Here is a 56,062-nt window from a genome sequence, read left to right as displayed (position 1 = left end):
GGTTTGGAAATAGCCAAAGTATGTTTAATAATCTTTTACAGAATGTGGTGAATAGTGGTAACAAAAGGTATGTTATTTTCGGGGGAGATGATGTACACGCTGGCGGGGTTTCAACAGCAGAAGCTACAAGGCGTTACCAACAATTCGCAAGTATTATAAATAATGTTTTAGGGACAAATATCCCCTATAGATCATCTATAGGAAACTGGGAAGATTCTACTGCAAATTTATTTAGAAGGTATGTCAACCGTTATCTAACTGGATATGTGGGTATTCCAGGAACGCAGGGATTGGTACGGCATCTCTGGCTAGATAACGCTAATCGAAGATGGAGCCAGGATAGTTTAAACCTATTAAGAAGTTTGGATCCTAATTATTATTATATTATCGATTTTCATTGGCCTTTGAGAGTTCCTGGGATAACTAATGAAATACATGACGACCACCTTATGACACAAGGAGAAACAGATATGTTTTTCAATGCAATACCTGCCAATGTGAGAAATAGAATTTTGGCTATCTTCACTCATCATGCACATAAACTTTTTTCAAATTCAGTTCCTATTAATCCTAGCTTTCCTAATACGCCATTTTATGTGACAGGATGTTCAGGCGATTATGCATGTAAGTCTGTTGATAGAGGTTATTATGATTTAAACTTAACTATTCAAAATAATATAGCCACTCTACAGACTACGCCAATAAGAGTCCAGTAGCTTGTAGAGTGAGGAAATAAAAAAGAGCTTAATTGTAGCTAAGCTCTTTTTTCTATGGAAAATATGTTAGTTTTTTTATTAGAGAACATTAAGTCCTGAGATTACATGGCCGCCCGAAGGCGGATCAACTTTTAGGCGTTCCTAATGTGTGCATCTTGTATCTCCCTACGACACAATTTTGCTTCAATAATTCCGGGAGATACCCCTCTTATCTCTTTTTACTTAGCATGATTTAAGTATGTAAAAAAGCAACCTCGGCTAGGCGAGATTGCTTTCCAAGAGAGGGAATTAGAGAGTGCTTTCTGCTTAACTGAACGTTGTTTCCCACACTGTCACAAGTAATTATAGTTGTAATAGGCCCCTGTGTAGTTATATTTCTTAATTCAAGTATTGAGTTATCTGGAATAGATAGAATAGTGTCTCCAGCAATCGGTCCTTGCATATTAAAAGGACATGCAGTTCCAGTTAGTACTGTTACAAGACTAGTATTATTGAAAAAATTACCGTAAGCAGGGCAAGACTTAGGTGGGGACTTTGGATATGAGGATGAACAAGGCTGAGTACAGCAAGAGTCATGCTTTCTTTTTTTAGATGAAGACATATCATAACCTCCTTTTCTCAATATACTATATTTAATGTTGATTATTTTTTTTGCTTGTATGCTTGTCTTTTAACTAATGGTAATATTTACATAATGTAAATATTAATAAGTTTTTGTAAAGGAGATTGCTTTAGCTAAAACGCAGCATATATATAAAGGACAGACTTTTTATACATCTTCCTTCCACCTGGATCCTGGGAAAAATCCGTTATATCAGGGATGTATAAAAAATTGTTTAGTCAAAAAATCTATTCTTCCTGAGAATCCTTATCTTGGTGAACAAGGGTTCTTTTTTTGTTAAAGATTGTAAAAGAGCTGCAAAAAAATACATCGGCATATCAAAATGAACTGAAACCAAAAAGTTAGGTACTTCATTTAGGCAGCTGTTGTACTTGTCAATGCATGATTTCCTCCCAAGTCCTAAGGTGGAGTGCTATGAATATAGGGAGGAGCTGGTTTTAATTTTTGTTTACCTTCAAATCCTCTTAGACACAATACATATTGAAATACACCTTTTCCTTCTATACTAGGTCTACTGGCTTATTCTTTAGTTGTACTCTTTTATTTTCAAAGAAATTAAAAAGAACATGTGGTTATAAGGTGAAACCCCTTAGATTTAAGAATCTATAGGGCGGTGAGTCTTACGTAGGGGTTACTTTACTAATCATATATGGTTTTTATGACTACTTAGAAAGACCATTATGGTAACTTGAGTTGAAATCCTCTTATGATACACATTAGGTACTTAAAAATGAAATTAAGCTCACTATGATTTGTGGGACGAATTCCTGTCTAAATTATTATACTTTATATTGAAAAAGCAGAAGGAGAACATGAAGAGATAACAGTTAACGCTGCAACGCCCACATATTTAGCGAAAGCTTTAGGTAAATCTAGAGCACCATTATCAGTCATTATGAATGATCTTTTGAAAAAAGGTATTTTAGGAGTAGCAGAAGCTGGTATTACCACAGAAGAAGGACGTAATTGTACTTCTCGAACTTGGTTTGTTAATCCGAATATTCTATGTTGTGGTCCTAAAAATAAAATTGATAGAGCTACTCGACAAATATTTCGAAGATCTTTGAAGAATTTTACTGTGGGAGATACTAAGAAAAAACACAAACTACCAATTTATTTATTTTAGAAATGCTCTTGCATTACTTTTTTTTTATCTTTTTTACATTTTTTAGGTGTTAGTTTTTTCTAACACTTCATATCTTACAAACCTTGATATAACAGTATTCTTGTATCTGTCCCTTCTCACTCTATATAAATAGCAATTCGCTGATAGAATTGCAAGAGTCTTTTTATAATTTTTTTCGCTAAAAAAATTATAGCCTAAAGGCTAAAAAAACCATCTCAAGACGGTCATCTTTTAATTAAAAAACTACTCAATCAATTTGAGTAGTTTAAAGTAGTTTAATCTAGCCATATTTGCCACCATTTCTTTTTAGCTTGATCTTTTGACAAGCTAGTAGCTATTTCTTTTTGGGATTCTTGGACTTCCCTCAATGTTGTAATTAATGTCTTATCTCGTTGTTCTAAACTATCTTTTATGTATGCTTCTTGTTTTAAAAATTGTTTTTTAAAGTCCTCTTGCTGTTTTTCTATAATCTCATTTTGATTTTTTACTAACTGTTTTAACTCATCTAATTCAGACATAACGGTTGTGACGTGTTTCGATATAACCGTTATGTCTTCTGTTGTAGCAGTTATATCCGTTATATCAGTTGTGTCCGTCATAACTTTATCTTTTATAATTTCTTTTACAGCCTTCGGAACAGTCATGCCTTTTTCATTTTTTAAAAGCATTAATTCTTTAAATAAATTTATATCATCTTGTGAAAACAAGAGTTGTCCTTGTTGATTACGTTTAAAGTTATAACCATGTTCTTCAAAAAGTAAATAATATTTTTTGACAGTTGAAGTAGTAACTCCAATAGCTCTTGCTAACCCTTCTACTTTTTCATAGAATTCCATGTACATACCAGTTATAACCTCCAATTTATTTAAGATTATAACTAGTATAACACCATCTTAATTTAATTTCGTAATTATCAAATTGGATAATTACGAAGCAAGTATTCAACTCTTAATAATAAAGGGTCTTTTTACGTCAAAGACTTTTCTTTAATCTAAAGGGATGCTTAAGGGGATGGTGTAGTAGATCTCTATAAATAATTAAAATTGAAACATTCAGCCCAGCATTACAAATTTTAATATCTATAATCTCAAAATTATTATTTTGAAGAAAGTCATTCAATTGTTCTTCATATTTGTCAAAGCTGGTTGTTAAAACATAAGTTTTTAATGTTTTAGAATTACCTAACATAATATCATACACTTCTTTCTATATTTGTCTTATTACAGTGTATGAAGCTTGTACATAATGGAAAGTGCATTTACTACGGTTTATTAATATTTTTATGCCTTATTCGTTTAGAAAAAACATGTGCCTAAAGGCTTAAAAATAAAGGTGATTAACCTCATTAACAAAATAAAAAACAACCTCAAGTGTTCAACTGAGGTTGTTTTTTAGGGAAATTTAATATGAGCTGAGCTGGCTTTACTATATCTTTCGCATACACATGATTATTTACGGGGGGAATATCATATGTATAAAAGGTGCACTTTTTATACATTCTTCTTCTAAGTCAATAATGAAGAAACCTTGTGACACCAAGGATGTATAAAAAGCTTCATATCCGATAAAAGTGTTCCTCACCACAGCCCTTGCCTACCAAGGGTTCTTTTTTTGTATGTGTTCCGGAAAGAGTGATTATGTTAACTAACCTTGTATATCATATACAGCTTAAAAACAGAAAAAACTACCTCACTCGAATAAGATAGTTCTTCTGGTGAATGTTCTAAATAGATGTATTTGATACTTTGCAGTATCTTGGGTAGTTTGCTCACTATATAAAACAATATTCATGATGGAAAAGTTTCTTAATGATAGCCCATACTATTTTCTTAAGTTTTGGACAATCCTACTAAAAGGTTATCTTAGTGAAAGGAGAAGATAAAAAATACTAGTAAATATTATTATGGGATTCATTTTCCCCTGGATTTTTGGTTTTATATTATACAAAAAAGAACCTATAATTGTTCTTCTAATTGCACCAATGGGAATCACAATAGCTTTTATACTAAATGATTTGGGGAGTAATTACTTTTGGCAATTCAAACCGACTTTTAAAAATCTAAGTTTATCAGCACTCCCTTTAAATATAGGTTTCTACCCTGTTTTATCTGCTTTTTTAATTTATTTTAAGGCGAAAAAGCAGATTAATACGATTTTCCTTTTACTTTGTTTTACCCTCTTTACTACAGGTTTTGAGGGTATGGGTTTAGTTCTAGGAAAAGTAGAATATTTTAATGGATGGAATATTATTGGCACTTTTATAAGTTATTTAATAGCGTATTTTATTATTTATGGCTATTATCGAAGTTTAGTAAAACATCATGTTTTAAAGGATTAAGCTTTTCTTTATAAAAATTTAAAGGTTTCATGTTTATTTGAGGCCTTTGAATTTTTATTTCCGATAACATCTATTATGTTAACTAACCTTGTATACCTTATACAGCTTAAAAATACAGAAAAAAACTACCTTAGAGTTAGGGAGAAGGTAGTTTTTTCTAGTCGTAAAATATAGATGTTAGCTGATACCTCGCGGCGTCTTGGGTAGTTTGCCCGAGTTGCTATTTATTATTCGCTTTATAATCTTAAATAAAAAAAGAAACAGATCTAAAAAGACTGTTTCTTGTAAAATTCCAATCCATCATAGTACTTTACCCCTTTGATCAAAAATGAAACATGAAATGTGATTATTTTTGATTAACTAGTTTGGGATAGATGTCTAAACATTAAATCCTTATCTTACATAAGATACAAGTACTAATCAATGATGCTACTATCATTTAAATTTTGGTTAACAGCAACCTCCATAGCCATAGCTACTGTATCCATATGGAGATCCATAACCGTAACCACCATACCCGCCGTATCCATATGGAGATCCATAGCCGTAACCACCATACCCACCATATCCTCCGGAGAATAAAGAACCAGCTAATAATCCACCTGCTAATCCACCTATGAACGGACCACCAAAACCAAAGCCGAAACCAGGTCTGCCAAAACCAAAACCCGGTCTACCAAAGCCGAAACCAGGCCTGCCAAAGCCAAAGCCTGGTCTACCAATAAATCTTTCATCTAAATTCATGAGAGAAACCCTCCATTTTGTTTTCTTATCCAATCAAGAATATGCATTAACCTAGATTCTCTCTTGGGCAAGTGTCTTTATTTGGTGAAAAATAAGTAAAAAGTAATAGAAGAGAAAAGCCTATTTTTTAAATAAAAAATTTTAAGCCATTCTATCTGTTGATCCATAGAATAATGCAACCTATGGAAAAAATGTGTTTCTATTTCCCCTTTAGGGGTCTTATATCGTTATAAAAAAGAGTGTTTTGTAATGTCTAATTGTGTTGAATTTGGATCTGGTTTTGCTTTATTAGTTGTTTTATTTATCCTTCTAATCACCATTGGATGTAGTTGTTATGGTGGCGAATACGGGGGTTACTAATAATAAAAAGAGCCTTTCTTATTAAGAAAGGCTCTTTTTTCAGAATTACTTTTAATATGTAGTGAGACTGATTAGGCGGATCTAATCAGTCTACTATGGGGCAAATAAACTCACATATGGGATCTTAGGTTGATTCATTGTATGTGAAAGAGACTAAAAGGTTATTGTTTTTATTAATGATTAGTATGATACATAGTTTATTTGCTTTGGGGAGCAATTTTATTTTTCAGTCATATCTTAAATGTATTCAGAATATGGAGGTGAAGACTATGTTCTTTGGTGGCTATGGAGGCGGCTGTGGTGGTTATGGTTACGGTGGAGGCGGCTGTGGTTTTGGCAGTGGCTTTGCTTTAATCGTTGTGCTGTTTATCCTATTAATCATTATTGGTTGTTCTTGTGGGGGAGGATTTGGTGGTTGCTAATAATTAAAGATCATCCTTATTTTAATTATTAGTTTCCTTTATCTTCCATTTTAAAAAAGCTAGCTTCATGTTAGCTTTTTTATTTGTCCTTACTGTATATACATAGCAATTGCCGATAATCTCCACTAGGTTAACTAACTTTGTATATCCTATACAGCTTAAAAAACCGAAAAACCAACCTCTGATTCCTAAAGGTTGGTTTTTTTGCTCTTGGAGAAGAGATTCGTGTTGGATATTGGATGCCTCACGACATCATGAGTAGTTTGCTCAACATGTTATTTATTATTCATTTTTATAATTATTAAATAAAAAGAAACAGACTTGTTAGGAAGTCTGCAACTGCAACAAGAAATAAAGCTATTTACATACAACAGGTATTGTATATGATCTAACGAACTTTAGCAGTGTGCCCTATTAAGGAGATTCTATACTTTATTGATCTTACTTATGTAGACTAGATTTGTATACCGTATATATCTTTAAAAAAGAAAAGGATACCTCTTCCCAGTCAAAGGAGGCAGCCTTTTTCTATACAGTAATTGCAATGTTGTGTCGACGCTTTGTCGCATCTTGAGTAGTTTGCTCATCATAAAAGAAAATATTCATGGTGAACAAGTCACCTAAAATAAATACAAAGAATATAATAAAATGAATTCAAAAATCAGAACATGATAAAAGGTTGGATGACATGAGTGGCTGTCATAGTATTTAGCATAAGCGGGGCTAATACAAGGGAACAGGACATATAGGAAATGTCCTTTTTTATTTGGATGAAAATATTTTAATAATTAATAGATTAGCTGTATTAAGAAGGAGGAACATTAATAATGCCTCATAAACAAAACGAAAATCTCATTAACAAGACAGAAAACCTTTCGATTTCCAATCAACCTTTAGTTAATGAGAAAAGAACCCCAGAGTATGAACCTACTTTTCTTAATCCCTATTTATAATAGGCAAGTTACCTAATCGATAACAAAAACATATAGTGTAGTAAGAATAATTTAGATGATGGAATGAATAACTCTTAACCTCCGTTTTTTTGTACCTCCTTGATTTATATAGTTAAAGATAGAAAAACCTATCTCTTCTTAGTCAAAAGAGATAGGTTTTTCTGTAGCAGAATTCAGTTATATGAGTCGATGCTCGGAAACATCTTAAGTAGTTTGCTCTAATTATTTTTGTGTTATACATCTGGACAATTTGCTTAGTAATGGGTAGCAACATATATTATGTATGACAAATACCACAACTCTTACTCTATTTTCATCCTTTGTAAGGATGGCAAAAAGCCCATGAACTAATTCATGGGCTTCTTTCTAGTAGCAATATATGAACTAGAGATCTATTTGAAGAGCAAGGAGGTTGCTCAATTCTTTAATTATTATTCTTTAATAAATATCAACTTGAACTACAGTATCAGTTGTACCTGTATTTCCTCCTGTTATTACTGCTAATGATAAACTATCTCCAGCTTGAAATGTAACTGAATGATTGTTATTTATATTGGAAGTTTGTGTACCGGTTAGTGAAATAGTGAGGGATGTATTAACACCATTTTTTCGAACTACCCAAGTATCTATAATAGAGCCTCCTGGTCCCGTTAAAGACCTTATACTTAATGAATTTATAATACATTTTTGACTTAGTCGTATAAACACTTCAGTAGTGGAAACCGAAGCTGTCCCTGGTCGGTAGAAATGAGTAGAAGTAGTAGGTAAACGGCCTGGGTCTGACCAAATAATTATAGAAGGCTGTAAGAGAGGGGAAAAACCTAAACTATTAGCATTAGAATTTATTAAATTTGTTGAACCAACAGTTATAACCCCAGATGTTTGGGATATATCTGCTGTAGCTCCTTGAATGGATGCTAATCTTAGACCTAGTTGGGCTCCGTTTTGATTAACTTCAGCCCCAATAAATGATCCAGATCCCGATGTACGATTTACTACCAAATTAATGTCCCGACAATAAAAATTATGTGTATTTGTATTAACTAATAATGCTCTTTTATTCCCTAGTCCGGTCGAGTTTACTGTAGTCGTTATAGCCCTTATAGCACTTGTACTGTCATTAGGAAGGCCTATTCCAAATGAATGAATACCGTAAATATTGGAAGTTCCATTTGCAGGAGCAGTGGAATTGTCTACGGTTATGGTAGCAGTCCTTAATTTAGCTGTTTGTGAAGTTGTTCCAGGGAAAGCGACTGCAGTTAAATTTACGTGGTTTGTAGAAGTTAATATGAGGCTAACATCTTCTACCCTTGTATTTTCCCCCATAGTCAATAGGGTTGTATTTGACGTTACATTTTGTCTGCGAATTGTTACAGTTAATAAGCTTACGCCTTTTAAAGAATTCCCAGGCGGCATTATGATGCTTTCATCATAAATACCTGGATAGACAACAATGGTAATACCAGTAGCACCTGTATTATTAATTGCTGATATAGCTCCATTGATTGTTTTAAAAGGGTATCCGCCTATAGCTCCACTATTGTCATCCCCTTGTTTGCTGACTATGGCAGTGTTGGGTTGGGGGACTAATAATCGTATTATTTTATCTATCATACTCACCTCTCATCATAAAAGATGCCTATGGTATTAGGATATGCAGTTAAATGAGAAGGGTTTGGACATGTTGTAATATAGAAAAAGCCATTGGACTCAATAGTTCCAATGGCTTTTAATTCCCATAATTGTGATTATGTTAACTAAAGATGTATACCATATACACCTTAAAAACAGAAAAAACTCCACAGCCGGTAGGGAGTTTTTTCTACATACATTTGTTGTTAGGACGATGTTATGTGACATCATGAGTAGTTTGCGCTGGTTATGATGTTTTAATTCATATAAAAAGCAAATAATCCATGAATACATTCTATTCATGGGTTATCTACTAGTTCAATTCATGAGCACGTTGGGTACCTTTTTAGATTATATGCTTGTCCTTAAAGTTCTATGACTTGTTTCTGTCAAAAAAAACTACCCCTCCCTCCTAAGTCATTTAGAAGATATCGAGGTAGTTTGTTAGGTGTAATGGAGAGAGAGTAGGGTTTATAAAAGGAAGCTCTCCATGTTGTGTAGTTTGCTCAAATTATTAGGCAGTATTCATACTAAGAAATTAATTAAAAATAAGTCCATAAATCGATTATTTATTGCTTGTCCTGTTCTTTTTCAATATTAGTGGCTATTTTATTAATAGCTTCTGTTAAATGATCTATTTTCTTTTCAAAGCGTAATAGAAGATAAAAAGTAACAACAATAGGAAAGCCAAAATTCCCAATAAGGTTAAGCCATTGTTCTATTTTACTTACCTCCTTTTAGATACCGTTATTTTATATATTATGCAGCCCAATTGAAAACGTTTGGACATGTTCTAGTGCCTTTTTGTTCCGGCAATTTTGGTTATGTTAACTAAGGTTATATATTATATAAAGCCTAAAACAGAAAAAACTACTGAAACTTGTCAGTAGTTTTTCCTCTAAGGTCATCATCTAATGCAATGGGAGCCTTTAGGCTTCTTGAGTAGTTTGCCCAATAAGCTAGTTTACAACAAACTCAACCACAATAGGGGTGGCAGCACCAAGTGTATCTCCGTCTGGAATAGTAGTGGTAGTGGTAGCTGAAGTATCAGCCGTTTGAATTTGTCCGTTAATATAGAGATTATAATATGCAGGGGAAGATGGAAAGGCAGTAGCAGCTGCACCAGCATCAGTAGTAAAGGCTGTGGCAAGAATGTTATATGCAGCACCAGTACCTGTACCTGCTCCTGCTGTAGTGCTAAATCTTAAAGAGTTCATAAAAGGTTTGACAATAGGCATTTATCTTTCCTCCTTTTTTAAAGGTCTTTTATCCGTTTTTAGAGGGATTCTTTTTCTAAGAACAACAAAACAAGTAGATAAAACCATATAGATGTTCTTATCTACTTGTTCTTTTATAAAGCTTGTTCTCTATTTATTATTCTCCCCTTTTAATTTAGAAACGGCATAAGACCTAGTATGGAGGATTATTTTATAAATTTAATAAGAGATGGACTACCTATCTAGATATTTGCCAGTTGCAGATAATAAAAATTTGATTATGAATAGATAGAAGGAATATTTAGCATTCTTTCTATCTCAAATGTTTTAGAGAGGAGGGAAAGATATATGCCTATTATTAAACCTGTTTATACAGCCACCAGTACAGTTACTGGGGATGTTACGGTAGCAACGACAACAAGTCTGACTCCTGCACCCGCAAGATTTACAGTATTCGTAACAGCACCAATGGTTGCTGGGGGAATCACGTCGATACCTGCAGCGAGTTTTATTGATGATACAGGAGCAGCAATCACAACTTTGCCTGCTGTAACAGCCAATTCTTACGCTAATGTATATATTAATGGAGTCATACAGCCTACCAGTGTATATACTCTGTCAACAACAGCTTTAAATATTGATGATGAGGTAACAGTTGGAGCACCTGTAATTGTAGAATTTGTAACTCATACTGCAACCTCTACTTCAACACCAACTAGTACTTTGGGTGTTACTACTGTAATTACCACTTAATAAAGTTTAAAAAAGGAAACGTAACAAAGCTTAGCTTTGTACGTTTCCTTTTCCTAGTATTTTCGATAATCAACTAATTGGTTAATGTTACCCCCTTTAAGACATGATCCCATGTTACATTACTATTTGGATCGTTGGGAACGTTAACTACACAAGTTTTACTTAATCCCCAATCTACTTCACTAATTCCTTGTAGAACTTCTACTGGATTAAGGATAAGAACTTTAAAGCTCCCCTTCATTAGCTGAGATAAAGTAGATTCTAATTCAACTGCTTCTTGATAATTAGCTACCCATCTAACAAATAAAATGGATGGACTATTTTTAACCTTATCTAAAAATCTATCTATCCGATAGTTGAGTGTTTTTTTAAAAGGTGGATAGGCTAAAAACCAAGGTTGATTCGGAATAATAGGAAAATCATGGGCAGAAAAAATTTTATAAACAGTATCTAGTACTAAATAGGATTTTACAGGTTTGTGAAGCCCTTTATCCGGAAAAACAAAAACTCCTTCATCAGCGTACATAGAAACTCCCTTATCATTTATGACACGCATGTTTTTAAGTTCCATAAATCCATTAAATTTATTTTTTAACAATCTATTTACATCAGAAAGGAATGGGGAATAGTTCCAATCAAGTGGACTTGATGTAAATCTTTTTAAATCAAGGCGTTGAAATTGAAGAGCTGGATTACAAGCACTTCCTAAACTAAAAACAGCATCATAGGATCCCCTGATATCTTGTAAGTTCAAATTAATCATTCTCCTACTTTTCTTTTGAATTTCTTTTATATAAGATCCTTAGTTGAGTAAATTTGTTTGGACAATTACTTTTATGTAAATCATATACATCCTAGAAACAGAAAAAACTACTGTTTGCCCTAAAAGTAGTTTTTCTCTAACTAAGAACCCGAAGTCTATTGGAAGAGCAAGGAGGTTGCTCAATATTATAGTATGCAAAGTAATGAAAAGGGTTTGGACAGGCGCTCAGTTTATCTAAGTTTTCTACTGTTTTTGTGTCTAATCCCTAGAAAATCCATTATGTTAACTAAGGTTGTATATGATATACACCTTAAAAACAGAAAAAAACCTATCTCTTCCCAATCAAAAGAGGTAGGTTTTTTCTGCTAAGAAAGAAAATTAGTTGTAGATGCCGATTCGGAGGGCATCTTGAGTAGTTTGTTCAAATGATAAAAAATTATTCGTAATGGACAATTAACTTAAAGGTGGTTTGCTGAATAGAGTGTAAGTATTATTGAGTATATTTCGGCATCAAGATTTGATATGGCCACCCGTCTTTCTAAGAAAATGACGTTCTTAATGATTTATATAAATCTGCTCTATACATAGAGGATATGGATTATTTATTAGACCATATCTTCTTTTGATACAAAGTAGGTGATTACGTGTTTTATTCATCTTTTTACACTCCTTTTCCTTATACTTTCTACCCTTATTTTGTCCCTTCTTTCGAACGACCTACTGGTTTTGTACTCGATTCTAGTGGAGAAGTTAATAGTTGGTGGGGGAATTATCCATTGGGGTATCCAGCTAAAGCGCCGAAGTATTATGGTGCAGGAGAAGCTCCTATTTCCGGACCTCTCGTACCTTTCAGTTTAAGGTATTATTATTAAACATAAGTAATTAAAAGGTACTCTTTGAGGAGTGTTATTCCAGGCTTGTTGCTACTAACATGTCTACTTATTTAATTTATAGTATAGGGAGAGATGTAAATGCCATCTGTTGTAGGCGCAGTCAATATCGGTAGTTTATTCGGCTCAGCACCCACTGTTGAATTTGGTGATTGTTTTAGGATTGCACCAAAGAGTACGGCTATAGCTGAAGTAGGAGCTGGCTCGGGTAATACAGGTAACTTTATGAATGTTATTAACGAGAAAAATTCAACTAATACTAAGAATGGCAGTATATTTAGTCAGAATATATCTGGTAACCTCTAACCTAATTCATATAATTAAGGAACCCATAGAATAAATTATATTTGGATTCTTTCCGATAAAATTCATTATGTTAACTACTGTTTTATACCATATACAGCTTAAGAACAGAAAAACTCCCTATTTCCGTAGGGAGTTTTCTGTCGTGCACCATTATTTTTGAGAAGATATTTTGTTGGAAACATCTTTAATAGTTTGCTCAATTTACTATTTATTATTCTCTCTATAATTATCAAAATGTGCGGTTTTCCTGGATGCTTGTCCCTTTCGAATTAGTAGATGGCACATACATTAAATATTATAGGACAAGTTATTTATTCCTAAATACAATACTTTTGGAAAGGAAGACTGCTTAATGAATTGGGAAAACCGAAAATGTCTATGCCAGGATTTTGCTAGAATTCTAGGCGGAATGGGTAGTTTAGATGAAAACGGTGTTTGTTTGGTACAAAAATTTCGTACAATTCGTTTTACAATCTTAGGACGTCCAACACGTTCCCCGTTAGTTAGACCTCAATTTTTCTCTTTCGAAGATGTAGATAGTAGGGGGAGAGCCCTAAATTTAGGTGAAACAGTACTTTTACAAGAAGAGGTAAATCCATTATTAACTGAACTTAGAAAACGAGACATTATTGTTACTGCAGTCCATAATCACTGGTTATTTGAAGAACCTCGAGCAATGTATATGCACTTTGAATCAGTTGAACCACCATTAGAATTTGCACGAAAAGTGAGAGAAGCATTTAGAGTGTTGAGAGACTAATAAATAGGTTTTAATGTAATAATGAAATTTGATTATTGTGATTACCGATAATGGTGATTATGTTAACTAATCTTGTATATCATATACAGCTTAAAACCAGAAAAACCTACCTTGGAGTTGGAAAGGTAGGTTTTTCTGGTTCATGAATGGTAATCACCGGTTATCTGACGTTGCAGAACGTCTTGAGTAGTTTGCTCAGAGTATCAAAATTTATCCTTGTTTTTCGAATTTCCTGTTTGAAATTTTGCTCATTCGAGTTAACTGTAAAAAAAATAAAAAAATGTTTAACATATTATCTACTTTGTAATACTATATAGTAGTAATAAGTAATACTTAATACTGGTGATACAGAGTACTAAAAATATAAGTGAAATAAAAATGGGGGAAAAACATTTGGAAAATATCACGGAAATGCTGAAAGGGGTGCTTGAGGGTTGTGTCCTTGAAATCATCAGCCGTGGCGAAACTTACGGCTATGAAATCACACAACAACTGCGAGAACTCGGTTTCACTGATGTGGTTGAAGGCACAGTTTATACCATTACCATGCGGCTTGAGAAAAACAATCTGGTGGACATAGAGAAAAAAACATCCACTAAGGGACCGCCGAGAAAATTTTACACACTCAACGTAGCAGGGCAAGAGCAACTTGATATTTTTTGGAGAAAATGGGGTTTCATCTCAAGCAAAATTAATGAACTCAAGAGTAATAAAATCCAAAGGAGAGAAGTAAAATGAATCTTTTTGAAAAAATGATCGGAAGTCTAGATGACAAGCGGGAATGGAGGGCGATGGAGGCACGGGCAAAGTCACTTCCAAGTGAGTATCGCAACGCTTACAAAGCTATCCAAAAATATATGTGGACTGCTGGTGGCCCAACGGATTGGAAGGATAGCAGTCGTATCTTTGTCGGCATTCTCGAACTTTTCGAGGAAGGAGCAGCGGAAGGCAAGAAAGTCACTGATCTTACGGGCGAGGACGTAGCTGCTTTCTGTGACGACCTAGTGAAGGATGAGAAAACTTGGAAAGATAAGTATCGGAAGAAGTTGAACGATACTATTGGTCGTGGCTAACGATAAAATCCTAATGCTTGGTTCAATGAATTTTATAAAATCGAGAATATAACTCCAAGCTTACAAAAGTTTGTGAAACAATGTAATTTAGTTAACTGGTGCTTTACTTCAATAAAAAACATAAAAGGATCTTCAATTGAAGATCCTTTTTTTAATACCGATAAACTACATTATGTTAACTAAACATGTATATCTTATACAGCGTAAAAACAGAAAAACTCCCTATTTCCGTAGGGAGTTTTTCTGTCGTGCACCATTATTTTTGATGATCCATCTATCGTGAGTAGTTTGCTCTAATTATTTTTGTTTTATTCATGTGGACAATTCACTAAAAGTAAGCTAATGAATATAATTTATTTGGTAGACAACATAATCATCCTTTTAAGTTCCTTCAAAATACACTCATCACACATCAGAATCCTCTTCAGTTATTCATTGCAGAGGATTTTAATGTTGATAAAAAACATTATATGAACTAAAAGTTTATACTATATATATCTTTAAAATCAAAAAAACTACTGGTGCGTACAATCAGTAGTTTTTCCCCTTATTTATAGGAGAGATAGAAGATGCCAGTGCATAATTTATGATATGTAAAGTAATTGCAAGTGTTTGGACAAGTGCTGACATTATTTTTCATGGATAAATAATTTATATTTTTAATCATTTTATAGACATTAGTATAAGCCGTCTTACTAATTTTACATAGGATATCTTAGCATCACATAAAGACATCCCATTTCCTTACCAGGACCTGTTACTAACACCGCCTATGTAACAGGTCTTTTATATGGGTTTCTTAAGACACTAATAAAGACATAGAAATTGGTCAGGCGTGGATAATTCTACTTTTACCAGTTTGGGACGAACATTTTTCCTTCTTGTACATATTTTAAAAGTAGAAACATATGGGGGTGAGAAATATGTGTTGTTTCGGAGGTTATAGCGGAGGCTACGGCTACGGTGGAGGCTACGGCTACGGTGGAGGCTTTGGTAGTAGTTTTGCGTTAATTGTTGTACTCTTCATTTTATTAGTTATCATTGGTTGTTCTTGTTTTAGTCATAAGGGCTACTAATAAGAAGCTATGTATAAAAACAGAAAAAACTAGCCGATCTAAAATTGTTCGGTTAGTTTTTTCATTCCATACTCGAAATGTTTTTGATGATTTAAAGCAACTTGTCTTTGGAGCTCAATTTTCAAGGACAGGGAAAACACACTGACTATCCGGAAAAATAGTTAGTGTGTTTTTTATTTCTTATTATTGACTATTAAGAGTTACGAACAAATACAGCGATACCAAACACACCTAATCTTTCATTTGTTATCTGCTTAAAACCATTATCAAGTAAGCATTCTGCTGCAGTTCTGTAACGTTTTCCATTTTGTAATAATCGTTGACAAGGTCTAGCATTTCCAATTACCGTTGCCTCTACAATTGTCCGTGGAGCTCGTCTATCTAGTGGATTTCGCTGCCAAAGAATAGTGACAACATCCGGAGGACGTGGAATAGATACATTTTCTTTATAGTTTTCTATATCAATCACCTCTTTTCTTTATTTCTCTATAGTAGATGCAAGAAAGAGAGTGATTGCTTGTACATATGCTGAATCCTGAATAATATGTGTTTGTTTTATTACTAATTGTTGATTGCCCTTGTTTTAAAAATGGTTAACTTGTTAAAAACATGGAAACAACTTTTAGTTGTTTCTAATAGCCTGTGCCACACACCTCAAAAAAAAGGAGAAAAAGAACCCAAAGATAAAATATGTCCAAGCTAACTTATTTCTTTTCTATATAATATTTAAAAAGGAAGTGAGAAAATGAAAAAAAATAAGTATAGCTCCCAAAATAAGGATGAAGTAAAAGTGAGAAAAAATAAGTATAGATCTTCACGCAAAGATGAAGTGGGAGTGAGTAATAATGAGCATAGTTCTTTAAGTGAAAATAAAGCAAGAGTAGGATCGTCACATCAAGAGTGTATTGACCGTGCCTATCGTATTCCCATATTTTTAAGTACGACAACTCATTTAAATGAAAACCAACAACGGTTTCTAGACCGTCTAATTTTAGAGATTGAGAATGCTTTGCTTTTTCCTCGTACATTACCTTTAAGCGAAAGTTACCCCGAATCCATTTTAACTGATATTCGTCGGCTAGTTTCATCGAGCTATGGAATGTTGGCATTAAACCTTCGCCGTTTTAAAATTCAAACAGTTGACGTCAATACAGGCCCCCTTCCACCATCCAATCCATTTTGGGTAGGATCAGTTTATTCACAAGTAGAACCTTCAATGGCTTTTCAATTTGGTCTACCCCTATTATTAGTAAGGGAAGAGGATACTGACGAAAATAATGGAATTTGGGCAGGAGGAATTGCTCCACTCAACCTATTTATAGTTTGGCATTCTGAAACTCAAACTGTAGATGAATTCTTTAACACTCCTGAATGGAGATCAGCCTTTGCAAATTGGAGTGCACAAGTAAGAAATGCTTTTTATATTCAGACCAAGCCTAAATTTAAGTACAGTTGTGAATGATAAACCGGTACTTTTACATCAAGCCGAAAATATACAAAGCTTGTTCACCCTTATATATCTTCGGGTTATTCAAATAATGTCTTAAGGCGATTTTTGGTTTAACTACCTAACAGCTAAGATCTGGTCCGTGATTTTTCGATCTATTTATATTTGTACTTCTAATTCTTCTTAATTGATGTCTTTGTTGAGCTTGTTCTTCGCTACGAGTAGCCTGTTTAATAGCATTAAAAACGTTATTAAGAGCGTTTATGTTGCTCTCATGTGTTTTTATTTCTTTTTCTAACCATGGGACGACTGTTTTCTCCATTGTGTTCATACGGCTTTGTTGTTGCTGTAAATCTTGTTGTCCTTTATAGCCCAGTTCTCTTAAGTTTTCATGTCCATATTTAGCTTCGCTTTGCAATTCTTCATAATCTTGACGGGCTTTTTTTGAGACAAGTCGTTTGGCTTTTTCTCCTGGGCTTCTGTCTAATTCTAGAAAACAAATTTAAACATCTTTAACATATTTTAATTCGTTCTTTCCTACGACTATAGAGGACTAAATTTTTATTAGTTTGTTTAATTAAAGAAGGTAGTATACGGTTTAAGTGTGTTTTTGGTACCTAGAAAATCCATTATGTTAACTAACTTTGTATGGAGTATACAACTTCAAAAAGAAAAGCCTACTGCTCCTGAACAGTAGGCTTTTCTGTGACGTAATTAGGTTTTATGAGTGATACCTCATTATATCTTGAGTAGTTTACTCAAATAGTCGATTCCTATCCGTTTTATTTTTAACCAGCAGCCTTTGAACCCGAATTAGATCCTAAGTTCCATAAACTAAATATAATCGTGATTAAACCAAGAACTACGCTTGACCAAACCTCTCCATTTGTTAATGAGTAGATGAATGGGAAAATTACAAACCAGACACCAGTAATCACAGAGATCCAATTTTGCCATGAATTCCAGCCAGGTTTGTCATAGCCCCATAACGATACAATAACTTGAATGATTCCAAAAACTATACTTGACCATAAAGCTCCTGATTGATCTGAATAACCGATAGCCCAAGGTGCGATAATAAACCAGACACCAATTAATGCATTTAAATTACCCCTTAATTTCATAATTACACCTCCTCTAAGTTTAGGAATCTTTAAAGATTCCATTGTTAGATTATATGTTTAGAAACTATAGGGATTAACTCAATATATAACAATTAAATAAACAGAATATTTAAACAATAACTTTGCTTTGTAATCGCTTTCATTTATAATGAAGATAGGTTGGATGGCATGAGTGGCTGTCATAGTATTTAGCGTAGGTGGGGCTGATACAAGGGATCAAGGCATAAAAGAAATGTCCTTTTTTGCTTTGAAAACATTTATTAAGAAATGGAAAGCTTTTATTTTTTCACTTAGTTGATTAATTAGAGAGGTGTTTTATATGAATGAAAATATTAACGTTTTTTTATTAATGTTGTCGGTGATCTCTATTTGTGGGGGATTGTTCTTAACAAATGTTTTTATTTATTCTCCTCTTATTGGTTGGCTTGTAGCAGTATTTTGTTTAATAATGAATTTTATTTATAAAGAGGAACAACTAAAATATAGAAAAAGAGAAGATTGAGAATAGAATCTTCTCTTTTTTATGGATTCTTATAACGTGTTTTATGCTAACTAAAAGTGAGCATCGTGTTTCAAATAAGAAGTAGATGATTTTTTAAAATCTTGATTTGTTTTAAGTATTATTTTTTCACACCTAGGCTTGCATTATCATAATATGTACCTACTAAACTGAAGAAAGGGATGGGATAGCAATGCCAGGGTTCATTAACATTGGAACTACAAGAATTAATAGCACTTCTAGTAATGGGTCTACGAATTTTGGTGAAGTAATTCATAATGGTCACACAGCACATACTAAATCAACTGGAATAAATAGGACATATGGTGACATTTCTTTCTCTTCAGCTAAAATGAAAAATACTCAAATAGATTCAGATATTAGTGATCAAACAGCTATTGCAAACGTTGATGGAATAAATGGAAATCAACAATAATGATGATGGTGATGAAACTCCTTGAAAATGGAAAAACTACCCGATCTAATTGTTCGATTAGTTTCGAAGGGTAGTTTTTCTGGCTTCTTATTGTTAACTTGAATTAATGAGGATTACCAAACGGAAGCTTCACAGCGTCTTTTGTGGTTTGTTCGATTTATGATATTTTAATTCATATTGCAAGTATATTTTCATCATTTAATTTGAACAATATACATATAGTATATGGACGGAAAAGCAAGGCTGCTTGTCTTTGGAATTTCATTTCGAAAGACAAGGAAAACACACTAACTATTTAGAAGGTAGTTAGTGTGTTTTTTGTAACGTAATTAGAAGAGAATATTGATACGAGAAAGTATCTCTATTAGTCTGTCTTGAATGCTGGACTTTATTCATTTTAAGCTTTAAAGAAGTAAACATGCTCATAAATGTTTACGGATACATATAATATGTCAGCCCATGTGAATTATGTTCCTACTCCTTTAGTTTTACTCAAACCTTATAAAAGGAGTGATAGTATGTCTAGTTATGGTGGATGTGGACTTGGTGGAGGTTTTGCCCTTCTAATTGTCTTATTTATTCTTCTTGTCATTATTGGATGTAGTTGTTTTAGTGGTGGCTACGGTGGCTTCTGCTAATACAATAAGAGCCTTTCAATTGAGAGGCTTTTACATAAACTAATATATTTTTAAATACTTTTTACGATGGGCAAGTTACTAAAATATTATTAATACATAGGATATAGTCAATGCACTCCAATACTTCATTAAATGAGTACCCTTTGTTTTTGGATGTATTCCTTACTAATTTAAAAACCTCCTGATCTTCGCTAAAATCAGGAGGTTTTTTCCGTTCATATCAAAGTATTTGGAGGTGGTTTTATGCAAGGAAAGCGTAGTGGTGACCGTCGTACCGGTAGTCGTCGTACTTCTTCTCGTACTCGTTTAGATAATTTTCGAAGAGGAGATCGAATTCAGGTGTGTTCTGCTGGAAGACAAATTGATGGCAACGGAATTTTTATTCGTGTAGAAGATGGTTTTTTAGTTTGGAATGATAACCCAGGTAATAGAAATACTACTAGTCTAGAAGGTATTAGCGTTCGGGGATTGAGTAGTGGCAACTGTTACTGATTTTTTGGACGGGCTCTAATCTAATATTAATTCAAAAAGCTCTCTACTGCCTAAGAGAGCTTTTTGAATTAGTAAGATTTTAAAAAGATAGTAGAAATAAAACAATAAACTATATAAGTAGAGCTAATTTATTTACATACACAGGGTCAACTTAAGTTGACTGAAAGTGCCTTAAGGCACAGTTGTTTTAGGCTGATATTTATTTTATTTGTGTTAGGCAAGTTACCTAATAAAGAATGGAAGCATAAATTACAATAAGTGTTCAAAAGAGAAAGGAGTAGGTTTATGCCTTATTCTATTATTGTTGGTAATGTATTGACCAATGGAATTACACAAAACGGAAATCTAGATTTTGGTCATACAGTACACAATAGTCATACAGCTAATTCAAAATGGGTAGGAGCTTGTATTTCTATGGGTAATTTCTCTCCTTCTACGTCTTGGATGGCTAATGGGAATTTTGATCCCGACTTTAGTGACCAAGATCAAATTGCTAACCCTTCTATGCCGATATCAGGGCAAGTTTAATAATAAAGGAGTACATTTTTTATGCCATGTAATATTAATGTTCAAAACTTTAATGCTAATGGAGTTACAGAAAACGCGAATTTAGACATTGGTAACACTGTTCAAAACAGTCATACAGCTAATTCAAAATCCGTAGGAGCTTGTTTTTCTTTTGGTAATACTTCTCCTTCAGTGGCTCACATGTTAAATAATAATTGTGATCCAGATATTAGCGATCAAGGCCAAGTTGATAATACTTCGACGACTTAAATCTCAATAAATAATAGATATAAAAATATTCTTTTTGTTCACTTTCAATTTTTAGATTAATTGCTAAAAAAGCTTCTAGATGTTTAATTTAGAAGCTTTTTTTCATAGGTGACAATAGTACAAGCTAAATAAAATAGAAAACATAAAATATCGTATCCATGCTAAAGGAAGGGAAAATACATGTGTTGTTGGAATTTCTTTGGTTGTGGCTGTAGACGCCGTTGTAGATGTGGTTGTTCGAACTATAACAACAATTATGGTGGTTGTCGCAATTATGGTCATAACGAGTATAGTGGTTATGATGGCTATAATAAAGGCGGCGGTCATGGCAATTATAACTGTAAAGATGGTTATGACGGTCATAAAGGTCATCATTCTGGTTGTAAATGTAAACAAGACGGCTATTCAAATTACTGATTTTATAAATAGGAAGGCTTGTTCGCATAATTGAACAAGCTTTCTTTCATTAACATTAAATTTCTGGTCCTACCCTAACAGTACCCAATACATTGCTGCCAATAAATGCAGTATAAATTAAAAGCCCAGATGCTGGGGGAGGAACATTAAAATCGGATGCAGTAAATGTGAAAAGTTGAGGTCCTAAGAGATTTATATTTAAGGCTTCTGCTGAAGAATAAATGACGGGGTCGGTAAGAGATGTACCTCTAACAACTGTCAATGTAATAGTCGTTGCTACAGGGAGGAGTGGTAATTGGCAAGCTACTGTTTCACTCAATTGAGTACGAATAGGGCCAGTAGCACCTAAAACATTAAGGCCGACTTGTCCAAATAATCCTGGGGTGGAGAGAATAGTAATAGGAATAGAGATTGAATTAGCGATACTAGCATTCTGAGACGTTCTAGCATCTAATAAAGTGGTCATTTTATTACCTCTTTTCTAATCATCTTTATTATATGGTTCGCAATCCTTTTATGCTTGGACAAGCGTGGAAGGTAAAAAATATATGTTCTAATAAAAGATGGACTACCTATATAGATATTTGACAGTTGCGGATAATAAGAATTTGATTATGAATAGATAGAAGGAATACTTGGCATTCTTTCTATCTCAAACATTTTAGGGAGGAGGGAAAAAGATATATGCCTATTATTAAACCTGTTTATACAGCCACAAGTACAGTTACTGGAGATGTCACAGTAGCAACAACAACAAGTGTGACTCCTGCACCTGCAAGATTTACAGTATTCGTAACAGCACCAATGGTTGCTGGAGGAATCACGTCCATACCTGCAGGGAGTTTTATTGATGATACAGGAGCAGCAATCACAACCTTGCCTGCTGTAACAGCTAATTCTTACGCTAATGTATATATTAATGGGGTCATACAGCCTACCAGTGTATACACTCTGTCAACAACTGCTTTGAATATTGATGATGAGGTAACAGTTGGAGCACCTGTAATTGTAGAGTTTGTAACTCATACTGCAACCTCTACTTCAACACCAACTAGCACATTAGGTGTTACTACTATAATTACCACTTAATAGGGTTTAAAAAAGAAACGTAACAAAGCCTAGGCTTTGTTACGTTTCTTTTTGTTATACGGGGGGACGATTTACACCATTTAATGATTTGGTGATCTAAAACAATCCCTTAATTAATTAACGTTATCCTGTTTAAGACATAATCCCATGTTACATTACTATTTGGATCGTTAGGAACGTTAACTACACAGGTTCTACCCAATCCCCAATCTACTTCCCTAATCTCCTGTAGACCTTCTATTGGATTAAGGATAAGGACTTTAAAGCTTCCCTTCGTTAGTTGAGATAAAATGGATTCTAATTCAACTGCTTCTTGATAATTAGCCACCCATCTAACAAATAAAATGGATTGACTATTTTTAACTTTATCTAAAAATCTATCTATCCGAAAGTTGAGTGTTTTTTTAAAAGGTGGATAGGCTAAAAACCAAGGTTGATTCGGAATAATAGGAAAATCATGAGCAGAAAAAATTTTATAAACAGTATCTAGTACTAGATAGGATTTTATTGGTTTATGAAGCCCTTTATCAGGAAAAATAAAAACCCCTTCATCAGCATACATAGAAACGCCCTTATCATTTATCACACGCATGTTTTTAAGTTCCATGAATCCATTGAATTTATTTTTCAACAATCTATTTACGTCGGAAAGGAATGGAGAGTAATTCCAATCAAGTGGACTTGAGGCGAATCTTTTTAAATTAAGACGTTGAAATTGAAGCGCTGGATTACAGGCGCTTCCTAAACTAAACACAGCATCATAGGATCCTTTGATATCATGTAAGTTCAAATTAATCATTCTCCTACTTTTCTTTTGAGACTCTCCTATATAAGATGCTTAGTTGAGTAAATTTGCTTGGACAATTACTTTTATGTAAATCATATATATCCTAAAAACAGAAAAAAACTACTGTCTGCCCCAAAAGTAGTTTTTTCTCTCGTCTAATAGCAATGTATAAGCCGAAATCTATTGGAAGAGCAAGGAGGTTGCTCAATATTATGGTATGCAAAGTAATGAAAAGGGTTTGGACAAGTGCTGGTATTATTTTTTTATGGATAAATAATTTATATTTTTGATCATTTTATAGACATTAGTCTAAGCTATCTTACTAGTTTTACATAGGATATCCTTATATCACATAAAGACATCCTATTTCATATTTCCTCATCGGGACCTGTTACTAAAACCGCCAAAGTAACAGGTCTTTTTATATAGGATTCTTAAGCTATTAATAAGGACATAGAAATTGGTCAGGCGTGGATAATTCTACTTTTACCAGTTTGGGACGAACATTTTTCCTTCTTGTACATATTTTAAAGTAGAAACGTATGGGGGTGAGGAATATGTGTTGTTTCGGAGGTTTTAGTGGAGGTTACGGTGTAGGCCCTGGCTGCGGTTCAAGTGGAGGCTACGGTTTTGGTAGTGGTTTTGCTTTAATTGTTGTACTCTTTATTTTATTAGTTATCATTGGTTGTTCTTGTTTTAGTGGTAGTAGTTACTAAATAAGTACAGCTTGAAAATAGAAAACCTACTGGAACGGAGGGAACCAGTAGGTTTTCTTGTTAAAAGAACAGGGATTCTTGATGCCTTGTAACATCTTGAATAGTTTGCTCAAATTATTAGGACAGTATCCATACTAAGAGATTAATGAAAAAATAGGCCCATGAATCGATTATTTATTGCTTTTCCCGTTCTTTCTCAATACTAGTGGCTATTTTATTAATAGCTTCTGTTAAATGATCTATTTTCTTTTCAAAGCGCAATAAAAGGTAAAAAGTAACAACAATAGGAAAGCCAAAATTTCCAATAAGGTTAAGCCATTGTTCTATCTTAATTACCTTCTTTTAGATACCGTTATTTTATATAATATGCAGTCCAATTGAAAGCGTTTGGACATGTTCTAATATAAAAAAGGCTAGTTTCATTGTATATATACCTATGCTTGTCCTCTTTTATATGCATATCTTATTTATTAAGGAGGTGAATTCCTTGGCTAAAGAAAAATGTCTTTGTGAAGAGTTAGCGAATATTCTTAAAGGTGAGGCTGAACAAAAAAAGAACTTATGTAAGGTAACACGGGAGAGAAAAAATTTAAAGCCTACAATTCTTGGTCATCCTACAATTTCGGATATGGTAATCGATTTAGAGTTTAGTTTCGAACCTGTTGCTAAAAAGGATAAAACTTTGAATTTAGCAGAACTTGTTTTTTTACAAGAAGAAGTAAACCCTTTCTTAGAAGCGATCAAAAAGAGTGAACAAATATTAGTTACAGCTATACACAATCACTGGTTATTTGAAGAACCGAGACTTATCTATGTACATCTTGAATCAGTTCAAAATCCAATCGAATTTGCAAAAGAAGTTGCTCATGCTTTGAAAAAAGCGGGAGTTAAATAAACATATTCATAAAACCCATATCTTCAAATATTTCCCCCTCTTTGACAACCCTCTATTTCTTATATTTTAAAGATATACCTTATTTTTCATTTGAATGTTCTATTAAATAAGTTTTGGCTTGTACCAAATTCAATGTTTTTCATATTGTCTTTTATCTTTTTTAGGGGGTGATTTCATGTCTAGACACCGCACTTCTGATAGTTGTCGTACATCTTCAAATGAAACATCATCAAGTAATTTTATCTTAGATTCTTTGAGACAAGGGGACCGAATTCAAGTTTTTTCTGCTGGAATCCAAATTAATGGAACTGGTACTTTTATCCGTGTACAAGATGGATTTTTAACGTGGATAGATAGCTCAGGTAATATTAACACAACTAGCTTGGATGCTATTAGTATTAGCAGAGCAACTTAGACAGGCTTTAAAATGTACTAGATAATATGTTGACTTGGCTTGTATTGAGAATATCTATTTTTCAAGATAGATGTTATTAGTACAAGCTAATTTTATTGTTACGTATACCTTAATTTGGAGCTTCAGCGCACCTTTTACTTATCGTTATAATGTGTAAGGTGTTTTGTTTATTTTTATAATCTATTCAAGATTATTGTCTATAACATATATGATTATAATTTGTTCACCAAAATGTTGTTATATCAAGGTTTATAGAGTTTTATTCCTTCTTTATGTTAACTAAAGATGTATACGATATACAGGCTAAAAAGAGAAAAAACTACTGACTATGTTCAGTAGTTTTTTCTGTTAAAAGAATAGGGAACTTAATGTTGATGCCTCACGGCGTCTTGGGTAGTTTGCTCAAATTGTTAAATGTTATTCGTATAGACAATTTACGTAAAAATGGGTTAGTGAATATAATGAAATTAGAATGAATTGTATCTTAATATTGTAATTTCTTTAAACGTTCTTTTTTTTATGAAAACCTGATCTAAATACACCATCATAATGATTTTTCATGTTTATAGATAAAGCCGATGGGATTAATAATTTAATTAGCTTCATCTACTATAAATTTGATATTAGGAGGATATTTCCTTTGGATGTAAACCTATATAATATGACTCATGACTTTGAAAGGGTATTACGTAGAAGCAATGAATTTAAAAACTTAAAAAGTATATATAGGGAAGTTAATGCTGACCCAGAGACAAAAAAACTTTTTAATAAGTTCCACAATTTACAAATCGAATTACAAAATAAGCAAATGACAGGTCAGAAAATTATGCGGGATGAAATTGAAGAAGTCCAAAAAATAGGGGAAGTTGTTCAGAAAAATGAAATGATTGTACGATTGATAGAAGCTGAACAACGGATGAATATATTGATTATGGAATTAAATAAAATTATTACAAAGCCTCTTCAAGAACTTTATGGTAAATTTGAAGAAAGATAATTCAAAAGAAAAATTGTGTAAATATGAGAAACATATCCTTTATTCAGCAAAGTAAAACTCCTCACGGTTTTTAAATCTAATGAGTTTTACTTTGCTGAAATTTTTCACGAAAAGAATTAGGACATATATCCAGACTTCCGATGACTATTTTACATAAAATAAGAGCAGTATTGATAAAACTATATTTTTCTTATTTAAACTATGAATGATTAACAACAACCACTGTAACCATATGGGTAGCCATACCCGTAACCACCATATCCTCCATAAGGATAATGAATACAATACCTATATTATCCAATATGCATGTTTGTCCATTTAATATAAATGTACCCTAAGGTAAGATAACTATTTTTTGGTAATATATAAAGCTTATAAATTTCAAATAGAAAAGCCATCTATTACATCTAATGAATAACACCGAATTTTAATATATAAAATGTAGTTCCTAGGAGCAATAACAACTTTAAGTTGTTTCTAATTGCCTTAAGGAAAATTTTTGTTTAACTATTTAACGACTAAGGTCTGGTCCTGAATTTTTTGGTCTATTTATATTTGTACTTCTCATTCCTCTTAATTGATGTCTCTAAAAGTTTAATCTATTAAAGTTATTCCTTCTAATAGGGTATTCCAAATGGAAGGATTAGTACCATTTTCGCGAGAAACCTGAACCCAACAAATACCATCTTCAGCTGTTCCAAAATTCATATCCTTCACGCCCTGTAAGTTATCATCAACGGTTTCTATTAAAAGAAGATTAAAGTTACCATTAGTCATTTCAGCTAATATAGATTTTAGTATGACTATATCTTGATAATTTGTTGGCAGCCATTCGTGTCGTATAAACAAGGTTCGTTGACTTTGTGCAATTTGATTAAGGAATGTTTGAATGCGATGATTTAGTCTTACTTTATAGGAAGGATATTGTAGAAACCATTCTTGGTTCGGGATTATTGGGAAGTCATGAACAGAGTCGATGTTATATTGGGTATCTGTAATATAATGAGCTCTTACTGATTCATGAGTTCCAAATTTAAAAATAGGATATCCATTGTCGTCTATATAATTGGCTAATATATCTTTTTCAATCATATTTTCTAATTCCATAAAACCTTGAAATTTATTTTTTAGTAATTTATTTACATCAGAAAGAAAAGGGGTTTGAACCCAATCAAGTGGGAATGAATGCCTTCTTAAATTATGACGTTCAGAATAAAGTGCTGGACCACACCAACTCCCTAAGCCTGCTACTAAATTATAAGAGCCTCGCAGAGTTTGTAAATTCATACTATTCACTCCTATGCTTTCTTATATTATATAGGGGAGCATTCTAAATTGATTGGACAAGACAGAATATATTTATAATATTTTCCGATTTAAATGGTTTTTCATAGATTGAAATTTAAATTCCATACCCTAAGATTGGAGGGACGTTTGTACTGCATATTTTATGGTATCCAAGAAAAGCGAACAGGATTAAATGGGTGATTTTCATAACTATAAATAAGCTTTTGGCTTGTACTAAACTTAATTTTTTTCATAGTATATATTATTCCTTATCTTTTTTAGGAGGTGATTTCATGTCTAATGGCCATACCTTTGAAAGCAATGTTAACTCAAGTGATAACATTACGCCTTTAGAAGGAGCATCTTCAAATGATTTCGATTTTAATGGTTTAAGAAGAGGAGATCGGATTCAAATTTTTTCTTTTGGAAACCAAATTGATGGAAATGGTACTTTTATTCATGTACAAGATGGATTTCTAATTTGGACAGATAGCTCGGATAATATTAATACAACCAGTTTAGATGCTATTAGTATCAGCAGGGTAACCGGAACAGCTTAATTTAGAAGAGTTTCAAAAATGTATTGGATAAAGCTCTTTAAAGAACTTTATAATAAATTTAAGAAAGAAGGAGCATTCTATAAGCGAATGTTCCTTCTTTTATAATTTTAGGCAACAAAAATTAGGGTACGACAAGCAGTTGCTACTATATAGTAGGGCAAAAGCCACTAGTTTAGACGCAAAAATATTCATGTCAAAAAACGTTGGCTTGGTAACGGATTTGAAGGTTACATGAGAAGGGAGAAAGCGTCGAAATAGAGAATCGATACATGGTCTGGAGCACTGTTGGGGAAGATAAGTAAGATGAATGACAGTGAAGGTTTGTAAGCTTCGTAAATGTGAGCTCAGGACAGGGCCTAGATTTGTTTACGTATTGGCAAGAGAGAAGGTAGATACATAATACTCCTGTCATACGTCATGTATCTTGCCTGGGGTAAAGAATCTACTTAAGATGATTGTATCTATAGGATGATGAGCTCAGTAAACCCCTTATTATATGAGTAGGGAGACTGTACAATCAAATGACGTGACAGTGTATAAAGAATACAAGAGAAAGTGAACATAGGTATATGGAAAGTGAACAGAAAAGCATAAAACTGCATAACTGGATGAATACTATTTTCCTTATGGACAAACCCATGATAGATCTGAAATGAAACTGACCTCTTGCTGGTCCCTTATAGGTACATAAGGTTGTGGCTATTCTCTGATGAAAGAAAGATGCAGTTATGTGTACCTCTATTTGGAGTATGGGCGTACGTTTTATCTACCAATACGGTAGGATGAGGAGACGATAAAAAAACTTGCTATGGGAGGCAGGGGCAATGTTGCCCCTAACTTACTCGACTTGGTATGGCTAGATAAAATCTATAGAGTAAAGTAAAAAAACTATCCCCATGCAGAGGCATGTGTTTTCACATCATTAAAAATTATTTATTGAATTGAAGTCCTATATTAATTAATAATGCTTATATTTCTATATAAATAAATTTCAGCTAATATTTTTTATTTTTATTGGCTAGATATTGGGCATATTGAAGAGTATTCCTTACTACATCCAATTCAACATTCATAATGACAGGAGGACCTGGTCTCCAATTCACTTCAAAAATCCAAAGTCTTCCTTTTTCATCGAGTCCTACATCAATTCCTAACTCGTCAAATAGTGTATCCTGGTATAGAGATTCAAAATGGTTAGAAAAACTTACAGCAAATTGTTCAAGATGCTTTTGGACATTGTAGTAGTTATCCCCAAATTCCTGTTTTAAAAAGATATCCGGAATACAAGTATAGCCACCGTTGCCTAGGTTTGAAGCTATACTACCCATTTTACCTATCCTTGGATATATAGACGTAATTAACCAATTGCCGTTTCCGCCTTTTTGTACATGTAATCTAAAATCATATACATTCCCTAATTTTGTCTTACATGTTATAAATTTTTGTACTAAGTAAGTGTCCTGTTTTATATGACTATCGATAAACTTTTCTAGTTGATTTTCACTAAATATGGAGTCCTGTTCATCTTTACTAATTTTATAACTGTCACCTATCTTTTCTATATAGAAAATACCAGCTCCTTTATGTCCGGATAAGGGTTTTACAATTATTTTTGTGTAGTTTTCCACCATATTTAGCAATACTCTATAATTAGTTAATTCTGAAGTAGGAATAAGGTACTGATTAAATTTTTTAGCCTTATTCACTTTGTTATAAACAGTTAATTTATCCCCAACGGAGTGACTGGTGAATGGAATTATATTCCTTAATTCATCTACTATATCTGCTGCTTTATCACTTATAGGGGGGCTGGCATTATAAATAACATCAGGATAAGAATATCTTTTCTCTATCCATTTTCCTTTTTCGTATGTTTTACCTAAAATAGTACGTTTTTCCAAATTAACTTTCCCTGGAGTGAAATAAAAAAAATCTATACCTTCGACTTTTGCTACTGCAGCGAAAGCATAAGCTTTTCTAACATTTATTGGGTCCTTACGATGATGAAGCATGCCGATTGATGCCATAGCAATCATCCTTTCTTCTACTCTTACTTGTTTAGGTATATTCATCAAATTCGTATATTATTTACATTTGGACGAACCTTGGTTGTCTTTTTTTTATATCATAGAGTGAGAGAACATTTTTGATCGGATAGGATGAGGGATAATTTATGGATACTATTGTCTTTATTGAAACAAATAAATCAGGATCGAGTCGGGAAGCAATTAAGGCAGCAAATAATCTTAATTTCTTTACGGTTTTGTTAACTTGTAGAAAAAAATTTCTTAAAGATCGAAGTGAATTTCCAGATGTGCATGAGATGATCTTTACTGATATAAATGATTATGATAATTTAGTCATGGTAATCGAAAAATTAAAAAAAACAAGAAAAAATATAAAAGGAATTTTTAGTTTCATTGACCCTTTTGTTTATGTGGCTGCACGTCTGTCAGAGGAGTTCTGTCAGAGTGATATATCCACTGACGCAATCTATCATATGGAAGATAAGATATTGACTCGTAATGTGCTAAAGGAATTACCCATTTCACTTAATTATTTAATTTATAAACCAACAGAATCGTTATCTTCATTTCTTAAAACTAAAGAGATAAATTTTCCCCTTATTGTTAAGTCCCCTAAATCAACAGGATCAAAGGATGTATTGTTAGCGAAGGATGAGAGTGAGTTAATATCATCTATGCATACTCTTTTAAAAAAGCTACCTAACGAGGAAATCTTACTCGAGGAATACGTAGATGGCCCTCAGTACTTAGTTGAGGTGTTAGTTCATAATGAAAGGGTTCATATTATTGCGGTAATTGAACAAGAAATTACCCTTTTTGAGCGTTTTATCGTCACTGGTTATTCTTTGCTAGGGAAATTGAATGGTAGCTTATCTCATAGTCTTTTTAATGCTGTTAGTTCCATTATACAGGCCTTTGGTATGAAAAATGGAGCCTGTCATTTGGAGCTTCGTAAAGCAACTGAAGGTTGGAAATTAATTGAGATAAATCCAAGAATATCGGGTGGAGCTATGAATCGTATGATTGAAATCGGACATGGAATTAACTTAGTACAAGAGACTATGCAATTAATGATGGGACACGAACCTGCCTTGACTAAAAAGGATTATAAATATGTATACGCTCATTATTTAACAGTTGAGTCTAAAGGAAAACTAATTCAAGTTACGGGAAAAGAACGTAGTTCTAACTACCTAGGCATAGAAGAGGTTTATATAAAGCCTAAAAAAGGAGCAATTTTACAGCCACCTACATCAATGGGGCATCGTTATGGTTACATTTTAGCGTCATCATATTATAAAGAAACTGCTAAAAGAAGGGCTTTAGAGGCAGCAAAGGAAATCTCCTTTAAAATTGCAACAACAGATTTAACATAGATACGATGCTGTAGTAGATACAGTATTATGGAAGTGTTCTTTTTAAACAACACTAAGTTTAACATTGGCCTTAGGGCTTCCTTTAGCTGTATTTATATTAAAATAAATCATTGTATATGGTATAGAGTATGAAAACAAGAAAAACCGCTGGGGCTACTCAGCGGTTTTTTCTGCTCTATTGCTGCAAGGATTTTCGTAGATGCCTCACGGCATCATCTATAGTTTATTCATTCATATAATACATTTGACTTATGTTACAAGGATCCAAACAAAGTATTAATTTGACGAGTATCATTAGATGCAATACTTTCAATTTGAATAATGTCTTTCTCACTAAACTTAATGCCAAGCATTCTGAATATACTTCTTACACAACGAAGAACATCAATTGTTTCTGCTCTAGTACCTCCAACTACAAGTCTAATAAGATTTTCATTTACATTAATTTTTGTTTGAGAGTAGTCATTAATATTGATTCCTTTTTGAGCAATACTATTTAAAATATAGCCTAAAGTACGATCATTTGTTGTAAATTTAAACTGAGTTCTTATGTTAAAGTCAAATTTTTCATCGTTCATTCTTGTGTTTATTCTCCTTTCATAACAGATACTGGTGGTAGAATACAGAAAGAGTTTAGAAGAAAAAAAAGCTACTGGCCTAAACAGTAGCTTTTCCTCTTGTTATACTGGGTTATATGACCTGATATTTAACGAGTTTTTGGATAGGTTGCTCAAATTATGGGTTAATATTTAGGGTGAAAAATTAATTTAAAAGCGAGTCCGTAAATCAATTATTTATCACTTGTCCAATCTAGAAGGTTCTTCATAATAATTTCAATCTTTGTTATGACATCCACAACGATGTGTTCTTTTGATCATCTTCGAAAATGTCTTTTAACAGTTTTTCAAAGGCTTTTTGTAGGATGGACTGACAGTTGTTTTTGTGTTCATGTTTTTTTCATGGTATTCACTCACTTTAGTCACTCCTTTTTTTCTCACAATATAATATTTCTTAATCAAGAAAGTGCTTGTGTACTTGTCCATTAGCATATGAATTCTATATGAAGACAATCTCAAAATAATTTACTTTAGATATGTTTATTATGTTAACTAAGATTGTATATCATACACAGCTTAAATTTAATCAAGGAATTGAATATAGAAACTATCAGGAGTGATAGTTTCTTTAATTTGAAATCCTCTCATAATACACATTGGACATTCGATAATAAAATGACCGCTTTTTTTAGGATGATAGAAACCGGCACGGTGGAGCCAGGCATGAAACATAGATCCAGTGAGAAACTTAATATTCAAATCTGAACTATCAAGCTGCGCCGGGTTAACGATAAGGGATAGGGGAACTTGACTTTGTGCTAAAGTTGTTAAAGCAAAGATGGTGGAAGAATTTGCAGGGAATGAAATATTTGAAAAAATTTTTGCCGGGGGAGCCAGTCCAAATCCATTGTCACGTATGAGTCGAGTAAATTGATCCATGGCGATATTAGTAGCGGCTAATCCATTATTAATGGGTAACCCTAGATACCAAGTTGGTCGTAAATTTCTGATGGCGTATAAATTAGTGCAATTTGCCAATTGGGAGATCCCATTATTAGAGCCTCCATTCCATTTTTCAGTTAGATGTTGAAACCATTGAAATAGCACACCGTTAATAGCATCACGAATCCATTGTTGTTGGGCTAAGGTAAAACGGTTATCAATATCAAAATAAATGAAGAGTGGTAAGTCGGATATGCCAGGTGGTTCAGGTACAGAAAAGGCTATCTTTGTGAATGTGCTGGAATAGGGAGGTACTAAGGAGTTTATTTGTAATACATCTTGCAGAATCAATTTCATTATAATTAGAGTTCGTTTTACACTATGAAACATTTTTATTTTATCCTTTCATAGAAGATACTTGTACTAGTGGGGTATGTAACCAAATGAAAAAGGTTTGGAGATGGTTAAATACAGAAAAAGCCATTGTAATTATTGATTACAACGGCTTTTGTTTCCAAATTAAAATAGGGCATTTAGTTAAGCCGTTGTTATAGCCTGAATCTCATTAGCATTTACTGTGACAATATTTGTGCTAGCATTTGTCCCAGTACCTGTTCTAGTTGCAAAAGAAGCTAAATTAGTTGTAGCATTAAAGCTTGAAAATACAAGATTAGTAAGTGTAGCACCGCCTACGACTAAGGTTGGAACTGGTGTTCCAGGATCTAAGATTCTTAATAAGTCCCTAATCATCCTTTGTATCCCCCCTTATTGCAATAAATTAAATATAAATTATGAATTTACATTTGATTTATTATATGTAAATTTCAAGTAAGGGCTTGTACTATTTCATTATTTTAATAGTATTTTTATTTTTTAGAAGTTAGTTTACTGGGAATGAACAACGTATATAATGTAAAATAGAAAAAACTATCATGGGAGTAGATAATTTTTTTGATACATAATCTACTTAAAGATTATTGATGCCCTAAGGTATCTTGAGTAGCTTTCTTCGTTATCAGGAATTTATGTATAGAAAGAAGAAAAAACTACTTCTTCCCCAAAAATAGTTTTTTCTTCAACTCCATAGCAATGGAACGCCCTCTAATGGAAGAGGAGGAGGTTAATGCAATGCTCAATTTATAATATGCAAAATAATAAAAAAGGTTTGGACAAGCGCTGGTTTTATATAAAACTTTTACTATCTTCTTTGTATCCTTTTTCTATAAAATTTATTATGTTAACTTAAAATGTATACAGTACTCATTTTTAAATAAAAAATACTTTAGAAAAATAAAAACAATCTAAAGTATTTTTATATAAATTGTCCCTATTAGTAATTAAATTCCCTTATTTATCTTGTTGGAGAAGGGAATTTAGCAACTTCAAAATGTGTACTAATTACATTATTGGTATCCGTTAAGATCATACATCTAAATTACTTTGAGCAAAGATATCAACTCTATCTCCACCTTCTAACTTAAGAATAGTAGAAACATTTACTGCATTAGCGAAAATTACTCCTCAACGAAGAAATCACTATTGATAGCGATAGCAGGGTTTCCATTTATTTAAATTCCTACCTGTGCTCTTTAATCTAATGTAGGAACGTTAGGAAGAAGTGAAATAGTCCAAAGGCTTAAATATACACCGGCTTTTTGATCTTGCAATTGATGGCCATTCCATTACAGGAATGCAAGATATTTTGTTCAAAGAAGTGAACACAGTTAAGAATCAGAGACGCAGCATTTTACAAAAATTAAACGTTTTTTCGATGGAGGAAACGATCGGTTTTATAAAAAAGCTACCCAGACTTCTTCTCAAAACTTCACGAATTATCATCAAGAAATCTTTCAAAAACTCGTTAAAACTTCATAAAAGTTGAGGGGACGTTGAGTGCACAGCAGGTCAACATGTGCAAAAAAAGCACCAAAATTGATGTCAGTACTAGATCAATAGTAGGCGTTTTTCTTCTTTTTAGGTAAACAGCATGTCGACAGACTGGAAGTTTTCGTGATATCACCTTTTTCGAGATGAAAACATTGTTTTGCTGGGCTCTGCCCAGCATATCACAGTCATGGGATATCAAAAACCCCTTATGCTCTTCCTTATTCATACTGGAAATTTTAAAATTTGACAAAAAGAAATGATTAAATTGAAGAGTATAGGAATGCCTTAAGTGATTCTAAAATGATTTAAGGGAGTTAGAGGACCAAGGACGAGTAGATAGCGAGCAAACAAATAGGCAACTCGAACAGTTGCAAGCCAGCTTTGATAAGCAAGCCGAGCAAATGAAAAAACACATAGAGAGCCGTGATAAAGAAATGATGGAATACATTCGCTCATCACAAAAACAACAGCAACAACATTTACTTGAAACAGCAGCGGCTCAGGAAAAAGGGAGAGAAAATAAAAACGGCTTCTTTGCTCGTCTTTTTGGGAACTAAGACGAATAAAGAAGCGCTGGTGCAATCTATTTCATTACAGTACCATCGTTTTATGAAATAGAGAAGGATAATTGAGTTATTCTATACTTGTTCACTAATTCCTGTAAAAAGGATTTAAAAAAAGTGCTAGTACTAAGCATAAGTTCAAAGAGCATTTTTAATAAATGATACATGTTCGAAAGATAAGAAACTTTAATGAGTGTATAAAGATTGCAAACAGAATGATCGTAGCAAGTCAAGATGCACAAAATTATACACAACTATCTTAAATCACACTTCACAAAAACAAAACAGTCAATATATTATGTAGTGGCTCTTTTACTTTATTATACTTATTTTTAGAGATGGATAGCTTAATTAAACCAAGAGCACTAAAATCATAGCTGCTATTAGAAAACACCCTTTCATGACTGATGAAAAGGGTGTTTTTTCGTAAAAAGTGAAGGATGTAAACAAGCTAATTTTAGAAAGTTTACATAAAGTTTTGTGGGATAAAAACTTATATACTATCTTATTAATATTATGAATTAAGTTGTTGCTTATTTTGCATTTTCTTCCTATAAAACATTAGGCGAGCAATTTTGCAACTTGTACATATAATAAAGAAAGAATATTGTAGGTGGTGAAAGTATGGGTAACTTTGGAGGCAGCTTCGCTTTATTAGTGGTACTTTTTATTTTATTAGTTATTGTAGGTTGTTCTTGTTTTGGTGGAGGGTACTAAGAATATAAATGACCTGTAAAGTTCGTGGGTCTTATTTTACTATAGGACTTACGAACTTTGTTTTCCGCCTTAAATCGTTAACCCCTTTGTAAGATTTACATATATAAGTAGTGGATACCGGCGTCCACATCAGTACATATTAATCATCTTTATCTAGGGGGCATACTTATCTTGGTATGGCTTTTAAAACTTTTTAATTAAGTTGCCCAATGTCATGATAAAAGTGATGCTACAAAGAAAGTAAAAGGTTGGTATAAACAAATAAAACTTATATAAACATTTTCTATAATTTAACATACACTGAATTATCCTAAGACTCATTATATATACCCCTTCAGTATTGTAGACTGTTTTCCGCTCTCAGTCTGCTTACATATTCAATCGTCATAAGGACAAAAAACAGAGCCTTTGGTACTCACTTGGGCTCTGTTTTGCAATGATTACCATCTGCCAAAACAACTACATCCGATAATGATAAGAAGGATAAATAGCACAACTAGGAAGGCAAAGCCCCCGCCAAATCCATATCCGCCACATTCAGACATATAATAAACACCCCTTTGTATTTTTTATATTAGATGAAAATAATTAGTGGATAGGGTACAGCACATTTTTAGTATATGTCTGAGTGGTTATATGGTTTATCGCTCTTGTAAAATAGGCCTTTGTCCCACATATTAAGCTTTTATAAGTTTCTAAGCTCATATGATCGTTATTTATTAAGGAAAATACGACTTGAGACAGGGCAGTTCCTTTTTTAAAGCTATATCCGACATAATGATCCCCCACTATAAATTGGGTGATATCAGGGGTTTATAGAGGGGGGGAATAAAATATAAGGACCCCACAAAATTTCTTAAGCAATTATAACGTTATTTTTTAAGAAATTTTGTAATGAAGGGGCTGAACTGATTAAACAATCCCTTTGCTTGCTGCGCAGTACCAGCAATCTTGTCAAAATCTAAATTTCCATCTGATGTACGAAAATAGGACAATAGACTTGGGTTATTTTGTTTTGTATTAGGACGCTGAAATTGATGTGGAAAAAAAGGGTTTATAGGTCGACGTGTTCTTCTATACATTAAATTAAGGATCTCCTTTTAGTTATGTTAATTTTATAATATGTACAAGGAGTAAGAATGATCGCCTAAAATAATAGTTTTAAATAAAGGTAACCACTGAATTAAAAAGGCTAGCTTTATTAAGATACTTGGGAATTATGCTTACTAATTCATTGGGGATTTATACAAGTAAGGCAAATCTAAATTTCTATACATCTAAAAAATATTTTATTAAGTTATTACCTTTTACTTTTTTTCTCATACCTTGTTACATACAAAAATAAGAGGTGATTCATATGAAGTATATGGATATGCTTGCCTTACTAGGGGTTGGTGGGGCCCATCCTGGCGGTTTACATTTAACAAAACAGTTGTTAGAAAAAGAGGAAATAAATAGCGATACCTCCATATTAGATATAGGTTGTGGTACAGGACAAACATCCGCATACCTATATTGCAGATATGGATGTGAAATAACAGCATGTGATATAAATGCAACTATGGTACAAAAGGCAAATAAAAGATTTGAACAGTTAAAATTACCCTGCAAGGCTACAATTGAAGATATAGAGAATCTCTCATTTGATAACGAGTCATTTGATATCATTCTGTTAGAATCTGTTGTTTCCTTTACAAATATTTCCTCTTCGTTAAAGGAATGTAAACGGGTGCTAAAAAAGGAAGGAATTATCTTAGCTATTGAAACGGTAAAAGAACCACAAATGACAGAACAGGATGAACGTTTAGTTTCGGAATTTTATCATTTTCAATCCATCCCTAATGAATTGGAATGGGTCGAATATTGGAAAAAGGCAGGCTTTTCCACTGTGGTAAGTAGGCGTGAGTATAAAGTGGAAGTGGAAGATGAAGAGCAAAATATTGATTTTGGAACAGAGTTTGATTTATCTGATGAAATCCCTTCAAATGTTTATGATTTACTTGATGATCATGAAAGATTAACTAAAAAGTATCAAAATTTATTAGGATTTCGTATATTTCGTTGTATTTCCTAATTTTCAAGACACTCGTCCAGACATTTAGGACTTCCTTTTCATATCATATCAGATAAAAAGGGGGTTCTAATAATGAGCGGCGGAAACTATTATCAACTTTGTCATCGACACCGTGGACGTACCGTAAGAATTAATGATCGTTATGGTCGAACGCATCTTGGACGTATTACAAGGTTAACTCCAAGTCATGTTTATATCCAGCCTATGAGACGTAGAAATGGTATTGGCTATGGTTTTTATGGTGGGGGTTTTTATGGGTTTGGAGCACCTTATGCTGTAGCACTGGGAGCAATTACAGGTCTTGCATTAGCTTCATTGTTTTTCTGGTAAAAGTACGAAATTAACATCATAATGAGTTTTATCAGAAGAAACAGCCATTGGAATTAATCATTTCAACGGCTGTTTTTATATCTAACCATGTCCAAGCTCCTTCAGTTGGGGTGTAGAAAAACTGACCCATAAACTTAACCCAATGATTTTGGATAGGTTAGCTTCTTCTATTTTGTTTTACAGGACAGGCTATTAAAATAGGTGATGCTTGTTAATTGCTCTTAATTACCTGTGGTTAGTAAATTGATTAATCATTTTATTTTATATTCTTTGTGCTCGAAGTTCCCGCTAGGACCTACCCTTTTTTGAATGAGGAAAAGTATTAGCATTTAAAGAAGATTATAATTCCAGTTACAAAAAATTTTATAACTCATCTTGTAATGCCGTTATAAAAAAGGAATACAAGAAAATCTCTAAGCTTTTTATTCTCCTGAAGAGGTGGCGTTACAATTAAGTATTCAAAGACAAACAGTAATTAAGTATGGTACGCTAGAACTTTTGAAAATGGGAGTTTTATATTCCATAAAGATGACAAAGGTAACAGATCTTACACCGATACAAGCGTTTCAAAGTTCAGAAGAGTTACAGAAAAAAAAACGTTATAACTCTTGAAACGTTCAGGAAAGGCCTAATACCAACATATAATAAAGTTTTTATAATTCTATGCGCTACAGAAATATCTACTGAAAATGGGCATTATAATAACGGTGCGAACGAAAAATTAAATGGGCATGGACTCAATTTAAACTTTTAGAACATGTAGAGAACATCAGAAAGAGAGTAAGGAGGAAATGCTGCCCATTGCCTTAGATAAAGTAGCAGTTGCTAAACAAGAGGAGCAAAAAATCGTTGTAAAGGTGAGCGAGCTTATTAACAAAATAAAAAGCAACCTCCAGTCGTCAGTAGAGGTTGCCTTTAGAACATCATCATTATGGAATTATATATTAACATCTTTTTCTAAAAAAAGCTATCTCTGTTGGGATATTGCATATGTATAAAAAGCTGCATAAAGAAGAAACAAGGCCCCATCTAGAACCCAAGAAGGTTCTTTTGGGTGATGTGTTCCGAAATGAGACATTATGGTAACTAGCCCTGTATATCATATCCAGCCTGAAAACAGAAAAACTACCTATCAGCCAAAGATAGTTTTTCTGCTAAAAGAATAGGAATTTTAAAGTGGTAGATGCCTTACGGCGTCTCGAGTAGTTTGCCCGGGCTATAGAGTTTTATTCATTTCCTATTTTGTATCATAGTAGCTTTTACATTTTGAGAAGACAAAGGTTTCCTGATAGAATGCATGAATTGTATAGCCGTCTTTCAATAAGCACACGGTAAGATCTTGGATGGATGTGTCATTTTCACAAGCTGGAGGAATTGTGCCTATGGAAGGATTAATAAGGATCACTCTGCCAGTTGTTTGATTGAATGTCACAAATATTACATTGCAATGGCGATAGCAATTTCCGCGAAAATGATGTTCCAAAGACATATCAACACTTCCCTTCGTAAGACAAGATATATAATTATGATATGTAATTCAATGAAAAAAGCTTGGACGATTTTTGCTCCTTCTATGAAAATTAGAAATCGTTAGAAAAGAAAAAACTAATGTTTATCACTAGGCAGCAGTTTTTTCTTTAACATAGTAGCAATATAGGAACTCGGGATCTATTGGAATAGCAAGGAGGTTGCTCAATATTATGGTATGTAAAGTAATAAAAGGGTTTGGATAAGTGCTGGCGTTATTTTTTATGGATAAATAATTATATTTTTAATGATTTATACAACTTATTTATAAAGTATATATAATGTATTACAACCTTTTCATCTTCCTTAGCCATGTTCTCTTTTTAAGAACATGGCTTTTTTATTTCTTAGAGTGCTGATTATGTTAACTAATCTTCCTCTAAAGTAAGTTCGAAAATAAGCTGGTAATTACGGTTAGTTAAGTCAATTTCAATGATTTGAAAATCTTCTCCGTACCAATCCGTTTCAGTAATAATTAATTTGGCCGTAATGAAATAAAATTCATCCGAAAAATGAGGACGGAACGTATTTCCTAGGTCTTTCCCTGCTGTCTTATACTTTTTGAATTCCCGCAAGTACAATTCTGCATAAAATGGATTGTCTTTCCAAAAAAATCTAGCATTCTTTTCGACATGTGATTGGATATAGGTATCACGCTCTTTAGTGCTCATTTTCCTTATATGGCGAGGGTAGTCTAAGATGTGACCTTCGATAAATGATCCCTTTTCATCATGGAAGAAATCACCACACAGCCCTTCAATCGAAAAGTCATCAATATGCGCTCTGATACCAAAATCCTCTTGTTCTTCTAATTCTCGGTTAACAAGAATAGTAAGTACTTCTTTTTCATTCTCAGCTTTAGCAACGGCAAAAAAGGACATACCTGCACTGATAGCAAATAGTTTGGTCACATCGTGTCCCCCCGGATTTTAATTTGTTAATTCTCCCTATGATATTCAAGATTTCTGTTATAGGTAATTAATTACTAAATAACCATTTTAATCTTGGTTATTGTCTATGGTAATTATATCCTTTAATTATCACTTATTTGAGTGCGCACTCATTCTAGGAGGAAGCTTAATATGCTTAAAACACTGCTTGGATTTAAGCGTTTAAATGCTGATATACCAGAAGAATTATTTAAAGAATTTGCTAAGAGATGTATTGAAGAAGGTATGAGCAAAAAAGATTCTCTTGTTCAGCTTTTGGAGAAAGAATTCTTTAAGAATTCAAAAAAGTAGAAGGTGACAACAAAATAAAAGGGCACTTTCCCATCAAGGAAAGCACTCCATGTAGAACTCATAAAGACCTTTATTATAATATGGGGTGCCCTCAAAAAATGGAAGGGTCTTATCATGGATCGAACTAAAAATTATTGATAGGTATTGAAAATGATTTAAGTGTAGCTTCCGATTTAATTCATTATATTAACTAAAAATATATATCATATACAGCTAAAAAAGAAAAAACTATCTTACTGTTGAGCCGAATATAAAAAAGTTAACCATCCTTTTAGGACCATTTTTCAATTTTGTATGCAACTTGGTGGAACTCTGGAACTGTTAAAAAACGATAATTATTTTTTAATAAATATGTAATGATTTCAGGCAATGAAGTAACGATTTGGTCTCTAGGTCCACTACCGTATTGGTCCCCGTCATGCATTACAATGAGACTCTTTTTCTTGATTCCTGAAATGACATTCTTTTGTATACTTAAGGGGGATTTCTCCTGCCAATCTTTACTATCTACATTCCATAATACGGAAGTCATCCCGAATTTTTTAATAGCATCAGCATTTTTATCATTTATTGAACTATAGGGAGGACGAAATAAATCTGGAGAATGTCCTATTATTTTCTTGATTTGAATATTTGTCGAATTAATTTCCTTCCACAATTCATTCCTTGAAAGGGTTGTTATATCAGGGTGGTTCCAAGTATGATTGCCAATGATATGCTTTTCCCTATAAATTCTTTGTATTATATCCGGGAATTTTTTTACTTCTGAACCAACAACAAAGAATGTTGCGGATATATTATATCTTTTTAGAATATCTAAAATGGAGATTGTGTAAGCTGACGGTCCATCATCAAAAGTTAAAGCAACATAATGAGGTATATTTTGATTCATATATTCACTCCTTTTTATAAATAAAGATATTAATTATATGTAGAAATCTCTTGAGTTTGTATAATTAAAGGGATTTTTATTAAAAGATAAATCTTAGTATTATTAATCAAAGGTTAAGGTGACTATTATCTATAAATTGTATTATTTTAACTACACCTGTATATTCACTACAGCAAAAAAAGAAAGAACCACTGTTCACCACGCAGTAGTCTTTTTAAGATAAATACTGTAGAAAGAAAAGTCTGCCTTTTTAAATCAATTGAAAGGCTTTTACATATGCCTGTTTGGTCATTTTAAATTTATTTATAATAGACTAGTTTCTTAAAAGTAAGAGGACTATTTTATCTGTGAAAGTGATAAAAATCTAATAGAGAAGGGATTCTTTATACGTCTAATTGCGGCGAATTTGGAGCTGCTTTATTAATTGTATTATTTATTCTTCTTATCATTATTGGATGTAGTTGTTTTGGCGGAGGCTTTGGTAGCTACTCATAGTAATAACTAAATAAGAAGAACCCTTATTCAATAAAATAGGGGCTCCTATCATTTCTGAGAATAACTATTATGTTTACTAAAGATGTATAAAATACGCAGCTTAAAAAACGAAAAAACTACCTTATGGGGAGTTTTTCTAGTCGTAAAATATAGATGTTAGCTGATGCTTTATTACATTTTGAGTAGTTTGTTCAAATGATAGAAAAATATTAATTTAGGCAAGTTACCTAAAGAAAAATGTAGGCATATAATGTAACTTGAATAAATTTCGTCTCACACGTAGAATCCTTTTACCTTCATTTTTCACCTTCATAATTCACAAAATCAAAAAAAGAAAAAACAATCTGTATTGGAAGACAGATTGTTTTTTCTTTTAAAATAGAGATGGCTTTATCGAAGTGGCATTCCTAGAGCCTTCTCTAATAATATTCAAAACCTTTTCAAATAATGAATTCCAATAAAATCCATTACACTAACTAAACATATATATGATATACATCTAAAAGACAGAAAAACTCCCAGGCGGCAGGGGGTTTTTCTGTTTTTTTAACAACTGCAAATCCGTTAGGGAGGTAACTGATCTACGGGCTTAAATCGGATGGTTCATTCATTCTATGTAAACTAATCTAAAGGGTTTATATATATCTACAAAATCCTATTATTTTTACCAGTTCAGAGTATGGGCTGGCATTTTAATTTTCTATACATATCTTAAGAGTATTAAACATATAGGGGGGTGGAAATATGGGCTTTGGAGGTTATGGTGGCGGTTGCGGCTATGGCGGAGGCGGCTGTGGTTTTGGTAGTGGTTTTGCTTTAATTATTGTGCTGTTTATCTTATTAATCATTATCGGTGCTTCTTGTTTTGGCGGCTTCGCTGGAGGATGCTAATCATTAAATCCAGTTTGTTTGAAAAAAAGTTAGCTAGATGCTAGCTTTTTTTATTCACTTTTTCTATATATACTTAGCAATTGCTGATAATGCACATTATATTAACTAACTTTGTATATTCTATACAGTTTAAAAAAAGAAAAAACTATGTTTTATTGATGACTCTAATCATCTTGGGTAGTTTGCTCAAATTGTTAAATGTTATTCATATAGATAATTCACCTGAAAACAGGTCGATGAATAGAATGTAATCTGAATTCTGAAGAATCATCCGTTTTTTTTGGAAAAAGCCCTCCTCAGGGTATCTATCTAAACATAAAAAACATTGGCTAAGTCTTAGCCAATGTTTTTTATGTTTGTTGCATCATTTGTTTTATTCATTATAGGCAAGTCACTTAAGTAAAGAAACTGAATATGCTGAAATTGATAAATTTATAAAGTTTTGATTTTCTAAATTTAGTAAGTTATTTCAAAAAAAGCCTTAAGATCATTGATCTTAAGGCTTTTTGGATATAGTTCATTTAATATAAAAAGGGACTACCAAAACCAGGGCCCTCCCCAACCGATTCCAGGGCCAAACCAAGGTCCCCAACCAAATCCAGGGCGTCCAAAACCGAAACCGAATCCGAAACCAGGTCCCCAACCAAATCCGGGGCGTCCAAAACCGAAACCAGGTCTTCCAAAACCAGGGCGGCCGAAGCCAGGACCACCAAAACCTGGTCTTCCAAACCTCATATCTCCATAGGGTAACTGATTTTCTTGAAAATATAAATTAGGTAACAAATGCATTTCTGAATTCATGACAAAAACCTCCATTTTTTCTTATCAAAGCAAGAATATGCATTTACCTAGTTTCCTTCTTGGGTAAATGTCCATATTTTTGGGAAAATAGGCAGGAAGTAATGGTAGAGAAAAGCCTATTTTTTAAAAAAATCACGAAAAGACATTATACGGGCCATAGGGAAATATCTTATTTCTGGAGGTGAAATTATGGCGGTTGTTAAAGCGACAACTTCAGACATAGCTCTTTTAGCGAGGCTCCTTAGAGCAGAAGGTGAAGGTGAAGGTGAACAAGGAATGCTTCTTATAGGAAATGTGGGGGTTAATCGAATTAGGGCAAATTGCTCTGATTTTAAAGGACTGAGAACTATTCCGCAAATGATTTATCAACCCCATGCATTTGAAGCTACTCAAAAAGGCTATTTCTATCAAAGAGCACGAGAAAGTGAAAAACGTTTGGCACGTCGATCTGTCAGAGGAGAACGTAGTTGGCCTGCAAAATTTAGCCTATGGTATTTCAGACCTTCTCAACAGTGCCCTCCAACATGGTACAATCAACCTCTTGTTGCCCGATATAAGCTTCACTGCTTTTATCAACCAAAAGCTGAAACATGCGAAAATATTTATAATACTTATTAGGAATTTTCTATAATTTTATAAGAGGATGTATTAATCTATCTCATAAAAAGCAAAAAAACTAACTTCTATCTGACTCAAAGTTAGTTTTTTTGCTTTTTAAATTGTATACTTTCAAAGCATTTCCTCAACGTCCAAGTCCACTATGAAGTATATTTGATGTTAAAAAGGCACCAACGGGAGGTAAATCACTATTGCTAACGGCAGGTCCTGTGAGACTTGTATCTGTGGTAGCCACCCAAGTTCCATTCCTACCTGCTAGCAAAGAAGGTGGCTTCATAATAACCCGCCCACTTAAAACAAGATGTCGAATCCTGGTAGTGGAGTCATCAAACATGGTTAAGTTACCAGAATATGTGGCATAAGGTGAATCAAAGCTGATTTGTTTGGTACTCTCATTCCAATATCCATTAATGGGAATGAGAGTGCCCCGAAAATTAACTGTACCCCCTACTCTATTGCCTGTAATAGAGTTAATGATAAGCACACCCCAAACCATAGGTCTACCTGCAATCTCAGCATGGATACCCCATTGTGATGGGAACGGCATACTAACCCTGACCTTCTCTGTAGGCTGCAAAGCTAATCCCTCCCAAAGCTATAAATTATGAACGCTTAGAAACATGTAAATGAAACAATTTGTCTTGTATCTATACCAAAAATAGTCCAGAATCGCCCGTTCCATCTGAAACCGGAAACCGATCTTCGTCCCACAAAAATAGGGAAAAACCAAAAACTTGACCCATTTCTAAGCCATATATATGTGTTACGGAATAAACACAATGAAATGGCTCCTGGATCGACTGCAAATGGCGTTGCTGTTTGCTGTTGTGGGATAAATGCTGGTGGTGGGGAAGTTGGAGCTTGCTGTCCACCAGGTGATCCAGGGAAGCCACCAGGTGATCCAGGGAAGCCACCAGGCGATCCAGGGAAACCGCCAGGTGATCCAGGGAAACCGCCAGGTGATCCAGGGAACCTAGGGGACGGGGACTGTGAGTCTAAAAATCTTGGGTAATAATAAGAATCTATATAATTTGCGTCCATATTTTTCACCTCAATATATTATTAATACCTAATACAGTATGAGAAATAGGCCCAAAATGTTCAGACCCTTATGAATATAGCAAAAATCTTCATGTTCAAACGAAAATCTCTATGTTAAATAAGTTCCAGGAGAAATATACAAACGGGTTAGTTAAACAAAATGCCTTAAAGAGTGTTTTAGTTCAGTGGTAATAGCATCTTTATAGATAAGATGCTATTAGTTATTTCCTATAAAATTCATTATGTTAATTAGCTTTGTATATGATATACAGCTTAAAAACAGAAAAACTCCCCGAATGCGTTAAGGAAGTTTTTCTATTGCGGAAATTTTGGGAAGAAAGCTAATAAGCTTCTTGAGTAGTTTGTTCGTAAAAGCAAATCTTATTCGTAACAGCGTCCTACTCTTTAGAAATCAATCAGCTTTACCTAACCCTTTTTTAATTAATTCTAAAATAGCTTCATTTCTGGAGGATATTGTTTTGGATTCTTTATATTCATCAATCCTTTTTACAATATCAACAGGAAGCCTTACAAATTGAGCATGTCTTTTCTGTTTCTCATGCATAAGTATAGTCCCCCACTTTTAAAATGAAAACGCTTAATTAGATAAGAATGACGATTTAAATCCATAATAATCAGATAAGTTTAAGAATATCAATCATTAAAAAATTACATTTATGGTAATGAAGTGGAAAAAAGTGTTTTTGGCAATCCTTTTACTGTAGATATAGTGCCTATAAAATCAAATATGCTAGCTACATGTGTATACTATATATAGGTTAAAAACAAAAAAAGCTACTGGCTTCAACAGTAGCTTTTTTGTTTGTCGAAAGGTAGTCGTAAAGTGATGATTTATCCATCTTAGATAGTTTGTCTAAATGATAAAAAAATTATTCATAATGGACAATTTGTTTAGTAATGAATAGTAACATATATTATGTATTGTAAATAACAGATCTCTTACTCTATCATTATTCTTTTCGAATAAACCTCTCAGGCGTTAAAAGCCTCTTTGTTTAATGATCGGAGGGGCTTTTAATGTTGATAAAAAACATTATATGAACTAAAAGTCTATACCAAATATATCTTTAAAGTCAAAAAAACTACTGATGTGTGCCATTAGTAGTTTTTTCTCGAATTTATAGAAAGAGACAAAATGTTTCGTCGCATAATTTATGATATGTAAAGTAATTACAAGTGCTTGGACAAGTGCCAATATTATAAAAATTTTATTAATTTTGATTGATATAGTAAGAATATACAACTTAAAAATAAAAAAACTCCCAGGCGGCAGGGAGTTTTTCTGTTTTTTTAACAACTGCAAATCCGTTAGGGAGGTAACTGATCTACGGGCTTAAATCGGATGGTTCATTCATTCTATGTAAACTAATCTAAAGGGTTTATATATATCTACAAAAATCCTGTTATTTCACTGGTTCAGAGTATGGGCTAACATTTTAATTTTTTATACATATCTTAAGAGTATTAAGCATATAGGGGGGTGGAAATATGGGCTTTGGAGGTTATGGTGGCGGTTGCGGCTATGGCGGATATGGTTACGGTGGAGGCGGCTGTGGTTTTGGCAGTGGTTTTGCTTTAATTATTGTACTGTTTATCCTGTTAATCATTATCGGTGCTTCTTGTTTTGGCGGCTTCGTTGGAGGATGTTAATCATTAAACCTATTTTGTTTAAAAAAGGGCTAGCTAGATGCTAGCTTTTTTTATTTACCTTTTCTATATAAACTTAGCAATTGTTGATAAAGTACATTATATTAACTGTAAATCAATGGATTATACATAAAGGAACTTTATAATTATTTCCATCAAAACAATATAAATAATCATTATTCACTGTTAATTTGTGTTATACTTCTAATTGGGGTTTTTTGGAAACTATAAATTATCAGTTTTAAAACCCTACAAAATATTTCAGGGGGGCATTTATGAAAAGGTTCAAAAAAGTTATAGCCTTTATTTTAGTTTTTGCTGTATTATTCTCGCCACTCGTTCCACATACACAGGCAGAAGCCAAAGTAATGTGGGGAAATCAAGAACTTGTTAAAGGACAAATAGGGCGCGTTACAATTTTAAAGAATACTAGTCTTTACAACATTAAAAATAATAAATTAGTAGCTGCTAAAAAAGTATCAAAGGGTCAAATATATCGTGTTTATTCTTATTCTGGAAAATACGGTGGAATTTACGGTGTATCAAAAGATTTATATGCTCAAAAATCGTCTAGTATCAAGTATGAGAGAGCACCTAGTGACAAAATCCAAGCCTTTGGAATAACCGTTATAAAAAAATCATTAGCAAGTAATATTAGCTATCCACAAGCATCTGGTCTTTTTAATAAACCATTTGAGGCTAGTTTCAATAGAAAATTCTTAAACCTTGCTAAAGAAACTCAGCAAGCAAATAAAGAATTAAAAGAACAGGAGAAAGAGGACCGCGAAAACGGTTGGTCACCAGGCCCTTATTATCAAAATATGAAATACTCTGTACCCTACAATCAAGATAATATTTTAAGTATTTCTATTACCTATGATGAGTACTCTGGTGGTGCACACGGTAATGCTTGGATTGATACTTACAATTATGATTTATTAAAAGCTAAGCAACTTAGTTTGAAAGACGTCATTAAAAATCAAACTCAATTAGGTAAGGTGAATAAATATATTCGTGACCAAATGATTGTGCGTAATAAAAAAGGAGCTGGATTCGAGGTTAAAGATTTTAAATCTGTGAACTTAACTCAAGACCAATTTTATTACACGAGTGGTGGCATTGTAATTATATTTGGTGAATATGAATACGGCCCTTATGCCAATGGTATTAATTTCTTTAAAGTTCCATATTCCGTTTTTAAGTAAGGTAATTCCTGGACATTGGAAAAAAGAAGCTTAAGAACTATTAACGTAACTCTTAAGCTTCCTTTTCATTCCTAAAATATTGATTATGGTAACTCACATTTTATATCGTATACAGCTTAAAAAACAGAAAACCTATCTCTTCCCGGTCAAAAGAGTAGGTTTTTTCGGCTGCGTAATTAGAAATTAGTTTTGATACCAAAAGGCATCTCGAGTAGTTTGCTCTTCCTAATCTGATTTATACAATGTTTATTAATTAATAAAAAAACCTACTACACTTTTCTTTAGTCTTCTTTATCAATCAAGCTTCTTAAAAGTGGACATTTAGGTAACTAAGTATCGTCATCTCATAAAAAGCATTGTTTCCACTCATGATTATCTATATTTCCATAACTATTTAAAGCAGAATGGGTAGAGATATTATCGTATTCCTTAATCCTTTCCCTTACTTGTTCTTTAATCTTTTTAGCATATCTTTCGTTCTTATTAAATTTTTGAAGAGCCCAACGTGGAGTAATAGCCATCATCATATAAGGGAAATATCTACTTTTTCTTTCTTCATATTTTGGGGTAGCACAATACATAAAATATTGTTCTCCATGAAAACAGGAAAACAGTATTCCCATTCATGCTCCGAGGGGTTTTGAGGAATATGACTGGGCAAATCTTTTTCATCCAATTTATTTAAATTACTAAGTTGATTCCAAAACAATAATTCAAAATCTTCGACAGTGCTATTAGTAATTAGATTCCGAGGGGTCTCAAAGAATATAATTAAAGTTGTGTACTTTCCATAATCTTTACAATTTATGGTGAATTCTTTTAGTAAACCGGCTAATTCAATAGATGTTTGATTACTCTCAGGGTGACCTACAAACCCATATCTTAGATGTCCAAGTGAAAAAGATTGAGTAGCTGGAATACAAGGAAAGAGATATTTTCTATCTTTCATTTTTGTCCTAAAAGCTCTTAATGCGCCATTTTGTCAGGTTAAAAGATGTGTTTGATTAATTTTTTCAATATCTTTAAATAACTTCATTATGCAATAGCCTCCTTGATGCTTTATTAGACTATTGCAAAAAAGTTGTATAGGTGAATGTCCTAATGAAAATTAGGCGTTACATTTGAGGTGTATGCCGATAATTTGTTTATGTTACCTAAACATGTGTAACATATACAGCTTAAAAAAGAAAAAACTACTGTTCACCAAACAGTAGTAATATAAGAACCGATCTATTGGAAGAGCAGGAGGATGCTCACTTTTATATTATGCAAAGTAATAAAAGAGGGTGTGGACAAGTACTGGTGTTATTTAAGATTTATACTATTTTTGCGTCTACTTCTTATAGATGCTGTAGAAATAAAAGCCTGCTCTTTTTAAATCAAAAGAGGCAGGCTTTTTTGATGAGTATAACAGGTTTCCTTAAAAACCTGTTATACTTCCTATAAGAAATAGAGACCTTACATTAATAAATTAATTAATAAGAATAACCATCGTGTTTCTTGTCTTTACATTTAGACTTGTATTCTTTATTTTTTTTACATTTATATTCCTTATGCTTGTCTTCTTTATATTTCTTATCTTTTGACTTGCAATAATATTTACACATGTTTATCACCTCCATTACTAGTTTCTATATATCTTATTCATTGATTAATAAAATGTTTGTATGCTTGTCCTAAGATAGGACAAACATTTTGTATAAGCGAGGAACATTATATTAACTAGTTTTATATATCGTATACAGTCTAAAAGAGAAAAAGCCTCTGTTGCAACAGAAGCTTTTCCTTTGGGGTTCTAAATTGGAGATACTTTTCAGCATTTTGAGTAAATCGTTTGGGTTATGGGTCAGTATTTAAGACAAGAATTCAATCCTTTATTGCTTGTCCCCGCTAAAAGGTCTTTTATAATAATGTTAATCTTAGCTATGACATCCACAATCATGTTTGTCCTTATGGTGATCTTTATGATGATCTTTATGGCAATCTTTATGATGATCTTCGAAGATTTCTTTTAAAAGTTTTTCAAAGGCTTTCTGGAGGATAGATTCACAGTTGTGTTTGTGTTCATGTTTTTTTTCATGGCAGTTACCCACTATAATCCCTCCTTTCTCATTTCTCTTAATATACTATTCTTTAATCAAGAAAGTGCTTGTGTGCTTGTCTAATATAATCTGAATCCTATATGGAAAGCCTTTAGGGTAACTTATAAAAAAAGTTTTCTTTCCAATAAAATTCATTATGTTAACTAAAAGTGTATAAGGTATACGTACACTTTTAGTTAATCGAAAAACTGATAATAAAGGTTATCAGGCATATCAGGATTTTTAGGTCGAAATCCTCTCATGACACACATTGAGCATTCCGTGTTGAAATAACTGGTTGTATTAGGATCGAAGAATCCTGCGCAATGTAGCCAAGAGTGCATCATAGAACCAGTGATAAAATTTGGAGTAGCAATATCAATTAAGGTTGGGTCAACAATAAATGATAAGGGTACAAAATTCTGAGTAAAAGCAGTTAAAGCAAAGACAATAGTATTATTGTTAAGTGGAGCAGCGAAGATTTTCGCTCGGGGGGAACGTTTAAATCCATTATCACGTATAAGTTGAGTAAACTGATCCATAGCTATATTAGTAGCCGTTAGTCCATTTTGAATAGGTGATTCACTATACCAAGCAGGGCGTAAATTCTGTGTTGCATATATGTTTATACAAGCTGCCATTTGTGAAATTCCAGTGTTTGTTCCGCCATTCCATTTTTCATTCATATGAGTAGCCCATACCAACATAGTTTCACTAATAGCATCTCTGATTCTTTGTTCTTGTTCCACATTAAATCGATTATCAAGATCAAAATAAATGTTAGGTGGCAAATCTGTAACTCCTAAAGGCGTAGGGATAGGTATAATGGTTTCTCTAAACGTAGTTGGATATAAAGGAATTACAAAGTTTGCTTTTAACATATCTTGGAATATCAGTTCCATAACGATTAAAGTTTTTCTAAAGTTAAAGGGCATTAATTTTCATCCTTTCATAAAGTTATATAGTGCTTGTACTAGTAAAATATGCAACTAAATGAAAAGAGTTTGGGCATGTTCTGATATTGAAAAAAACGTTTGAATCATCAGTTCCAATGACTTTTAACTCGGATGACACTCATTATGTTAACTAGATTTATATACCTTATACATCTTAAAAACAGAAAAAGTTATCTAAAGAGAACGGTAGTAGACTATTGCCCATTTCTTAATTTATGTAAGTACATATTATAACAAGATTATATGTTATTTATAGGAGGCATTTTCATGAGGAACATGGACAATCAACCATCTGAACTCTGTCGAGAGTTTGCAAGAATACTTGACTCAACGCCAAGTGTTATTAATAGCGTATGTACTGCAACTAGATCTCGTACCAATCTCCATCCTGTAGTATTAGGGAGAAGAGCAGAATCTTTCATGTTTGTACCACAAGCTTTTTCTTTTGAAGACGTTGATCGAAATGGGAGAGCTTTATGTCTTGGGGAAACAGTAATTCTCCAAGATGAAATTAATCCATTCATGAGTAAACTTAGGGAGCATGGCATCATAGTAACTGCTGTTCATAACCACTGGTTATTTGATGAACCACGTCTAATGTATATGCACTTTGAATCTATTGATCAACCACTTTCTTTTGCGAGAAAAGTTAGAGATGCATTGAGTGTATTGACTACACGTAATGTTTATCCTGATTGTAGAGCCACAACTTCTGATTATAGTAACTCATCTAATCTCTGTGACAGATTTAATAACATTCTGGGGGGATCCATGCATACATTTGAGAATGGAATTTGTACAGTAATGAAATCTCGTACAAACATTCACCCTGAGGTTCTTGGAAGAAGAGGGAGATCATTTTTACTAATCCCTCAAATGTTTACATTCGAGTCTATGACAGGAGATGGTCAGGCTCTTTGCAGTGGAGAAACTGTTATTTTGCAGACTGAAATCAATCCATTTATCACTAAGCTTCGAGAACATGGCATCATCGTAACAGCTGTTCATAATCATTGGCTATTTGATCAACCTCGTCTCATGTTTATGCATTTCGAGTCTATTGATCAGCCACTCTCCTTTGCAAGAAAAGTTAAGGATGCTCTGAGTGTACTTACCACTAGGCAAGTATACCCGAAAGAGTAAAATACAACTTTTTATCTAAAATAGACTTACCTATTTATGGAACTTACATTGTGTTAACTAAACATATATAGCTTAAAAACAGAAAAATCCCCGTTGGTTGGAAGGGATTTTTTCTGTTCTTAAGGAGATGACCTCAAAACAATCATTCATCCATCTCGGTAGTTTCTTAAATTATTTTTGTTTTATTCATACGGAAAATTTACTCCGTAATGGGCAGCAACATATATTACACGTGACAGATCTCTTGCTCTATCTTTATTTTCATCCTTTGCTAGGAGGATAAACAGCCCATGAATTAATTCATGGGCTGTTTTTAGTTCATTTTTATTGACTGGACAATTCACTTAAAGTAGGCTAATGAATATAATTTATTTGGTAGTTAATTTAACCTTCACCTTACTTTTTTTCTAAATCTACTTATCACGCATTAAAAGCCCCTTTAATGAACTGAAGGGGCTTTTAATACTAAGAAAACTCATATGTAAACTAATGTTATATACAATATACATCTAAAAACAGAAAAGAAAGGTTTTGTTTTATGATTACTTATAATTTTTATTATGGTAACTGAGATTGCATAGTATATGCATACGTAATTGTTTTTAATTTAATAAATATGGACAAGTATACAAGCAAAAAAATATTTATTTAATAGAATATAGTCCATTAATATATTCTGTTAGATAAAAGGAGATAAAAATGTTTGGAGTTAAAAAAATTTGTTGATACCCTTCCAATTCCTTCAATAATCAGACCAAAGGGAATGTATAAAGGTAGGCCGTTTTATGATGTATGCATGATTGAAACACTACACAAGTTTCATAGGGATTTACCTAAAACCAAGGTATGGGGCTATAATGGGTTAGTACCAGGTCCAACTTTTAATGTAGAAAAAAATCAACCCATATATGTGAGATGGGCAAACAACTTACCTGAAAAACATTTTTTACCAGTGGATAAAACCATTCACGGAGCTAGTCATAATCCAGAAGTAAGAACTGTTGTACACCTGCATGGAAGCCCCTCAGAACCAGCCAGTGATGGTCATCCCGAAGCATGGTTTACAAGAGGATTTCGACAAACAGGTCCTCACTTTATGAAAGAAATTTATCATTATACGAATGGGGAAAGAGCAACTGCTCTCTGGTACCATGATCATGCACTTGGGGTTACTCGTCTGAATGTGTATGCGGGTCTTGCGGGACTTTACTTCATTCGAGATGAGCAAGAAAGATCGCTGTCACTTCCTAAGGGTAAATACGAGGTACCTCTAATTATCCAAGATAAAACATTTAATCCAGATGGTTCGCTCTTTTATCCTGCACAACCAGACAACCCATCTCCTAATTTACCATACCCTTCAATTGTTCCTTCATTTTTAGGGGATACCATTACGGTTAATGGGAAAGTCTGGCCATTTTTAAAAGTAGAGCCTCGCAAATATAGATTCCGTTTATTAAACGCTTCCAATACTCGAACATATCAGTTCCAATTAAGCAACCTGCGCCCTTTTGCTTTAATTGGAACTGATGGTGGCCTTCTTTCTCGTCCAATTAAAGTGAAAAGTTTGGATGTTTCACCAGCTGAACGGATCGATATTGTTATTGATTTTTCAGGGTTGGAAGGGAAAAAGGTAATATTACAAGATGGTTTTGAATCAGAAAATCCAACTGGCGAGATAATGGAATTCCAAGTAACTAAATTTTTATCTTGTCCTGATCAGAGCAGACTTCCATCTCTCTTGAGACATATTGACCGTATTCCATTAAATAAAGTGAAAAAGATAAGACGATTGACATTAAATGACTCGCAAGACGAATTTGGACGTCTTATGCTTTTATTTGACGATAAGGAGTGGATGGACCCAGCAACAGAAACACCCTTACTTAATTCTGTTGAAATATGGGAGTTAGTGAATTTAACCCCCGGAATTCACCCTATTCATATACATCTGGTTAATTTTCGTGTCCTTGATCGTTATAATCAAAATGGAAACTTGGTAGCTCCTCTCCCAGCTGATTTTGGTTTAAAAGATACTGTTCTAGTAGGTCCAGGAGAAACCGTACGAATCATCATGAAATTTCATCCATTTTCTGGAGACTACGTATGGCACTGTCATCGTTTAGAACATGAAGACCATGACATGATGAGACCGTTAAAAATCATACCTTCCAATCATAATAAATACAAATCAAACTGATAGATAAATTTCATTGGGAAACGAACTTCCCATTAAACTGATTATGTAAGATATTTTGTATATCATATACATCCTAAAAACAGAAAAAACTATCTTGGCGTATGGAGATAGTTTTTTCTGTTTTTTTATTGTAATCTTTTGCTGATGCTTCGTTGCTAAAAGCTTTATCTAATAATGATAATATGTGACTTAAAACCTATGATAAATAAAAAATTAGTTTTTTGTTATTATCATAAGTTTTGTCTAAACTAATTACATAAAAAAGGATACGGTCCTTTTTATAACTTATCTCTCTTTTCAGCAATTGCTTTTTCGTTTACGTTTTTTATTTAGTTCCATTGGTTATATCGTTTTTGAAGGGATAGGCTACAGTTATATCACCATAGGGACCATCTTTGTATAAATCGTCTAGGAATGAATCATGAGGGGATGAAGTCTCAAGGTCGGAATTACGATAAGATGGAGTCTCAAAATCTGGATCATGAGGGGATGAAGTCTCAAGG

General features: G+C 33.2%; 66 protein-coding genes and 1 pseudogene (1 of these 67 cut by a window edge). 38 read left to right on the top strand and 29 right to left on the bottom strand.

All coding sequences use genetic code 11. The features are described 5' to 3' along the window. Positions 1-716 carry the 3' portion of a hypothetical protein gene (locus tag SB717_RS26410; protein ID WP_452634143.1) on the top strand. 124 nt of this gene lie to the left of the window's left edge, so the window shows 716 of its 840 coding nt (coding positions 125-840); its start codon lies beyond the left edge, outside the window; its stop codon occupies positions 714-716. Between the two features lie 1,424 nt (positions 717-2,140). Further along, positions 2,141-2,464: pseudogene (locus tag SB717_RS26405) on the top strand (MarR family transcriptional regulator); the annotation flags it as partial. A 275-nt stretch (positions 2,465-2,739) separates the two neighbouring features. Here the strand turns inward: SB717_RS26405 and SB717_RS26400 are convergent. Next, positions 2,740-3,306 (bottom strand): DUF3967 domain-containing protein, encoded by a 567-nt coding sequence (locus SB717_RS26400; RefSeq protein ID WP_223272405.1) that lies wholly within the window; start codon positions 3,304-3,306, stop codon positions 2,740-2,742. 1,061 nt (positions 3,307-4,367) lie between these two features. Here SB717_RS26400 and SB717_RS26395 point away from each other — a divergent pair. Next, complete coding sequence (locus SB717_RS26395; protein ID WP_264134266.1) at positions 4,368-4,802, top strand: hypothetical protein; 435 nt, start codon at positions 4,368-4,370, stop codon at positions 4,800-4,802. 450 nt (positions 4,803-5,252) lie between these two features. On the opposite strand, the gene SB717_RS26390 is transcribed toward SB717_RS26395, so the two are convergent. Further along, on the bottom strand, positions 5,253-5,546 hold the full coding sequence (locus tag SB717_RS26390; RefSeq protein WP_410905451.1) for a hypothetical protein: 294 nt from the start codon (positions 5,544-5,546) through the stop codon (positions 5,253-5,255). Positions 5,547-5,795: 249 nt separating this feature from the next. Between SB717_RS26390 and SB717_RS26385 the strand changes: the two genes are divergently transcribed. Both SB717_RS26385 and SB717_RS26380 read left to right on the top strand, forming a co-directional pair. Then, entirely contained in the window at positions 5,796-5,906 is a 111-nt protein-coding gene (locus tag SB717_RS26385) for a YjcZ family sporulation protein (protein WP_221789694.1), read from the top strand. A 269-nt stretch (positions 5,907-6,175) separates the two neighbouring features. Further along, positions 6,176-6,328 carry a YjcZ family sporulation protein gene (locus tag SB717_RS26380; RefSeq protein ID WP_029319846.1) on the top strand — a complete coding sequence of 51 codons (153 nt, stop codon included), beginning with the start codon at positions 6,176-6,178 and terminating at the stop codon, positions 6,326-6,328. Positions 6,329-7,719: 1,391 nt separating this feature from the next. Here SB717_RS26380 and SB717_RS26375 read toward each other — a convergent pair. The 3 genes from SB717_RS26375 to SB717_RS26365 all read right to left on the bottom strand — a co-directional run bounded on the left by SB717_RS26375 (position 7,720) and on the right by SB717_RS26365 (position 10,151). Further along, positions 7,720-8,895, bottom strand: a complete 1,176-nt coding sequence (locus SB717_RS26375) for a hypothetical protein (RefSeq protein ID WP_410905449.1) — start codon at positions 8,893-8,895, stop codon at positions 7,720-7,722. Positions 8,896-9,482: 587 nt separating this feature from the next. After that, on the bottom strand, positions 9,483-9,614 hold the full coding sequence (locus SB717_RS26370) for a YvrJ family protein (protein ID WP_306472607.1): 132 nt from the start codon (positions 9,612-9,614) through the stop codon (positions 9,483-9,485). Between the two features lie 258 nt (positions 9,615-9,872). Then, positions 9,873-10,151 (bottom strand): DUF4183 domain-containing protein, encoded by a 279-nt coding sequence (locus SB717_RS26365; protein WP_410905447.1) that lies wholly within the window; start codon positions 10,149-10,151, stop codon positions 9,873-9,875. Positions 10,152-10,478: 327 nt separating this feature from the next. Here SB717_RS26365 and SB717_RS26360 point away from each other — a divergent pair, with 327 nt between their 5' ends. Continuing rightward, entirely contained in the window at positions 10,479-10,883 is a 405-nt protein-coding gene (locus SB717_RS26360) for a DUF4183 domain-containing protein (protein WP_410905445.1), read from the top strand. A 73-nt stretch (positions 10,884-10,956) separates the two neighbouring features. Here the strand turns inward: SB717_RS26360 and SB717_RS26355 are convergent, their stop codons facing one another. Then, positions 10,957-11,646 carry a DUF1796 family putative cysteine peptidase gene (locus SB717_RS26355; RefSeq protein WP_410905443.1) on the bottom strand — a complete coding sequence of 230 codons (690 nt, stop codon included), beginning with the start codon at positions 11,644-11,646 and terminating at the stop codon, positions 10,957-10,959. 971 nt (positions 11,647-12,617) lie between these two features. Here SB717_RS26355 and SB717_RS26350 point away from each other — a divergent pair. From SB717_RS26350 to SB717_RS26330, 5 genes are all read left to right on the top strand, one after another. Further along, entirely contained in the window at positions 12,618-12,842 is a 225-nt protein-coding gene (locus SB717_RS26350) for a spore germination protein (RefSeq protein WP_328236155.1), read from the top strand. Positions 12,843-13,194: 352 nt separating this feature from the next. Continuing rightward, positions 13,195-13,602 (top strand): DUF1259 domain-containing protein, encoded by a 408-nt coding sequence (locus SB717_RS26345; protein ID WP_098623029.1) that lies wholly within the window; start codon positions 13,195-13,197, stop codon positions 13,600-13,602. A gap of 393 nt (positions 13,603-13,995) precedes the next feature. Next, positions 13,996-14,340 (top strand): PadR family transcriptional regulator, encoded by a 345-nt coding sequence (locus tag SB717_RS26340; RefSeq protein ID WP_335401302.1) that lies wholly within the window; start codon positions 13,996-13,998, stop codon positions 14,338-14,340. Next, positions 14,337-14,675, top strand: coding sequence for a DUF1048 domain-containing protein (locus SB717_RS26335; protein ID WP_410905441.1), 339 nt, complete (start codon positions 14,337-14,339; stop codon positions 14,673-14,675). Before SB717_RS26340 ends, SB717_RS26335 begins: the two co-directional genes overlap by 4 nt. A 923-nt stretch (positions 14,676-15,598) precedes the next feature. Beyond that, the gene (locus tag SB717_RS26330) at positions 15,599-15,751 is read left to right on the top strand and encodes a YjcZ family sporulation protein (RefSeq protein ID WP_335444591.1); all 153 of its coding nucleotides are present in this window, start codon (positions 15,599-15,601) and stop codon (positions 15,749-15,751) included. 193 nt (positions 15,752-15,944) lie between these two features. On the opposite strand, the gene SB717_RS26325 is transcribed toward SB717_RS26330, so the two are convergent. Beyond that, positions 15,945-16,220 (bottom strand): hypothetical protein, encoded by a 276-nt coding sequence (locus SB717_RS26325; RefSeq protein ID WP_335403060.1) that lies wholly within the window; start codon positions 16,218-16,220, stop codon positions 15,945-15,947. A gap of 366 nt (positions 16,221-16,586) precedes the next feature. Between SB717_RS26325 and SB717_RS26320 the strand changes: the two genes are divergently transcribed. Continuing rightward, entirely contained in the window at positions 16,587-17,213 is a 627-nt protein-coding gene (locus tag SB717_RS26320; protein ID WP_274158086.1) for a hypothetical protein, read from the top strand. 106 nt (positions 17,214-17,319) lie between these two features. Here the strand turns inward: SB717_RS26320 and SB717_RS26315 are convergent, their stop codons facing one another. Both SB717_RS26315 and SB717_RS26310 read right to left on the bottom strand, forming a co-directional pair. Then, a complete protein-coding gene (locus SB717_RS26315; protein WP_335444589.1) occupies positions 17,320-17,616 on the bottom strand; it encodes a hypothetical protein in 297 nt (98 codons plus the stop codon). Positions 17,617-17,986: 370 nt separating this feature from the next. Beyond that, the gene (locus SB717_RS26310) at positions 17,987-18,322 is read right to left on the bottom strand and encodes an SPW repeat protein (RefSeq protein ID WP_335539316.1); all 336 of its coding nucleotides are present in this window, start codon (positions 18,320-18,322) and stop codon (positions 17,987-17,989) included. Positions 18,323-18,641: 319 nt separating this feature from the next. On the opposite strand from SB717_RS26310, the gene SB717_RS26305 reads away from it, so the two are divergent. The 6 genes from SB717_RS26305 (at position 18,642) to SB717_RS26280 (ending at position 21,164) form a co-directional block, all read left to right on the top strand. Further along, positions 18,642-18,824, top strand: a complete 183-nt coding sequence (locus SB717_RS26305; RefSeq protein ID WP_410905438.1) for a hypothetical protein — start codon at positions 18,642-18,644, stop codon at positions 18,822-18,824. A gap of 190 nt (positions 18,825-19,014) precedes the next feature. Beyond that, a complete protein-coding gene (locus SB717_RS26300) occupies positions 19,015-19,257 on the top strand; it encodes a spore germination protein (RefSeq protein ID WP_074684358.1) in 243 nt (80 codons plus the stop codon). Positions 19,258-19,775: 518 nt separating this feature from the next. Next, positions 19,776-19,895, top strand: coding sequence for a YjcZ family sporulation protein (locus tag SB717_RS26295; RefSeq protein WP_074684359.1), 120 nt, complete (start codon positions 19,776-19,778; stop codon positions 19,893-19,895). Between the two features lie 243 nt (positions 19,896-20,138). Further along, positions 20,139-20,387, top strand: coding sequence for a hypothetical protein (locus SB717_RS26290; protein ID WP_098622543.1), 249 nt, complete (start codon positions 20,139-20,141; stop codon positions 20,385-20,387). A 285-nt stretch (positions 20,388-20,672) separates the two neighbouring features. Further along, a complete protein-coding gene (locus SB717_RS26285) occupies positions 20,673-20,915 on the top strand; it encodes a spore germination protein (protein ID WP_048022330.1) in 243 nt (80 codons plus the stop codon). A 21-nt stretch (positions 20,916-20,936) separates the two neighbouring features. Next, positions 20,937-21,164: a spore germination protein gene (locus SB717_RS26280; protein ID WP_074684361.1), complete on the top strand. Its 228-nt coding sequence runs from the start codon at positions 20,937-20,939 to the stop codon at positions 21,162-21,164. 472 nt (positions 21,165-21,636) lie between these two features. On the opposite strand, the gene SB717_RS26275 is transcribed toward SB717_RS26280, so the two are convergent. Then, entirely contained in the window at positions 21,637-22,047 is a 411-nt protein-coding gene (locus SB717_RS26275; RefSeq protein WP_410905435.1) for a hypothetical protein, read from the bottom strand. A 218-nt stretch (positions 22,048-22,265) separates the two neighbouring features. On the opposite strand from SB717_RS26275, the gene SB717_RS26270 reads away from it, so the two are divergent. Next, entirely contained in the window at positions 22,266-22,670 is a 405-nt protein-coding gene (locus SB717_RS26270) for a DUF4183 domain-containing protein (RefSeq protein ID WP_074684364.1), read from the top strand. A 109-nt stretch (positions 22,671-22,779) separates the two neighbouring features. Here the strand turns inward: SB717_RS26270 and SB717_RS26265 are convergent, their stop codons facing one another. After that, positions 22,780-23,469, bottom strand: a complete 690-nt coding sequence (locus SB717_RS26265) for a DUF1796 family putative cysteine peptidase (protein WP_074684365.1) — start codon at positions 23,467-23,469, stop codon at positions 22,780-22,782. Between the two features lie 545 nt (positions 23,470-24,014). Between SB717_RS26265 and SB717_RS26260 the strand changes: the two genes are divergently transcribed. Continuing rightward, positions 24,015-24,173, top strand: coding sequence for a YjcZ family sporulation protein (locus tag SB717_RS26260; protein ID WP_098622537.1), 159 nt, complete (start codon positions 24,015-24,017; stop codon positions 24,171-24,173). A gap of 174 nt (positions 24,174-24,347) precedes the next feature. Here the strand turns inward: SB717_RS26260 and SB717_RS26255 are convergent, their stop codons facing one another. Continuing rightward, positions 24,348-24,434, bottom strand: coding sequence for a hypothetical protein (locus SB717_RS26255; RefSeq protein WP_372587296.1), 87 nt, complete (start codon positions 24,432-24,434; stop codon positions 24,348-24,350). 226 nt (positions 24,435-24,660) lie between these two features. Between SB717_RS26255 and SB717_RS26250 the strand changes: the two genes are divergently transcribed. The 3 genes from SB717_RS26250 to SB717_RS26240 all read left to right on the top strand — a co-directional run bounded on the left by SB717_RS26250 (position 24,661) and on the right by SB717_RS26240 (position 26,480). Beyond that, a complete protein-coding gene (locus SB717_RS26250) occupies positions 24,661-25,068 on the top strand; it encodes a DUF1259 domain-containing protein (protein ID WP_255285459.1) in 408 nt (135 codons plus the stop codon). Positions 25,069-25,243: 175 nt separating this feature from the next. After that, positions 25,244-25,483 (top strand): hypothetical protein, encoded by a 240-nt coding sequence (locus SB717_RS26245; protein WP_410905433.1) that lies wholly within the window; start codon positions 25,244-25,246, stop codon positions 25,481-25,483. A gap of 640 nt (positions 25,484-26,123) precedes the next feature. After that, positions 26,124-26,480: a YlbF/YmcA family competence regulator gene (locus SB717_RS26240; protein ID WP_410905431.1), complete on the top strand. Its 357-nt coding sequence runs from the start codon at positions 26,124-26,126 to the stop codon at positions 26,478-26,480. 594 nt (positions 26,481-27,074) lie between these two features. On the opposite strand, the gene SB717_RS26235 is transcribed toward SB717_RS26240, so the two are convergent. After that, entirely contained in the window at positions 27,075-27,767 is a 693-nt protein-coding gene (locus SB717_RS26235; protein ID WP_410905429.1) for a DUF1796 family putative cysteine peptidase, read from the bottom strand. A gap of 293 nt (positions 27,768-28,060) precedes the next feature. On the opposite strand from SB717_RS26235, the gene SB717_RS26230 reads away from it, so the two are divergent. Next, on the top strand, positions 28,061-28,327 hold the full coding sequence (locus SB717_RS26230) for a hypothetical protein (protein ID WP_258356195.1): 267 nt from the start codon (positions 28,061-28,063) through the stop codon (positions 28,325-28,327). 995 nt (positions 28,328-29,322) lie between these two features. Here SB717_RS26230 and SB717_RS26225 read toward each other — a convergent pair. Then, a complete protein-coding gene (locus SB717_RS26225) occupies positions 29,323-30,354 on the bottom strand; it encodes a YheC/YheD family endospore coat-associated protein (protein WP_410905427.1) in 1,032 nt (343 codons plus the stop codon). Positions 30,355-30,500: 146 nt separating this feature from the next. Between SB717_RS26225 and SB717_RS26220 the strand changes: the two genes are divergently transcribed. Further along, positions 30,501-31,730: an ATP-grasp domain-containing protein gene (locus tag SB717_RS26220; RefSeq protein WP_258356193.1), complete on the top strand. Its 1,230-nt coding sequence runs from the start codon at positions 30,501-30,503 to the stop codon at positions 31,728-31,730. A 254-nt stretch (positions 31,731-31,984) separates the two neighbouring features. Here SB717_RS26220 and SB717_RS26215 read toward each other — a convergent pair whose 3' ends face one another. From SB717_RS26215 to SB717_RS26205, 3 genes are all read right to left on the bottom strand, one after another. Beyond that, entirely contained in the window at positions 31,985-32,308 is a 324-nt protein-coding gene (locus SB717_RS26215) for a hypothetical protein (protein ID WP_074684413.1), read from the bottom strand. A gap of 561 nt (positions 32,309-32,869) precedes the next feature. Continuing rightward, positions 32,870-33,619 (bottom strand): hypothetical protein, encoded by a 750-nt coding sequence (locus SB717_RS26210; protein WP_335403158.1) that lies wholly within the window; start codon positions 33,617-33,619, stop codon positions 32,870-32,872. Between the two features lie 147 nt (positions 33,620-33,766). Further along, positions 33,767-33,979 (bottom strand): hypothetical protein, encoded by a 213-nt coding sequence (locus tag SB717_RS26205; RefSeq protein WP_029319813.1) that lies wholly within the window; start codon positions 33,977-33,979, stop codon positions 33,767-33,769. 1,538 nt (positions 33,980-35,517) lie between these two features. Between SB717_RS26205 and SB717_RS26200 the strand changes: the two genes are divergently transcribed. Continuing rightward, entirely contained in the window at positions 35,518-35,673 is a 156-nt protein-coding gene (locus SB717_RS26200; RefSeq protein WP_176547911.1) for a hypothetical protein, read from the top strand. Positions 35,674-36,303: 630 nt separating this feature from the next. Further along, positions 36,304-36,396, top strand: coding sequence for a YjcZ family sporulation protein (locus SB717_RS26195; protein ID WP_074684410.1), 93 nt, complete (start codon positions 36,304-36,306; stop codon positions 36,394-36,396). 440 nt (positions 36,397-36,836) lie between these two features. On the opposite strand, the gene SB717_RS26190 is transcribed toward SB717_RS26195, so the two are convergent. Further along, complete coding sequence (locus SB717_RS26190; RefSeq protein WP_074684409.1) at positions 36,837-36,941, bottom strand: YjcZ family sporulation protein; 105 nt, start codon at positions 36,939-36,941, stop codon at positions 36,837-36,839. A 327-nt stretch (positions 36,942-37,268) separates the two neighbouring features. Further along, a complete protein-coding gene (locus SB717_RS26185; RefSeq protein WP_074684408.1) occupies positions 37,269-37,478 on the bottom strand; it encodes a YppG family protein in 210 nt (69 codons plus the stop codon). 275 nt (positions 37,479-37,753) lie between these two features. On the opposite strand from SB717_RS26185, the gene SB717_RS26180 reads away from it, so the two are divergent. From SB717_RS26180 to SB717_RS26170, 3 genes are all read left to right on the top strand, one after another. Then, entirely contained in the window at positions 37,754-38,470 is a 717-nt protein-coding gene (locus SB717_RS26180) for a class I SAM-dependent methyltransferase (RefSeq protein ID WP_410905424.1), read from the top strand. A gap of 72 nt (positions 38,471-38,542) precedes the next feature. After that, on the top strand, positions 38,543-38,800 hold the full coding sequence (locus tag SB717_RS26175) for a hypothetical protein (protein ID WP_098622523.1): 258 nt from the start codon (positions 38,543-38,545) through the stop codon (positions 38,798-38,800). Between the two features lie 791 nt (positions 38,801-39,591). After that, complete coding sequence (locus tag SB717_RS26170; protein WP_074684405.1) at positions 39,592-39,798, top strand: hypothetical protein; 207 nt, start codon at positions 39,592-39,594, stop codon at positions 39,796-39,798. 897 nt (positions 39,799-40,695) lie between these two features. Here SB717_RS26170 and SB717_RS26165 read toward each other — a convergent pair. Next, positions 40,696-41,238, bottom strand: coding sequence for a hypothetical protein (locus SB717_RS26165; RefSeq protein ID WP_410905422.1), 543 nt, complete (start codon positions 41,236-41,238; stop codon positions 40,696-40,698). Between the two features lie 171 nt (positions 41,239-41,409). On the opposite strand from SB717_RS26165, the gene SB717_RS26160 reads away from it, so the two are divergent. Further along, positions 41,410-41,568: a hypothetical protein gene (locus SB717_RS26160; protein WP_176547910.1), complete on the top strand. Its 159-nt coding sequence runs from the start codon at positions 41,410-41,412 to the stop codon at positions 41,566-41,568. Between the two features lie 271 nt (positions 41,569-41,839). Here the strand turns inward: SB717_RS26160 and SB717_RS26155 are convergent, their stop codons facing one another. Next, entirely contained in the window at positions 41,840-42,460 is a 621-nt protein-coding gene (locus tag SB717_RS26155) for a polysaccharide deacetylase family protein (RefSeq protein WP_074684459.1), read from the bottom strand. A 378-nt stretch (positions 42,461-42,838) separates the two neighbouring features. On the opposite strand from SB717_RS26155, the gene yjcZ reads away from it, so the two are divergent. Continuing rightward, positions 42,839-42,955, top strand: coding sequence for a sporulation protein YjcZ (gene yjcZ, locus SB717_RS26150; RefSeq protein WP_074684461.1), 117 nt, complete (start codon positions 42,839-42,841; stop codon positions 42,953-42,955). 744 nt (positions 42,956-43,699) lie between these two features. Next, positions 43,700-43,846: a YjcZ family sporulation protein gene (locus tag SB717_RS26145; protein WP_074684460.1), complete on the top strand. Its 147-nt coding sequence runs from the start codon at positions 43,700-43,702 to the stop codon at positions 43,844-43,846. 537 nt (positions 43,847-44,383) lie between these two features. Here the strand turns inward: SB717_RS26145 and SB717_RS26140 are convergent. Beyond that, a complete protein-coding gene (locus SB717_RS26140; protein ID WP_176543553.1) occupies positions 44,384-44,647 on the bottom strand; it encodes a hypothetical protein in 264 nt (87 codons plus the stop codon). Positions 44,648-44,836: 189 nt separating this feature from the next. On the opposite strand from SB717_RS26140, the gene SB717_RS26135 reads away from it, so the two are divergent. Beyond that, entirely contained in the window at positions 44,837-45,265 is a 429-nt protein-coding gene (locus SB717_RS26135; RefSeq protein WP_074684483.1) for a cell wall hydrolase, read from the top strand. Between the two features lie 124 nt (positions 45,266-45,389). Here the strand turns inward: SB717_RS26135 and SB717_RS26130 are convergent, their stop codons facing one another. The 3 genes from SB717_RS26130 to SB717_RS26120 form a co-directional block, all read right to left on the bottom strand. Beyond that, positions 45,390-45,812, bottom strand: coding sequence for a hypothetical protein (locus SB717_RS26130; RefSeq protein ID WP_410905419.1), 423 nt, complete (start codon positions 45,810-45,812; stop codon positions 45,390-45,392). 65 nt (positions 45,813-45,877) lie between these two features. Next, a complete protein-coding gene (locus SB717_RS26125; RefSeq protein ID WP_410905417.1) occupies positions 45,878-46,306 on the bottom strand; it encodes a collagen-like protein in 429 nt (142 codons plus the stop codon). Positions 46,307-46,718: 412 nt separating this feature from the next. Further along, positions 46,719-46,871, bottom strand: coding sequence for a ribbon-helix-helix domain-containing protein (locus tag SB717_RS26120; protein ID WP_170960126.1), 153 nt, complete (start codon positions 46,869-46,871; stop codon positions 46,719-46,721). A 944-nt stretch (positions 46,872-47,815) separates the two neighbouring features. Here SB717_RS26120 and SB717_RS26115 point away from each other — a divergent pair. Together SB717_RS26115 and SB717_RS26110 are read left to right on the top strand one after the other, a co-directional pair. Then, on the top strand, positions 47,816-47,977 hold the full coding sequence (locus tag SB717_RS26115; RefSeq protein ID WP_328236149.1) for a YjcZ family sporulation protein: 162 nt from the start codon (positions 47,816-47,818) through the stop codon (positions 47,975-47,977). Between the two features lie 272 nt (positions 47,978-48,249). Further along, positions 48,250-49,179: a DUF3298 and DUF4163 domain-containing protein gene (locus SB717_RS26110; protein ID WP_074684404.1), complete on the top strand. Its 930-nt coding sequence runs from the start codon at positions 48,250-48,252 to the stop codon at positions 49,177-49,179. Between the two features lie 344 nt (positions 49,180-49,523). Here SB717_RS26110 and SB717_RS26105 read toward each other — a convergent pair whose 3' ends face one another. The 4 genes from SB717_RS26105 to SB717_RS26090 form a co-directional block, all read right to left on the bottom strand. Next, the gene (locus SB717_RS26105) at positions 49,524-49,760 is read right to left on the bottom strand and encodes a YqcI/YcgG family protein (RefSeq protein ID WP_410905415.1); all 237 of its coding nucleotides are present in this window, start codon (positions 49,758-49,760) and stop codon (positions 49,524-49,526) included. Further along, positions 49,703-50,128 (bottom strand): YqcI/YcgG family protein, encoded by a 426-nt coding sequence (locus tag SB717_RS26100; protein ID WP_410905413.1) that lies wholly within the window; start codon positions 50,126-50,128, stop codon positions 49,703-49,705. Before SB717_RS26100 ends, SB717_RS26105 begins: the two co-directional genes overlap by 58 nt. Positions 50,129-51,098: 970 nt before the next feature. Beyond that, complete coding sequence (locus tag SB717_RS26095) at positions 51,099-51,272, bottom strand: hypothetical protein (RefSeq protein WP_170960122.1); 174 nt, start codon at positions 51,270-51,272, stop codon at positions 51,099-51,101. 185 nt (positions 51,273-51,457) lie between these two features. Then, positions 51,458-52,195, bottom strand: a complete 738-nt coding sequence (locus tag SB717_RS26090) for a hypothetical protein (protein ID WP_410905411.1) — start codon at positions 52,193-52,195, stop codon at positions 51,458-51,460. A gap of 288 nt (positions 52,196-52,483) precedes the next feature. On the opposite strand from SB717_RS26090, the gene SB717_RS26085 reads away from it, so the two are divergent. Both SB717_RS26085 and SB717_RS26080 read left to right on the top strand, forming a co-directional pair. After that, complete coding sequence (locus tag SB717_RS26085) at positions 52,484-53,359, top strand: DUF1259 domain-containing protein (RefSeq protein ID WP_074684402.1); 876 nt, start codon at positions 52,484-52,486, stop codon at positions 53,357-53,359. 703 nt (positions 53,360-54,062) lie between these two features. Beyond that, a complete protein-coding gene (locus tag SB717_RS26080) occupies positions 54,063-55,559 on the top strand; it encodes a multicopper oxidase family protein (RefSeq protein ID WP_410905409.1) in 1,497 nt (498 codons plus the stop codon). Positions 55,560-56,062: the final 503 nt, after the last annotated feature.

The sequence above is a fragment of the Priestia sp. SIMBA_032 genome (assembly GCF_046535215.1).
GTDB classification, from domain to species: Bacteria; Bacillota; Bacilli; order Bacillales; family Bacillaceae_H; genus Priestia; species Priestia aryabhattai.
This window is presented reverse-complemented; position numbering and strand designations above follow the sequence as displayed.

What these genes read in the sequence shown, in the direction of transcription:
- SB717_RS26400 (WP_223272405.1), bottom strand. Translation starts at nt 3,306, where the DNA reads ATGTACATGGAATTCTATGAAAAAGTAGAAGGGTTAGCAAGAGCTATT.
- SB717_RS26395 (WP_264134266.1), top strand. Translation starts at nt 4,368, where the DNA reads ATGGGATTCATTTTCCCCTGGATTTTTGGTTTTATATTATACAAAAAA.
- SB717_RS26390 (WP_410905451.1), bottom strand. Translation starts at nt 5,546, where the DNA reads ATGAATTTAGATGAAAGATTTATTGGTAGACCAGGCTTTGGCTTTGGC.
- SB717_RS26385 (WP_221789694.1), top strand. Translation starts at nt 5,796, where the DNA reads ATGTCTAATTGTGTTGAATTTGGATCTGGTTTTGCTTTATTAGTTGTT.
- SB717_RS26380 (WP_029319846.1), top strand. Translation starts at nt 6,176, where the DNA reads ATGTTCTTTGGTGGCTATGGAGGCGGCTGTGGTGGTTATGGTTACGGT.
- SB717_RS26375 (WP_410905449.1), bottom strand. Translation starts at nt 8,895, where the DNA reads ATGATAGATAAAATAATACGATTATTAGTCCCCCAACCCAACACTGCC.
- SB717_RS26365 (WP_410905447.1), bottom strand. Translation starts at nt 10,151, where the DNA reads ATGCCTATTGTCAAACCTTTTATGAACTCTTTAAGATTTAGCACTACA.
- SB717_RS26360 (WP_410905445.1), top strand. Translation starts at nt 10,479, where the DNA reads ATGCCTATTATTAAACCTGTTTATACAGCCACCAGTACAGTTACTGGG.
- SB717_RS26355 (WP_410905443.1), bottom strand. Translation starts at nt 11,646, where the DNA reads ATGATTAATTTGAACTTACAAGATATCAGGGGATCCTATGATGCTGTT.
- SB717_RS26350 (WP_328236155.1), top strand. Translation starts at nt 12,618, where the DNA reads ATGCCATCTGTTGTAGGCGCAGTCAATATCGGTAGTTTATTCGGCTCA.
- SB717_RS26345 (WP_098623029.1), top strand. Translation starts at nt 13,195, where the DNA reads ATGAATTGGGAAAACCGAAAATGTCTATGCCAGGATTTTGCTAGAATT.
- SB717_RS26335 (WP_410905441.1), top strand. Translation starts at nt 14,337, where the DNA reads ATGAATCTTTTTGAAAAAATGATCGGAAGTCTAGATGACAAGCGGGAA.
- SB717_RS26330 (WP_335444591.1), top strand. Translation starts at nt 15,599, where the DNA reads ATGTGTTGTTTCGGAGGTTATAGCGGAGGCTACGGCTACGGTGGAGGC.
- SB717_RS26310 (WP_335539316.1), bottom strand. Translation starts at nt 18,322, where the DNA reads ATGAAATTAAGGGGTAATTTAAATGCATTAATTGGTGTCTGGTTTATT.
- SB717_RS26305 (WP_410905438.1), top strand. Translation starts at nt 18,642, where the DNA reads ATGAATGAAAATATTAACGTTTTTTTATTAATGTTGTCGGTGATCTCT.
- SB717_RS26300 (WP_074684358.1), top strand. Translation starts at nt 19,015, where the DNA reads ATGCCAGGGTTCATTAACATTGGAACTACAAGAATTAATAGCACTTCT.
- SB717_RS26295 (WP_074684359.1), top strand. Translation starts at nt 19,776, where the DNA reads ATGTCTAGTTATGGTGGATGTGGACTTGGTGGAGGTTTTGCCCTTCTA.
- SB717_RS26290 (WP_098622543.1), top strand. Translation starts at nt 20,139, where the DNA reads ATGCAAGGAAAGCGTAGTGGTGACCGTCGTACCGGTAGTCGTCGTACT.
- SB717_RS26285 (WP_048022330.1), top strand. Translation starts at nt 20,673, where the DNA reads ATGCCTTATTCTATTATTGTTGGTAATGTATTGACCAATGGAATTACA.
- SB717_RS26280 (WP_074684361.1), top strand. Translation starts at nt 20,937, where the DNA reads ATGCCATGTAATATTAATGTTCAAAACTTTAATGCTAATGGAGTTACA.
- SB717_RS26275 (WP_410905435.1), bottom strand. Translation starts at nt 22,047, where the DNA reads ATGACCACTTTATTAGATGCTAGAACGTCTCAGAATGCTAGTATCGCT.
- SB717_RS26270 (WP_074684364.1), top strand. Translation starts at nt 22,266, where the DNA reads ATGCCTATTATTAAACCTGTTTATACAGCCACAAGTACAGTTACTGGA.
- SB717_RS26265 (WP_074684365.1), bottom strand. Translation starts at nt 23,469, where the DNA reads ATGATTAATTTGAACTTACATGATATCAAAGGATCCTATGATGCTGTG.
- SB717_RS26260 (WP_098622537.1), top strand. Translation starts at nt 24,015, where the DNA reads ATGTGTTGTTTCGGAGGTTTTAGTGGAGGTTACGGTGTAGGCCCTGGC.
- SB717_RS26245 (WP_410905433.1), top strand. Translation starts at nt 25,244, where the DNA reads ATGTCTAGACACCGCACTTCTGATAGTTGTCGTACATCTTCAAATGAA.
- SB717_RS26235 (WP_410905429.1), bottom strand. Translation starts at nt 27,767, where the DNA reads ATGAATTTACAAACTCTGCGAGGCTCTTATAATTTAGTAGCAGGCTTA.
- SB717_RS26230 (WP_258356195.1), top strand. Translation starts at nt 28,061, where the DNA reads ATGTCTAATGGCCATACCTTTGAAAGCAATGTTAACTCAAGTGATAAC.
- SB717_RS26225 (WP_410905427.1), bottom strand. Translation starts at nt 30,354, where the DNA reads ATGGCATCAATCGGCATGCTTCATCATCGTAAGGACCCAATAAATGTT.
- SB717_RS26220 (WP_258356193.1), top strand. Translation starts at nt 30,501, where the DNA reads ATGGATACTATTGTCTTTATTGAAACAAATAAATCAGGATCGAGTCGG.
- SB717_RS26215 (WP_074684413.1), bottom strand. Translation starts at nt 32,308, where the DNA reads ATGAACGATGAAAAATTTGACTTTAACATAAGAACTCAGTTTAAATTT.
- SB717_RS26210 (WP_335403158.1), bottom strand. Translation starts at nt 33,619, where the DNA reads ATGTTTCATAGTGTAAAACGAACTCTAATTATAATGAAATTGATTCTG.
- SB717_RS26205 (WP_029319813.1), bottom strand. Translation starts at nt 33,979, where the DNA reads ATGATTAGGGACTTATTAAGAATCTTAGATCCTGGAACACCAGTTCCA.
- SB717_RS26200 (WP_176547911.1), top strand. Translation starts at nt 35,518, where the DNA reads ATGAAAAAACACATAGAGAGCCGTGATAAAGAAATGATGGAATACATT.
- SB717_RS26195 (WP_074684410.1), top strand. Translation starts at nt 36,304, where the DNA reads ATGGGTAACTTTGGAGGCAGCTTCGCTTTATTAGTGGTACTTTTTATT.
- SB717_RS26190 (WP_074684409.1), bottom strand. Translation starts at nt 36,941, where the DNA reads ATGTCTGAATGTGGCGGATATGGATTTGGCGGGGGCTTTGCCTTCCTA.
- SB717_RS26185 (WP_074684408.1), bottom strand. Translation starts at nt 37,478, where the DNA reads ATGTATAGAAGAACACGTCGACCTATAAACCCTTTTTTTCCACATCAA.
- SB717_RS26180 (WP_410905424.1), top strand. Translation starts at nt 37,754, where the DNA reads ATGAAGTATATGGATATGCTTGCCTTACTAGGGGTTGGTGGGGCCCAT.
- SB717_RS26175 (WP_098622523.1), top strand. Translation starts at nt 38,543, where the DNA reads ATGAGCGGCGGAAACTATTATCAACTTTGTCATCGACACCGTGGACGT.
- SB717_RS26170 (WP_074684405.1), top strand. Translation starts at nt 39,592, where the DNA reads ATGCTGCCCATTGCCTTAGATAAAGTAGCAGTTGCTAAACAAGAGGAG.
- SB717_RS26160 (WP_176547910.1), top strand. Translation starts at nt 41,410, where the DNA reads ATGCTTAAAACACTGCTTGGATTTAAGCGTTTAAATGCTGATATACCA.
- SB717_RS26155 (WP_074684459.1), bottom strand. Translation starts at nt 42,460, where the DNA reads ATGAATCAAAATATACCTCATTATGTTGCTTTAACTTTTGATGATGGA.
- SB717_RS26145 (WP_074684460.1), top strand. Translation starts at nt 43,700, where the DNA reads ATGGGCTTTGGAGGTTATGGTGGCGGTTGCGGCTATGGCGGAGGCGGC.
- SB717_RS26140 (WP_176543553.1), bottom strand. Translation starts at nt 44,647, where the DNA reads ATGAATTCAGAAATGCATTTGTTACCTAATTTATATTTTCAAGAAAAT.
- SB717_RS26135 (WP_074684483.1), top strand. Translation starts at nt 44,837, where the DNA reads ATGGCGGTTGTTAAAGCGACAACTTCAGACATAGCTCTTTTAGCGAGG.
- SB717_RS26130 (WP_410905419.1), bottom strand. Translation starts at nt 45,812, where the DNA reads ATGCCGTTCCCATCACAATGGGGTATCCATGCTGAGATTGCAGGTAGA.
- SB717_RS26125 (WP_410905417.1), bottom strand. Translation starts at nt 46,306, where the DNA reads ATGGACGCAAATTATATAGATTCTTATTATTACCCAAGATTTTTAGAC.
- SB717_RS26120 (WP_170960126.1), bottom strand. Translation starts at nt 46,871, where the DNA reads ATGCATGAGAAACAGAAAAGACATGCTCAATTTGTAAGGCTTCCTGTT.
- SB717_RS26115 (WP_328236149.1), top strand. Translation starts at nt 47,816, where the DNA reads ATGGGCTTTGGAGGTTATGGTGGCGGTTGCGGCTATGGCGGATATGGT.
- SB717_RS26110 (WP_074684404.1), top strand. Translation starts at nt 48,250, where the DNA reads ATGAAAAGGTTCAAAAAAGTTATAGCCTTTATTTTAGTTTTTGCTGTA.
- SB717_RS26105 (WP_410905415.1), bottom strand. Translation starts at nt 49,760, where the DNA reads ATGTATTGTGCTACCCCAAAATATGAAGAAAGAAAAAGTAGATATTTC.
- SB717_RS26100 (WP_410905413.1), bottom strand. Translation starts at nt 50,128, where the DNA reads ATGAAAGATAGAAAATATCTCTTTCCTTGTATTCCAGCTACTCAATCT.
- SB717_RS26090 (WP_410905411.1), bottom strand. Translation starts at nt 52,195, where the DNA reads ATGCCCTTTAACTTTAGAAAAACTTTAATCGTTATGGAACTGATATTC.
- SB717_RS26085 (WP_074684402.1), top strand. Translation starts at nt 52,484, where the DNA reads ATGAGGAACATGGACAATCAACCATCTGAACTCTGTCGAGAGTTTGCA.